The sequence below is a fragment of the Faecalicatena contorta genome (assembly GCF_001404335.1).
In the GTDB taxonomy this organism is placed as follows: Bacteria; Bacillota; Clostridia; order Lachnospirales; family Lachnospiraceae; genus Faecalicatena; species Faecalicatena contortus_B.
Genome location: NZ_CYZU01000005.1, coordinates 57,672 through 115,342, shown reverse-complemented (window position 1 = coordinate 115,342; position 57,671 = coordinate 57,672). Strand labels below are relative to the sequence as shown.

Genomic DNA, 57,671 nt, shown 5'->3' with positions numbered 1-57,671 from the left:
AGAAGAACAGACTAAAATATGGAGTGATAGGAAATTATGCAGGTTAAATTATTTACAGACGGTGCCGCAAGAGGAAACCCGGACGGTCCGGGGGGCTATGGAGCCGTCCTGGAATATGTGGACAGCAAGGGGGTTTTGCACACAAAGGAACTGTCTCAGGGGTATGTAAAGACTACAAACAACCGGATGGAGCTGATGGCCGTGATCAGCGGACTGGAAGCGCTCAACAGGCCATGTATTGTGGAGGTTTATTCCGATTCAAAATATGTGGTGGATGCTTTTAACCAGCACTGGGTAGACAGCTGGCTCAAAAAAGGCTGGAAGAGAGGCAAGAACGAACCCGTAAAAAATGTGGATTTATGGAAACGGCTTCTGGCAGCAAAATCGCAGCATAGAGTGACATTCCACTGGGTAAAAGGACATGACGGACATCCGCAAAATGAACGCTGCGATGAACTGGCCACTACGGCAGCAGACGGCAGCGGCCTGATCGTGGATGAAGGGCTTTAGCTGCAGAAATTTTTATAGGATAGATTCTGGACATATATCAAAATCCATAGTATAATATACAACTGTGTTAAGTAAGACAGACAATCGCGGCTGCGGGAGCTGAAAAGCTGCAGACGAGGAAAGTCCGGGCTTCACAGGGCAGGATGCCGGATAACGTCCGGTGGAGGTGACTCCAAGGCCAGTGCAACAGAAATAAACCGCCGGGGAAACCCGGTAAGGGTGGAAAGGCAGTGTAAGAGACTACCGCCTCGCTGGTAACAGAGAGGGCACATGTAAACCCCATCCGAAGCAAGACCGAATAAAAGCCACGTGGCGGCCCGTCACGCTTTAGGTAGGTCGCTCGAGCCTGGTGGCGACATCAGGCCTAGATAGATGATTGTCCAACGACATAACCCGGCTTATCGTCTTGCTTAACCACAGTATTGATATAAGTTGCAACGATAATGTGAATCAGAGGAATGATAACGGCTGACGGAAATGATATGCCGTACAGGAATTGGAAGTAAGTCATGGCGCCGTTCTATTACAGGCGTCATTTCTTTTTTAAACACGCGCAAGGAACAATGAAAACAGATACCATAAGAAAGCAGGTAGTGAAATGGGAATGAAAGTAAATGCGGAGCTGCCGCTGCCGGCAGATTTAAAGGCGGAATATCCGCTGTCAGACAAGATCATAGCGTTGAAGAAAAAGAGAGACCAGGAAATCCGCGATGTATTCACCGGAAAATCAGATAAATTTCTTGTCCTGGCTGGCCCCTGTTCAGCGGACAATGAAGATGCGGTATGCGAATATGTGCGCAGGCTGTCCCGGGTCAATGAAAGAGTTTCAGACAGGCTGGTGCTGATCCCGCGGGTTTATACCAACAAGCCAAGGACGACGGGAGAAGGGTACAAGGGAATGCTTCATCAGCCGGAGCCTGACCAAGCGCCGGATCTTCTTGCGGGAATCATCGCGATCCGGAAAATGCATATCAGGACAATAGAAGAGAGCGGTCTGACTGCAGCCGATGAGATGCTGTACCCGGAAAACAGGAGCTACCTGGACGATATTTTATCTTACGAGGCAATCGGAGCCCGTTCTGTCGAGAACCAGCAGCACCGTCTGACGGCCAGCGGTATGGACATTCCGATTGGAATGAAAAATCCAACCAGCGGTGATTTTTCTGTTATGCTGAATTCCGTAATTGCCGCACAGAATTCCCACAACTTTATCTATCGGGGAATGGACGTTACAACAGATGGAAATGACCTTGCCCACGTGATTTTAAGGGGCGGCGTTGACAAATATGGCACATGCATTCCCAACTACCATTATGAAGATCTCGTGAGGCTGCTGGATATGTATGGGAAAAAGGATCTCCAGAATCCTGCCGCAGTGATCGATGCGAACCATTCAAATTCAAATAAACAGTTCAAAGAGCAGATCAGAATCGTAAGCGAAGTGATGCACAGCCGAAATTACAATCCTGATCTGAAGAAACTGATCAAGGGTGTCATGATTGAGAGTTACCTTCAGGAGGGATGCCAGAGTATAGAATGCGACAGGGAATACGGAAAATCCATCACAGACCCTTGTCTGGGCTGGGAAGATACGGAATCGCTGATTTATAAAATAGCAGAGAGCTGTTAAGCCAAGAAGTGAATCGGAACCGAAAGGATTTCCGGGACAGAAGATTTATGAAGTTTTTCAATCAGGATGAAAGTATCTGGTCAGGTACTTTTTTCCTGGTTTTTTATTTAACTTGAGATTTAACATGAAAGCCGGGGCACAACTGAATTCGGAAATTTTTGCAAAAAAAGCATTGCATTATGTTACAGTAGGAATTATACTGGTAACGTAAGTAAGATTCCGCTTCGCGGTTACAAACAAGGAAGAGGGAGGGATGGCATGCCAGATCTGACAACCAAGATAGCAGAACAAGCTGTCTGGATAGAATTTGCAAAACACTTTAAGAATCAGGATACTGCATTGGCATATTTGAAGGAGATCTTGGAATTTGAGAATGTACGCATGACAGATTTCTTTCATATGAGCAGCAAGGACGTCGAGCTGTATTATAAAAATATGCGCCAAAAAGAAGCGGCAGGTAAGCTGAGTATGAGTACCTTGAGCAAAAAGTTCTGGGAGCTTCATTCTTTTGCTGCGTATGCCGCAGATCATAAAGAAGAGTTCGGACTGCCTGGAGCGTTTGAAGATTATTTTTTCCCTTGGCTGAAGAAACTAAGACAACAGGAGAAGTTCGTCCATTCGGTTCCTGTAGAAGATATGGATGCGCTCTATCAGGCTGTGCAGGAGGATCTGATGGCCTACACAATGATATCCTTGATCCACAGAGCCGGATTGTCTTCCAATGAAATCGCGTCCCTGAAGCCGGACAGCCTGGCAGTTTATGATAATGGAACGTTTGCATATATTGAGGGAAGAGAGACTGTATGCTATATTCCGGAAGACGCGGCGGTTATACTAGAACGCTATATAAATGAGAGGAAGCCGGTGGAATATTTGTTTTATAACAGAAACGGAGGCCCCTTAAATAAAATGTATATCTGCCGGATGTTGAAAAAATATACACAGAAGGCTGGGATTCCTGCTTACAGTGCAGAAAAGATCCGCACCACATGCGGTACGTCCATGTTTGCATACGGAGCCGGACCGGGGCAAGTGGCAAAGCAGATGGGGATAACAAAGACACAGATACAAAAATATCACAACCGCCAGTACAAAGACAATCTGCTGGTGAAGGCCAATGAACTTGTAAAGATTAAGGTTGAGCCGCCCATATAAAGGAACATAGAATAAATACCTTACTGTTTCGCTGGCCTGATTTTCCGATAGCACTGCTCCCCAAGCCTCAGCGTAGCCCACTACGCCTGTGTTTGTGGAGCAGCACTCTCGAAAATTTATCTCAGCTTATGAGCCAGTTACTTATTTTACGATATACTAGTTGACAAAAGCGCAACAAGTTACTATACTATAATAGTAACTTGTTGCGCTTTTTAGAGGAGATAAAAATGCAATTAAAACAATTAATAGAGGAATATGCGGATAGTGAAATCATGAGAAGGCAGGGGATCTTTGCAAGCATTTTCATCATACAAAACCGCCTGCAGACAGCCTGTGATAAACTGGACGAGGAAATCACTATGAAGCAGTGGCTGCTTCTGGCGATGGCAGGAACCACAGAAAACCCCATGTCGCTCACCGATCTGGGCCGGCTGATGGGGTGTTCCAGGCAGAATGTCAAAAAAATTGCCCACTCCCTTGAGCAGAAAGGATTTCTCAGATTAGAGCGGCGGGAGGGTGATTCCAGGGCCGTATGCGTAGTTTTGGATGAGAAAGTGAAAGCATATACGGATCGTGTCGGAGAAATGCAGCAAGGCGTATTGAAACTTTTATTTCGTGGCTTTTCAGATAATGAAACAAGTGTGTTATATCAGGGAATCATGAAACTGCAGGAGAATATTTCAGAGATAGAAAATTATGTGGAGGATAGACATGGACATAAATAAGGGAAAAGATAAAGTAGTCGTTTATACATCAGAAACCGGATTTTCAAAAAAATATGCAGGATGGATCGCGGAGACATTAAAATGTGAAGCCATGGACATAAAAGAGTGGAAGAGCAGGAAGCCAGAGGACTACCAGACGATAATCTATGGGGGAGGCTTTTATGCAGGGAAGATCAAAGGGTTAAAAAAGATCAAAGAGCAAATGAAAAACTATCCGGATTTGAGACTGATTGTATTCGGCACCGGCGCCACCCCGATGGAGGCAGAAGAGATCATAAAGGGGGCAATGGATGCTAATTTTACAGCAGAGGAAAAAAAGAAGATTCCGGCATTCTATTTCCAGTCCGGTCTAAACTACGAGAAAATGAGCTTGAAGTACAAAGTGATGATGAAGATGTTCACCGGGATGATGAACAAAAAAGCCGATAAAACAGAAGAAGAGCAGATGATGGCAGAAATGCTGGCTCATTCATACGATTTTTGCAAAAAAGAATATATAAACAAGTTGTTGGAATATTCTGAATAAGGGACGCAAAGGGGTCAGACCCCTTTGCGTCTTTTTACTGATTCTCTGTGTATTTTTCTTCGCAGTACTTACAGCGGTAGATTTGTTTTTCTTCATCCGTGAGGACGAAGACGTGATCCAGCCCCTGCTCGATCGAGGTGATACAGCGCGGGTTTCTGCAACGGATGACATTCCGGATCTCTTTTGGAAGTGTCAGGCGCTTTTTGTCTACAATTTCCTCGTTCTGAACGATGTTGACCGTGATGTTGTGATCGATAAAGCCCAGAATGTCCAGGTCCATAAAGTCGATCGGGCATTCGATTTTCATAATGTCTTTTTTGCCCATCTTGCTGCTCTTTGCATTTTTGATGATGGCAACACAGCAGTCGAGCTTATCGAGATGTAAGTATTTGTATATTTCCATGCTTTTGCCGGCTTCGATATGGTCGAGCACAAAGCCTTCTGAAATGCGGCCGACATTTAAAGTATTTTTAACCATAGTGATATCCTCCTCCTTTTAATCCACATGGATGTCCAGCAGAGTGAGTATTAGCGCCATACGCACGTAAACTCCGTACTGCATCTGCCTGAAATAGGCAGCCCTTGGATCGTCATCCACCTCAACAGATATCTCATTTACTCTTGGGAGCGGATGAAGTACATACATGTCTTCCGGTGCGAGACGCATCTTTTTCTTATCCAGTATATAGAAATCTTTCATGCGTACGTAGTCTTCTTCATTGAAGAAACGCTCTTTCTGAACCCTGGTCATGTAAAGGATATCCAGTTTGGGAATCGCATCATCCAGGCGGACTACTTCCTGATAAGGAATATTCTGCTTGTCCAGCACATCATGGCGCATGTAATCGGGCAGACGTAATTCTTCAGGGGAAATCAGAATAAATCGGATTCCTTCATAACGCACTAATGCATGAATCAGGGAGTGGACGGTACGGCCGAACTTTAAGTCCCCGCAGAGTCCTATTGTCATGTTGTTCAGACGTCCTTTTACGTTTAAGATCGTAAGCAGGTCAGTAAGAGTCTGCGTCGGATGCTGATGTCCTCCGTCACCGGCGTTGATTACCGGGATCGAAGAATGCTGGCAGGCAACCATTGGAGCGCCTTCCTTCGGATGACGCATGGCGCATATATCCGCATAACAGGAGATCGTTCTGATGGTATCGGATACGCTCTCCCCCTTCGCAGCCGAGCTTGATTCGGCGGATGAAAATCCCATGATACTGCCGCCAAGATTCAGCATAGCCGCCTCATGGCTCAGTCTTGTACGTGTACTTGGTTCGTAAAATAAAGTCGCAAGCTTTTTCCCGTCGCAGGCATGGGCATATTTGTCCGGATGTGCCTCAATATCCTGTGCCAGGCTAAGCAGTTCGTCCAGCTCCTCAATGGAAAAATCCAGAGGACTCATTAAGTGTCTCATAAATAACCTCCTTATATGCCGAATAGGGGCATTCTTAATCTATCTGTATTGCAGTAAATCTTCTACAGATTTACGTGTGGGCGCTTCCGGCTCATCGGCAGGCCAGCCGATGGCAATCAATGCGGCTAGTTCCTGATCCTCAGGCAGCTCCAGAAGCCCGGAAATACCGTCTTCGTCGAAAATTCCCATAATAACGGTGCCAAGTCCGTACTCCTTTGCAGCCAGGCAGAAAGACTGGGTGGCGATTCCGGCGTCAAACATCTGCCATCGGTCTCCTTTTTTCGTAGTATAGGAACCATCGCGTTCAAAACCGGATCTTCCTTTCAGAAAAGTAACCGCAATTAGCATGGGCGCCTGCCGGATAATATTGGCATTGTGCTCAAACGTAAAATCAGCTGTGACTTTTTCAATAACGGAAGAATCTTCAATTGCAATATAACGGGTAATCTGGGTGTTTTTCCAGGAAGGAGAATAAGATGCTGCAGAAACAATAGAATCAATCAAAGAATGGTCAATGGGATCCGGCTTATACCGGCGGATGCTTCTTCGACCCTTAATACATTCAATAGTGTTCATTTGTAAACCTCCCTATTCAAAATTCTCTTCAACTAATCATATACTAAAACAGGCTGATTTTCAACAGGAATTTTGAAAGGGAGTGCTCCTGTTCGTCCCGGCAGGAGGTAATCCGTAACAGAGAGCTCTGGCGGTTCATCGCAGGATTTTCTCAAACAGGAGGCCGGCGCCGAACCACAGGGGAGCATAATCAAATCGGATGATGCCCTTTAAATTGTATTTTGCTTTGCTGTAATCCCAGGGACACGCATGGTGCCTTTTCAGAAAGCTGCCGGAGAGAAACTCGCCGAAGAAAATACAGCAGGTGTAGACGCCGCCTCTCAGAAGGGGATTTTTCCCCTTTAACAGCCGGCAGACAGGAGTGAGAAGGCATGCCGCGCCGTAAATGGGGAACATCCAGATGGAGGTGCGTCCGATGAGCGTAAATTCTCTCTTTTTAAAGGAGTGGAGGGCCGTAAAAATGATTTCCATGCACCAGCCCAGGGTGCCGCAGATAATAAATTTATTCTTCATAATGAAAAGTATGTTTAAGAAACGTAGATTTTATACGTGAAATGTATTATAATGTTTCTTAGTTTGTGCAAAGGAGAAGTAAAAATGGCAACATTGGAAGAACTGAGGCGGCAGTTGGATGAGATTGACGACCAGCTTGTAAAGCTATATGAAAACAGGATGCAGGTGTGTAAGGAAGTCGGCGAACTGAAGGTAAATACAGGGAGAAAGGTCTTTGATAAGCAGCGTGAGAAGGAGAAGCTGACAGATGTCTCCGGCAAGGTGACGGGTGATTTCAATAAAAAAGGGATCCAGGAACTGTTTGAACAGCTCATGTCCATGAGCCGGAAACTCCAGTATCAGCTGCTGGTGGAGGCCGGGGCCCTGGGCAGACTGCCGTTTATCGAGGTGGAATCACTGGAAGGGCAGAATGCAAGAGTGGTATTTCAGGGAGTAGAGGGAGCTTACAGCCAGGCCGCAATGCAGCATTACTTTGGAGAAAACTGCAACGGATTTCATGTCAGGACGTTCCGTGAGGCCATGGAGGCAATCGAGGAAGGGTCGGCAGATTATGCCGTGCTTCCAATCGAAAATTCTTCTGCAGGGGCCGTTAATGAGATGTACGACCTTTTGGTGGAATTTGAAAACTTTATCGTTGGGGAGACGATCATCCCCATTACCCATACGCTGTCGGGACTTCCCGGGACCAGCTTAAACCAGCTGGAGAGGGTTTATTCCAAGGCGGAGGCGCTGATGCAGACCTCACGTTTCCTGGACGAGCATAGTAATTGGCAGCAAATCAGCGTTGTGAATACAGCCATTGCCGCCAAGAAGATATTAGAGGATCAGGACAGGACACAGGCCGCGGTGTGCAGCGCATATGCCGCAAAAGTGCACGGGCTGTCCGTCTTACAGGACAACATCAACGATGAGCCGAACAACTCTACCAGATTTATTGTGGTGACCAATCAAAAGATTTTCCTGCAGGACGCTTCCAAGATCAGCATTTGTTTTGAAGTGCCTCACAAAAGCGGATCATTGTACCGTATACTGTCCCATTTTATATATAATGACCTGAATATGACCAGAATCGAATCCCGTCCGGTGGAGGGCAAAAACTGGGAGTACCGTTTCTTTGTAGACTTCGAGGGCAACATGGCTCAGCCTGCGGTCAAAAATGCAATCAGGGGTTTAAGAGAAGAGGCCAGAAATCTGAAGATTCTTGGTAATTATTAGAATATAAAGAGGAAGATGCAATGCGGACAAATGAATTAATGCTGTATAAGAATATGGAATATGGAGAGATCCTGCAGGATATGACCTTTCTTATGGAGAATTTTCATAATGAATATTATAACAGAGAAGATCTGAGGAGCCTGTTTTTCGAGTGCATGAATGCCCTGCTGGAGCTTTCAGCGAGCCATGGGTTCGAGGGCAATCTGTGGCATACATACCTGGCATTTCTTCTGGCCAGCGATGAAAATGCGTACAGTACGTCTTGTGAAATCGTCGGGCCGGTGAGCGGAAGTATCAACGAGATCGCTAAACATGATTTCGGAGTATTTAAAGAGCTGTTTGATTACGATTTCGATAAAATGGAAGAAGAACTGGATGTCAAATGCTTCACTATCCTGGAGAATTATCAGAATATCAATGAGCACAGCAAGGTTTTTAACAAGCGGATCCGCGACAGGATCTGCGGACTGGGTCACGCCCTGGGGAATGCGGGGGATGTGGAAGCTTTCCAGGAGATCCTGACGCAGTTTTATAAAGAATTCGGTGTTGGGAAGCTGGGACTTCATAAAGCTTTCCGGGTGGAGCACCCGGAGGAGACTGGAGTGCAGATTGTACCGATCACCAATATCGCTCATGTCCATTTGGACGACCTTGTGGGTTATGAGATTGCAAAGAAAAAACTGATTGATAATACGAAAGCCTTTGTAGAAGGGCGGAGAGCCAATAACTGCCTTCTTTACGGGGATGCCGGAACCGGCAAGTCTTCCTCCATCAAAGCCATACTGAATCAGTACTATGGACAGGGCCTGCGTATGATTGAAGTTTACAAACACCAGTTCCAGGATTTGAACGGCGTGATCGCGCAGATTAAAAATAGAAATTATAAATTCATCATATACATGGATGATTTGTCTTTTGAAGAATTTGAGATTGAGTATAAGTATCTGAAAGCAGTCATTGAGGGCGGTCTGGAGAAAAAGCCTAATAATGTGCTGATTTACGCCACCTCAAACCGTCGCCATCTGGTGCGCGAAACATTTAAGGATAAGGCGGACAGGGATGAGGAACTGCATACCAATGATACGGTGCAGGAAAAGCTGTCTCTCGTCGCAAGATTCGGTGTGACAATTTATTTTGGGTCTCCCGATAAAAAAGAATATCAGCAGATTGTAAAAGAGCTGGCAAAACAAAATCAGATTGCCATGCCGGAAGATGAACTGCTTCTTCAGGCAAATCAGTGGGAACTTACCCACGGCGGCCTGTCAGGAAGGACAGCGCAGCAGTTTATCGATTATCTGCTTGGGCAGGAATAAAGAAAGGTAATTCATGAATAAAAGGATAAAATACACGGTATCCGCACTGGCAATGCTGGCAGTTTGTATTGGCACGGTGACCGGATGCAGCGGGAAACTGACGCCGAAAAAGATGATGTCAGCAGTCACAGAAAACCTTGCGGAAGTAAAATCAGTCTCCAATTCATTGGAGATGGATATTGAGCTGGAAGATGTGCTTGATTTAACAAAAATCTCAATGGACATGGAGATGGAGAATACAACAAAGCCGAAAGCCGGACATGCGAAAGGGTCGGCGGAAGTGAATTTCAGCGGCACGCAGGTAGCAAGCGATATGGAGATCTATCAGGTGACGGAAGGGGATGAATTTGTCACATACAGCAGTATGTATGGGCAGTGGAGCAGGGAAGCGGCGGCTGGTTCCCAAAAGAGCACATTTAACGGAAATCTGTTCCAGGAGGCCGGAGATTCCATCGAATCCTTTCATATAGCTAAGGAAACGATTCAGGTGGAAGAGAAAGAATGTTATGAGATGTATGGAGATATCAGCGGTGAAGAGCTCTTAAAGTTTATGGGCCTGGACATGATGAGAGCCTTTGGCTTGGTAGAACTCCCCGAAGAAGATGCAATCTCAGGACTTTCGGTTCCAATTACGATCGATATATATAAAGAAGAAATGCTCCCTGCACGGATTATCGTAGACATGACGGACGTTATGAATGATCTGTATGATAAATATAATAAAAGCACAAATGTAAATGACTTCACAATCAAGCTTTCGTATACGGGATTCAATCAGGTGGAAAAGATCGAAGTGCCTCAGGAAGTACAGCAGGTGTGCAGCCAGGCAGGATAGATAGTCTGAATATGTGTCAGATACAGAAGATTTTTGATTATTAAGAATACAAAATAAAAAAAGAATAAGCCCTGACTGGGTGGAAGGCTGACGGTGATCCGCGTCAGTTTTCCGTTCGGTCAGGGCAGTTTTGCCTTACCGGATCGTGTGCGATTGAGATATTTCATACACGCCCCATTATCTGAACCAAAGAACATATGCCTGCTTCTCAGGGGCGTACTGCCTAAAGCTCCTGAATTTGGGAGATATCGCTGTCAATGATCAGTGAGTAGTTGGTATAATAGACTACAAATCCTGGCTTGGCACCCTTGGGCTTCTTCACATGCTTTTTTTCAACATAGTCAATTTCTACCTTTTCTCCACCCCGTGCCTTCGAGTAATAAGCAGCGAGCCTACCGGCCTCCTCAAAGGTTCTGTCGGGAAGTTCCGCGCCGTTTGACTTAACTATGACATGGGACCCAGGGGCATCTTTGACGTGGAACCACCAGTCATTGCCCACAGCAAAGCCGAAAGTGAGTTCATCATTCTGAAAATTATTTTTCCCCACATACATATGGAATCCGTCGCTGGAAAGATAATGCAGCGGCGCATTTTTAATCTTGACCTTCTTTTTTGTAAACTTCCTGCGCATATAGCCGGAACCGATCAGTTCTTCCTTAATCTCCGCAAGATCTTCCTCCGTACGGGCAATATCCAGGGCTGTGCTTACAGAATCCAAATAAGCGATATCGTCCTGTGTCTCCTGGACGAACTTGGAGAGCGCCTCAAAAGTCCTTTTCTGCTTATTATATTTATCAAAATAGCGCTGGGCATTCTCCTGGGGTGTTTTTGCAGCATCCAGAGGAATGGTGACCATCTCATTGGTATAGTAGTTCAGCGCTTCAAGCTGCCGGGCCCCTTCCTCCAGATTGTATCCATAAGTATGAATCAGCTCCCCGTAAAACCTGTACTTTTCGCGGTTCTTTGTATCGTCCAGCTGCCGGAGCTGCAGATCGCACTTTTTACGGCTGCGATCCAGGGCCGTCTGTACAATATGCCTCAGATCGGCTGATTTCTGCCGGATGCGGGTCAGAGTATTTTTAGAAGAATAATAGGTCTCCAGCACCTGGGACATAGAAGTGAAATCTTTCCGGGTATATGCTCCAAAATGGGCCATAGGCAGAGCAGAGAACTCTTTCGGTTCCTGGCCGTCGTAATAGATAGCAGGAGTAAAGCAGCCTTCCTTTACATAAGAAAAGTAAATAGAAAACTGCTCATATAATTTCCGCAGGGTCTCTCCGCTTTGGTCATCCAAAGAGGCAGAAGAGTCCATACCGGATAAATAGCAGATCTCTGTGGCGGCCGCCGGGCTGACCCCTGTAAAGGCGGTATAAATAGCTTTTGCCAGGGGCAGGGGCTTCGCCGTAATCTTTTCGATAAAAGCAGATTCAACCGTGGACAAAGGATCCGACTTGTCCATGGTATCCGGGACAAAATATTCCCTCCCCGGAAGCACTTCGCGCACCGAACTCATCTGTGCAGAGACATGTTTGATACTGTCGATGATCATGCCCTCATTGTTACAGAAGATAATATTACTGTGTTTTCCCATAATCTCTACGACGAGATCTTTTCTGCAAAGATCACCCAGTTCATCCAGATGTTCAATCGTAAAGTGAATAATACGCTCCAGCTTTGGCTGGTAAATATCAACGATCCGCCCATTACTGATATGCTTTCTCAGGAGCATACAGAAATTCGGAGCGGTCATAGGACTGGGTTTGGTGGACTCCGTCAGATATATGAGGGGAAGGGAGGCGCTAGCAGATATACACAACCTTTTCTGTCCTGACGGTGTCTTAATAGTGAGAAGCAGTTCGTCCGTCTCGGGCTGGGCAATTTTGGTGATCCTTCCATTGAGCAGCTGTTCTTTCAATTCGTGGACCAGAGAGGCCACGGTAATTCCATCAAATGCCATGGTGTATTCCTTTCTTCAGATGTAGTGTCATCCTGAAACAATATTTTAATATTGTACCATAAACAAGAAGTTCTTGAAACCCCCATCGGGATTTAGCGACGAGCTTTAGTTTCGGCGCGGATGGGGGACGCTCCATAAAGGGAAAGCCGAAAACCTCCCGGAGAACATCCATGTCCTTTCAAAAACGCGGCCGCGGACCTAAGAAATTCTAGGCGTGAAACAGCCCTGAAAATGGAGCCCCACTGACACATCACGAGAAATCCGATGATTTCTCGCGCTGGGTCAGTTGATTTTTGGATTCGGAATCCAAAAATCTCTCCATTTTCAGGGCTGTTTCCCACCAAGAATTTCTAAGGTTCGCTTTGAGCGTATTTGAAAGGACATGGATGTTCTCCGGGAGGCTTTCGGCTATCCCTTCATGGAGCTGGTGCATCCGACCGGTAGGAAAAGGATTCGTTCCTAAGTTGGAGCCTCAAAAGGGGGCAGCGTATGGATATAGAATTGGCGGGACTTTTATGTCCCCAGTAGGTGTACATAAGCAAAGGGATACGGTTCCAGTATCAAAATAATTCAATACACATCTTGAAAATGAAAAGACACGCATAGCCAATCCACATCCGCTGCCCTGGTCCGGGATCCCACCCGGTTGGCGAGTTTTCCAGCCGATTGGATGAACCAGCTTTATGACAGGGAGGCCGGGAAGGTGCTGGGGCTGTATATGCCGTTGCGATATGCACCCGTGCCTTCCCGGTCTCCCTGTCATGAAGCGTCCCCGTCCGTCGACCAGGCTAAAGCTAGCCGACTAACTCCCGAATTTATTTTGCAGAGAGGTTGACCGCAGAGCCCCAAGAGAGGTATAATGTTTCATAATGTGTATGAAACAAACTATTACTGTACAAGAAGGAAGAATAACCATGATAAAGAGCATGACTGGTTTTGGCAGGTGTGAGGTACAAAAAGAGTCCAGAAAGTTTACGGTAGAGCTTAAAGGCGTGAACCACCGTTATCTGGATGTGAACATCAGAATGCCGAAAAAACTTAACTTTTTTGAAACATCCATACGGACTCTGTTAAAGAAGTATGCAAACAGAGGCAAGATTGATATATTCATTACCTATGAAGATACGTCTGAGAATCAGGTTTCCCTCAAATATAATGCCTCCCTGGCGGCAGAGTATCTGAAATATCTGAAACAGATGGAGGAGGAATTCGGCCTGGAGAATGATGTTCGTGTGTCCACATTGTCGCGCTATCCGGAAGTGATTACGATGGAAGAGCAGTGTGAGGACGAGGAAGAACTCTGGAACGGGCTGGAAGAAGCGCTGAAAGGGGCATTCTTACAGTTTGTGGAGACCCGGACCAATGAGGGGGAGAACCTTAGAAACGATATACTGGAAAAGCTGGAAGGCATGGAGAAGCTGGTCGCTTATATTGAAGAGCGTTCTCCGGAGATTATTGCAGAATACCGGACAAAGCTGGAGACAAAGGTTCGCGAGCTTCTGTCGGATACGCAGATTGAAGAAAGCCGTATTGCTGCGGAAGTGGTTCTTTTTGCTGATAAGATCTGTACGGATGAAGAGGTAGTACGCCTGAAAAGCCATATCGGACACATGAGGGATACCTTGGGGGAAAAGGAAGGAATCGGGAGAAAGCTGGACTTCATAGCCCAGGAGATGAACCGTGAGGCGAATACAATTTTGTCCAAGGCCAATGATCTGGAAGTTTCCAATTGTGCGATCGGTCTGAAGACGGAGATTGAAAAGGTCCGCGAGCAGATACAGAATATTGAGTAAAGGATGTCAGTTATGAACAGAAAAGGAATTCTGATAGTAGTATCCGGTTTTTCAGGAGCAGGCAAGGGAACTTTGATGAAAGCGCTGCTGGCGCGTTATGAAGAATACTATGCACTTTCGATCTCGGCAACCACACGCCGGCCGAGGACGGGGGAAGCAGACGGAAGAGAATATTTTTTCAAAACTAAAGAAGAATTTGAAAAAATGATTGCGAAAGGAGAGCTGATAGAGTATGCTAGGTATGTGGAAAATTATTATGGAACACCGCGTGCTTATGTTGAAAAGCAGCTCAATACAGGCAGGGACGTGATTCTGGAGATAGAGATCCAGGGTGCCCTGAAAGTAAAGAAGGCATTTCCCGAGACCCTGCTTTTGTTTGTGACTCCTCCAACGGCGGCCGAGCTGAAGAACCGGCTTGTGGGACGGGGTACGGAGACGATGGAGGTCATCGAATCCAGAATGAAGCGCGCAGTAGAGGAAGCGGAGGGCATGGACAGATATGATTATCTGATTGTCAACGATGAACTGGAAGCCTGTGTGGAAGAGATGCATGGGATCATTCAGGCGGAGCATCGGAGAAGTTTTCGAAATACAGAATTTATGAAAAAAATAAAAGAAGATTTGAACAAGAGTTTGAAAGGAGAATCATAAGATATGCTGCATCCATCTTACACAGATTTAATGAAGGTCGTTAACAAAGACATTGAGGAAGGCGAGACAAAGATTGTAAACAGCCGTTATTCCATCGTACTTGCAACATCGAAGAGGGCAAGACAGCTGATTGACGGGGAACTGCCTCTTGTAAATGCAAGAAGCGAAGAGAAGCCGCTTTCAACCGCAATCGAAGAACTGAACGAAGGAAAGCTGAAGATTATCGCTGAAAATGCAGAAGAAGAATAAGAAATAAAAAGGCAGATGCACTAGAGTATCTGCCTTTTATGAATATCTGCCGGGCATCAAAAGGCGCCGGCAAGGCAGAATATGGGAGGTTTTATGAAGATACTATTTATTTCTCTGGGGTGCGATAAGAACCTGGTGGATACGGAGGTCATGCTGGGGCTTCTGGCATCCAGGGGATATCAGATGACGGATGATGAGTCAGAGGCGGATATTATCGTGATCAATACATGCTGTTTTATTCACGATGCCAAAGAGGAGAGCATCCAGAACATTCTGGAGATGGCCGAATATAAAAAGGACGGCTCTTTGAAGGCGCTTGTTGTGACGGGGTGTCTGGCAGAACGCTACCGCCAGGAGATACTTGATGAGATCCCTGAGGTAGACGCGGTACTGGGGACTACATCCTATGATAAGATCCTGGAAGCCGTGGACGGAGCTCTCAAAGGGAAGCATTCTGTTACGATGTCTGACATTAACGGGATTCCGGATGTGGAGGCAAAGCGTCTTGTGACAACCGGAGGCCATTTTGCTTATCTGAAGATTGCTGAAGGGTGCGATAAACACTGTACTTATTGTATTATTCCAAAGATTCGGGGGAACTTTCGAAGTGTTCCGATGGAAAAGCTAATAACAGAAGCGCAGTATCTGGCAGACCAGGGTGTGAAGGAATTGATCTTGGTGGCACAGGAGACGACACTTTACGGCATAGATATTTACGGAGAAAAGTCGCTGCATCTTCTGTTAAAAGAGCTGTGCAGAATACAGGGAATCCGCTGGATCCGGATACTTTACTGCTATCCGGAGGAGATTACGGACGAACTGATTCAGGTCATGAAGGAGGAAGAGAAGATATGCCATTACCTGGATCTTCCGATTCAGCACGCCAATGACGACATCCTGAAAAGAATGGGCAGAAGAACCTCCAAGCAGGAATTGACTGACATGATCCAAAAGCTGAGAAGAGAGATTCCAGACATCTGTCTAAGGACGACCCTGATTACCGGTTTCCCCGGGGAAACAGCGGAGCAGCACGAGGAACTTATGGAATTCGTGGATGCGATGGAGTTTGACCGGCTGGGAGTCTTCACATATTCACCGGAGGAAGACACGCCGGCAGCGCTTATGCCGGACCAGATTGACGAAGAGGTAAAAGCAGAGCGGCAGGCCGATCTGATGGAACTTCAGCAGGAGATCGCCTTCGACAATGCGGAAAGTATGATCGGCAGGGAAGTGCTGGTTATGATCGAAGGTAAGGTGGCGGATGAAAATGCCTACGTGGGCAGGACTTACCGGGATGCACCGAATGTGGACGGACTTATTTTTGTGAATACGGAAGAAGAGCTGATGTCCGGAGATTTTGCCAAAGTCAGCGTATCCGGCGCAGTAGAATATGATTTGATAGGAGGTCTTGTGTAATGAATTTACCAAACAAACTTACTATTTTGAGGGTGATCATGGTTCCCTTTTTTGTCCTGTTTATGCTGACGGACATTGGGGGACCAGCTAATAAATGGATTTCCCTCATACTTTTCGTGGTAGCCAGCCTGACGGATCTGCTGGATGGGAAAATTGCAAGAAAATATAATCTGGTTACGAATTTTGGAAAATTCATGGATCCCCTGGCGGACAAGCTTCTTGTCTGCTCCGCCATGATCTGCCTGATTGAGATGAATAAACTGGATGCATGGATCGTAATCGTGATCATCAGCCGGGAATTCATCATCAGCGGATTCCGGCTGGTGGCATCCGACAGCGGGGTCGTTATTGCGGCGAGCTACTGGGGTAAGTTCAAGACCGTATTCCAGATGGCAATGATTATCGTTCTGATCGCAGATCTGGGCGGATTCTTTGACATGCTCGGCACCGTACTGGTGTGGGTTGCTCTGGCGCTTACAATTATTTCCCTGCTGGATTACGTGTTTAAAAATAAACAGGTTCTGACACAGGGAGGAATGTAGGATGTATCCGGAATGGGTATTGCATAAAATGAGTGAAGAGGGCAGGAGCCTGGAAGAGTGCCTTGTGGAAAAGCTGGCGGCAGAAAAGCTGACCATAACCACTGCGGAATCCTGTACCGGCGGTCTGATCGCAGGGACAATTGTCAATGTGGCAGGGGCCTCTGATGTGCTGAACGAGGGATATGTGACTTATTCCAATGAGGCAAAGGAAAGGCTGGTGGGCGTCAGCCACGAGACACTGGAAACTTATGGCGCGGTCAGTGAGCAGACCGCACGGGAGATGGCAGAAGGAGCTGCTAAGGCGGCTCGTGCGGATGTGGCTCTCAGCTCTACCGGAATCGCAGGGCCGGGCGGAGGAACTGCAGATAAACCGGTGGGTCTGGTCTATGTGGGGTGCTGCGTCTTCGGAAAAACAAAGGTCATGAAATGTCAGTTTTCCGGTGACAGGGCAGAAAACAGGGCACATACTGTGAAAGAAGCGCTTTCCCTTGCGCTGTCACTTCTGCAGGACGAGGGATCAAATAACAATTAACTTACTGTCTAATAAATATTCACAAGCCGCTGTTCTGGAATGCCAATGGATTTATCCGGCAATTCCAGAACAGCGGCCTTTTCCTATGTGTTGATTAATTTATTGGGGCTGCATGCTTTTTAGTTTTAACTCCAGCATAGCTGCGTAATGTTTCACGCAGAATGTTTCGGGTGCAATCTTTTCCAGCAAAGTCCTGTGTTCCGCTTCCCACTCTATAATTTCTTCCGGAGATAAAGATGCCCCGACGCCGCGGCAGGCCTTCATTCTTCCGTTCCAGCTTTCCCTGGTAAAGGGAACCTCAATATCGTATTCCTCATGATAAACTGCTTCAAAGGTTTCATAGACAATATCAGGCACGGCTATCGGATGTTTTCTCTCGCCCGCCCCCGACCACTTGGGACTGTACTTCAGTACCAGCTTTTCACTCGCACCGGCAATCTCATCCTCAAACGGGAGCCATGCCATGTATAACAGCAGAAGTATTCCGTCCTTTTTCAGTATACGGGCCAATTTTGGCATCACTTTCTTATGGTCAAAATACCAAAAACACTGGCAGGCGGTTATGACATCAAATGAATTGTCAGGGAACTCAAGCTCTTCCGTGGCTGCGGCGTAGTATTGGATGTCCTGATTTAATTCGGCGGACATTCTTTCAGCCTCTGTAACCTGCATATCTGAAATATCCGTTCCTGTCCATTTTGCACCGTACCGATACATATTTCTCGGAAGCACACCGGTCCCCGTACCAATATCTAATACTTTCTGCCCGCTTAAACATAGATTCCGTTCTATGATTTTCTCATAAAAAATCTGTGGATAAATATCCCTGTATCTGGCATAGTCGGCCGATGTCTTACCCCAGTCAAATGCTTTTCCGGAATCTATCTTCTCGTTGCTTATTTCCATATAAACTACCTCCGTTTTCTTCCTGAGAATCCTCGGTAAATCTTTCTGAATGACCTTTTACATTTAAGTATACTACTGTATTCTTATTATTACTATTGAAAACCTCACATAAATTTCACAGAACACGGCGGATTATTTAAGGTTCAGCTAAAGTAACAACTTTATACTACGAAAGAAGTCAGCTATGAAACGGTAATTGAAAGGACAGAGTGTTGTATGAAAAAAAGATATGCAGGTGTTTTAATTGGGATAACAATAACTTTGGGATCGGCTATGCTCAGCGGATGTGCAGAGAAAGAAAATACATCAGATACAGGACAGACAATATACGGACAGGTGAGTGAGATAAGGGGAAAAACTATAACTATAGAAGTTGGTACACAAAAAGAAATGGAATTTCCGGATGATACGGAAAAGTCAGACGATACGGAAAAGTCAGACGACATGGAAAAGCCGGATGATATGGAGGCGGGAGAGATGCCTCAGGGCGGCGGGCAGCCTTCTATGCTGGATTTGACCGGCGAGGAGCAGGATATTAAAGTGGCGGCTGACACGGTGATAAAACGTCAGAGTATAGGCGGCGGAAAACCGGGAGAAATGGGGGAAGCGCCGAAGGGCGGTGCACCTGAAACACAGGAATCCGGTGGAGAACAATCCGCCGACGGAACCGATGGGGCTGTACAGCCGGGAGAGGAAGATGGCAGTGAGAGGCCTTCGGAAGAAAAACCAGATGGAGCCCCGGATGGAGAAGCGCCGGAAGAATTCCAGGAGGAGATAACGCTGGATGACATGGAAGAAGGGGATACCATTGCAGTGACTTTAGATGAGGATGGAAGTGCCTCTGAGATTCTTGTGATGTCTTCGGACGGTATGGGGCAGCCGGGCGGTGTGGAGAGCTATAGTGCGGCAGAAGAATTTACGGAAGATAGCGAGATAGAAGGGGAGAGCATTACATCCACAGGAACGGATGAGAATGCTGCCCATATTTTTGAAGGCGCCTCCGTTGTCATGAAAAACATGACCATTTCAAGGTCGTCAACTGACAGCACAGGCGGGGATAATTCCAGCTTTTATGGTGTAGGCGCGGCAGTGCTGAATACGGACGGGACAGCTTACATCAGTGGAAGCACGATTGAGACAGACGCGGCAGGAGGCGCAGGTATTTTTGCCTATGGAAATGGGACAATATACGCCTCGGATACGAAAATTACTGCAAAACAGGATACCTCAGGAGGAATCCATGCGGCAGGAGGCGGTACCCTGTATGCCTGGGATCTGGAAGTTGATACATCCGGAGAGTCTTCCGCAGCGATACGAAGTGACCGGGGCGGAGGGAGAATGGTCATAGACGGAGGCAGCTATACCTCAAATGGGGTGGGTTCTCCCGCAGTGTACAGTACGGCCGATATTGCAGCCAGCAATGCGGACCTTACGGCCAACGGATCGGAAGCTGTCTGCATTGAAGGACTGAATTCGCTCCGTCTGTATGACTGCAGCCTGACAGGAAATATGAGTGATGCTGAACAAAATGACTGCACCTGGAATGTGATTCTGTACCAGAGTATGTCCGGTGACTCAGAGGTAGGAAACAGTACTTTCGAGATGAAGAACGGAACACTGACAGCCAAAAATGGCGGAATGTTTTACACAACAAATACGGAATCTACGATCACCCTGTCCGGGGTAGATATACAATATGCGGATAACAGCGAATTTTTCCTGCAATGTACAGGAAACAACAATCAGAGAGGCTGGGGGACGGAAGGAGAAAATGGAGCAGACTGTCTGTTTACGGCAGTCCGCCAGAACATGGAAGGCGATGTCATTTGGGACAGTATCAGTAAACTGGACTTTTATATGACAGAGGGAAGTACACTGACCGGTGCGGTTCTGGATGACGAGACTTATGCCAAAGACGGCGGGGATGGCTATTGCAATCTGTACATTGCCGAAGGAGGTACGTGGACGGTGACGAAGGACAGCGTGCTGAGCAGCCTTTCCTGTGCCGGCGCCATTCAGGATTCAGACGGAAAAAGCGTGACCATAAAGGGGAGTGACGGAACTGTGTATGTGAAGGGCGACAGTAATCTGCAGGTAACAGTAGAAGCATATGACGGGAACGGGGATGTATCCGGTGCATCTGTTTTGACAGAATGGTCCGATTATGAGACCGAAAAGCCATCACAGATATAATTGGAAAATATGAGGAGCGGACTGACAGGAGGAAAAGATGGAGAATCAAAATAAAGAGAAAAAGCTGCCGACCTGTATTGAAGGCATTCAAAAATCAGGCAGATTCAAAAGATTAAGAAAGAAAAAAACATTTTGGGCAGGGATATTGTCTGTTGGATTAATAACAGTTATTGTGGCGGGACTTTTATTCCGCAATCAGGCATCAGAAAACAAGGCCGCCGGGATGAGCGTGCAGTCGGCCACAGCATCCACTGGCAGCATCAGTACGACTGTGGTTGGCACGGGAACACTGGCGGAAGGATCAGCCACTGATGTAGCGGTGCCTGTAGGCATTAAAGTAAAAGAAGTGCTGGTAGAGAGCGGCGAAACGGTGAAAGAGGGACAGGAGCTGGCTGCCCTGGATGAGGCATCCATCGCCAGCCAGCTGCTGGAGGTGAAGGAAAGTATCGAAAGCGTAGAAGAAGAGATCAATAATCTGTCTGATGAGGCACAGACCGCCGGTACAACGGAATATCTGGAATCTAAGGTGTTGAACGGGCAGCTTGCGGAATTGAAAGAAGCTCAGGACACGCTGAACACGCTTCTGGAATCAAAAGTCATTACCGCGTCCTGTGCTGGTACAATCAGCAGCATCCATGTTACAGCGGACACAGTGGTCACACAGTCTTCGGGGAACACCGCCGGTTCGGCGTCAGGAACCAGCAGTTCATCGGCTTCGGCATCGGGGAGCAGCTCCTCAGCCGGGACATCGTCGGGGAGTAAAAATATGAACATGTCCGGGACGGCATCCGGCAGCCAGGTGAATATGGTGTATCTTACAGCGGATATTACACAATCTGAGCCTGAAGCTGCTGATCAGGCCGGTACAGATGCTCCTGCGGCAGTCAGCGCAGCAGACGAAGATGAAAGCGGCGCAGCGGATAGCAACGAGGATATAAACAGCCAGGAGGCGATCCGTATTGAGTCCTGCGCTGTAAAGGTGTCAGCTCCTGTCACCGGAGAAAAGCCGCAGACAGAAATTCCGTCAACGGATCAGTATACCGGAACCATTTCATGGAATTGTTCAACGGAAACCTTCCTGGAGAAAACGGTGTATACTGCAACCATAAAGCTGACAGCGAAAGAGGGATATGTTTTTTCGGCGAATATCCTGCCGGAAATACAAGGTGCGGACGTGTCAGGCGAGGTGCTTGCGGATGATGCCGGTAACAGTATTCTAAAAATCAAGGCGGAATTTGCAAAGACCGCAGCGGATAAAGACGCTGCACAATCAGAGTCAGACCAGCCATCAGATAATAACGGGACTGATCAGAACGGAGGCAGCACTTCAGACGATGCCGCAGACGGAGGGAATGCGTTAAGCGGAGGAAGTCCGGCAAGCGGAGGAAGCACGGTAACCGGGGGAGGCGTTACAGCAGGAACCGGCCAGAGCACGGCGGCAGCTTCTAATGATTCAGGAAGCTCCGGCGGCAGTTCTTCAGACGGAACTTCATCATCCGATTACAGTGTCTATGAGGCGGCAGCTTTTTCCATAGCAAGTCCTGATGAGGCGGTCGTATCGATCAATGTAGACGAACTGGATATTCTATCTGTTGAAAAGGGACAGATGGCTGTCATTACATTAGATGCGCTGGAAAACCAGGAATTCGAGGGAACGATAACGAAAGTCTCTGCTACGGCCTCCAGCGGGAGCAGCAGCGCCAAATATCCGGTGGAAATCACGATGAAAAAGACGGATGACATGAAGCTTGGTATGAGTGTTTCTGCAACAATTCAGATTGATGAATCTGAGGATGCGGTTCTCATTCCCATAAACGCTCTTCAGGAGAAGGGGAATCGTACTTTTGTCTATACAGGCACGGATGAAGACGGAAATCCGACCGGTGAAACAGAGGTTGAGACAGGTCTTTCCGATGGAAGCCAGGTGGAAATTATCAGCGGCCTCAAAAGCGGTGACACCGTGTATTACCTGAAAGCAGATGGTTCAGAAAGCGGCTTTGATATGTCCCAGGATATGATGGGCGGCTTCGGACAGGATATGCCCGGTGGAGGCATGCCTGAGGGCGGTCCCGACGGTTTCGATTTTTCAAAATAGCGGAGGGACTAAAATATGATTGTGTTAAATGATGTGTCGAAAGTATACCAAATCGGTGAGTCTGAGGTTTATGCGCTGGACCATGCCAGTATGCGCGTCAGGGAAGGGGAATTTGTCAGTATCATAGGCCCATCCGGAAGCGGGAAATCGACTATGATGAATATTATCGGCTGTCTCGATATGGCAGACAGCGGACAGTATCTGCTGGACAGACAGCCGATCGAGGAGTATACGGAGACAGAGCTGGCAAAAATCAGAAACCGAAAGATTGGATTCATTTTCCAGAGCTTTAACCTGATTGGTAATATGACGGCGGCAGAAAATATAGAACTGCCGCTGATCTATCAGAAGATTCCCAGAGAAGAGCGGAAAGAGCGGGTGGCACAGGCTCTTGAAAAGGTTCGTCTTACGGGCCGCGGCAGACATAAACCTAACGAACTCTCAGGGGGACAGCAGCAGAGAGTTGCCATTGCCAGGGCAATTGCATCCAGACCGTCTCTTTTCCTGGCCGATGAGCCGACCGGCAATCTGGATTCTGCAACCGGAAAAGAGATTATGGAACTGTTTCATGACCTGCACAGGCAGGGCAGTACCATTGTCCTGATCACGCATGACGATTCCATAGCTAGTCAGGCAGACCGGAGCGTCCATATACTGGATGGGAAGATCAGGGAGGTGGCACGATGACAGCACAGTCAATGAAAATGGCATGGAAGTCTATTTCCTCCAATAAAATGCGCTCCTTTCTGACCATGCTGGGCATTATCATAGGAGTGATTTCTCTGGTCGTACTGGTTTCTCTGGTCAGTGGTACAACGGAATCTGTGAGCAGCCAGATTTCCAGCATGGGCAGTAATCTTCTGACAGTATCGGTAAAGGATGACAAAGGCAATCCCATGAAACTCGCGGATGTTGCGGATCTGGCGGACGACGAAGAGATCCGGGAAGCGGCGCCGGTGGCGCAGAGCAGTGTTACGGCTTCCAGTACTTATTCAGAAGAAACTGCCAGCATATACGGCACAACAGGGGCGTATGCCGATATACAGGACTTAGAGCTGTATGCGGGTAGATTTCTGAAGAATACGGATGTAGAAAACCATACGAACGTGGCAGTTATCAATGCAGGACTTGCGACGGATGTAATGGGCAGAATGAACGTGGTTGGCGAAACGGTCAGCCTGAACGGCGTGGCCTATGAGATTATCGGCGTGCTCGCCGCCAGAGACAGCGATTCGACCACAATTCAAAACTATGAGGCCTATATTCCGTATACGTCTTTGATCCGTTTGACGGAAGACGTATCATCGAATATCACCTCATTTTGTGTATCCGCCTCCAGAGAAGATACGCTGGATCACGCAGAAGCTGTTCTGACAGAGGCTATGATGGAACGGTTCAGCCAGGATGAGGATGCATTTACAATTGTGAACCAGTCAACAATCATGGAGGCAATGGAAAGTGTGAATAATACACTGGCACTTCTGCTTGGTGGGATTGCTGCAATATCGCTTCTCGTAGGAGGGATTGGCATTATGAATATTATGCTCGTATCGGTAACAGAAAGAACCCGGGAAATCGGGATTCGCAAGGCGATCGGCGCGGACAGGGGGACGATTATGCTGCAGTTTCTCATAGAAGCGCTGATGCTCAGCCTGCTTGGATGCGTAATAGGAATCCTGCTGTCATGGGGGATATTGCAGATTATTTCTGCTGCAGGAGACAGTGATACGGTATACACACTGTTCGTCAGTGTGGTGTGGATATCTATAGCGTTTTCCATGGGTATCGGGGTGATATTTGGTATTTATCCGGCAAATAAAGCGGCCAAGAAACGGCCGATTGATGCTTTAAGGTATACTGGTTAGACAGATAGAAGAGAACTTCAGGGGTTACTGTGCAGACCGGGCCGTGTACCCCGCTGCACGGCATCGCAGCCGATGAAGTGATGGTCTCGGGCATCTGCAGCAGAAGAAGGAAGCTCTTCGTCCTCTTAGATTATATATGAGGGCGGAGAGCTTCATTTGCTTACTGATGCAGAGCAAATGTTGTCTGAAAAATGCGTCCATCTCCCGCTAAACTTGTAGAATCTTACAATTGACGAAAGTTGAAAATTATGCGAAAATATGACATATATGGCGTTAAATAAATATCAAGCGCATATAGGATGAAAATCATACATATTTGAAAGGAGTTTTAACATGATTTATTCACATGAAGTAGAAATGATGTGTCCGGTAGCCCAGGGTACAAATCACGGACCAGCTCCAATTCCGGAAGAAGCAAAATGGGTACAGGCTAAAGAGATTAAAGATATTTCTGGTTTGACACACGGTGTAGGCTGGTGTGCGCCTCAGCAGGGTACATGTAAACTGACTTTAAATGTTAAAGATGGTATCATTCAGGAAGCTTTAGTTGAGACAATCGGATGTTCAGGAATGACACATTCAGCAGCTATGGCATCTGAGATTCTCCCGGGAAAAACTATTTTAGAAGCACTTAACACAGACCTTGTCTGTGATGCTATCAATACAGCAATGAGAGAACTTTTCTTACAGATCGTTTACGGAAGAACACAGAGTGCGTTCTCAGAAGACGGACTTCCGATCGGCGCTGGTCTGGAAGACTTAGGAAAAGGACTCCGTTCTCAGGTTGGTACAATGTACGGAACACTTGCAAAAGGTCCTCGTTACCTGGAGATGGCTGAAGGCTATGTAACAGGAATCGCTCTGGATGAAAATGATGAAATTATCGGTTACCAGTTTGTAAGCCTTGGTAAGTTAACAGACTTTATCAAAGCAGGCGATACACCGAACGATGCATGGGAAAAAGCAAAAGGCCAGTACGGACGTGTTGCTGATGCTGTGAAGATCATCGACCCACGTAAAGAGTAGTCTGCACAGGCGAAGCGAGTGCCGCAGTTATCGGCAGTTTAATGCATATATAGAAGCTGACAGTAACTGTGGAGTGAAGGCACGTAGCGCCGCATGGTTTTTGTCCATGTATTGCGCTTAGCTAAGTGTCATATAGGTAACGTTAGAATAAATCAGGAGGACAATTAAATGGCTTTATTTGAATCATATGAAAGAAGAATTGATAAAATCAATGAAGTATTAAATAGCTATGGCATTGCTTCTATTGAAGAGGCAGAAAAGATTACAAAGGATGCCGGTCTTGATGTTTACAATCAGGTAAAAGGAATCCAGCCAATCTGTTTTGAGAACGCATGCTGGGCATACATCGTAGGTGCAGCAATCGCAATCAAAAAAGGATGTAAGACAGCAGCTGACGCAGCGGCAGCAATCGGTGAAGGACTTCAGTCTTTCTGTATCCCGGGTTCTGTAGCAGATCAGCGTAAGGTAGGTCTTGGCCACGGTAACTTAGGAAAGATGCTTCTGGAAGAAGATACAGACTGCTTCGCATTCCTGGCAGGACACGAATCTTTCGCAGCAGCAGAAGGAGCAATCGGTATTGCTGAGAAAGCAAACAAAGTTCGCCAGAAACCTCTGCGTGTTATCCTGAACGGTCTTGGAAAAGATGCAGCAAAGGTTATTTCCAGAATCAACGGATTCACATATGTTCAGACAGAATATGATTACTATACAGGAGAACTCAAAGAAGTTCAGAGAACAGCATATTCAGAAGGTCTCCGTGCAAAAGTTAACTGCTACGGTGCAAACGATGTACGTGAAGGCGTTGCAATCATGCACAAAGAAGGCGTAGACGTATCTATCACAGGTAACTCTACTAACCCGACCCGCTTCCAGCATCCGGTTGCTGGTACATACAAAAAGGAATGTATCGAGCAGGGAAAGAAGTATTTCTCCGTAGCATCAGGCGGTGGTACAGGACGTACACTTCACCCGGACAACATGGCTGCAGGCCCGGCTTCCTACGGTATGACAGATACTCTGGGACGTATGCACTCTGACGCTCAGTTTGCAGGATCCTCTTCCGTACCGGCTCACGTTGAGATGATGGGACTGATCGGGGCAGGGAATAATCCGATGGTCGGAATGACGGTAGCTGTTGCGGTCAGCATTGAGGAGGCTGCAAAAGAAGGCAAGTTCTAAAAATTGGATTGAGATAAATGATTATGAGGACTGCATCAACTTTTCACGGTTGGTGCAGTTTTTATTTTGGAATTGTAATAATCCTCATCATTACCTATTAGAAAGACAATTCGCCACAAGCGAAGTATTGCGAAAGGTAAACAAGAAGAGAATTAATCGCCAGAGTTTAAGACATTTAAAATGTAAGATAACTGTAAGGTTGCAATAAAGTTAATGTCAGGATAACGCGATACCATAGAGATATCGAAAGGAGATGTTTCTATGGATTATATTATTACAACGGACCAGCTGACGAAAAGTTACAAAAAGTTTACCGCCGTCAATCATGTCTCGCTTCACATTCAGAAGGGTACCATTTACGGATTCCTCGGCCCGAACGGTGCAGGCAAGTCCACAACTATGAAAATGCTGCTGGGGTTGACCGCGCCGACGGGCGGAAGCTTCAGCATCGCCGGAAAGCATTTTCCGGAGGACCGTCTGGAGATTTTGAAACAAACCGGTTCCCTAATCGAGTCGCCTTCTTTCTATGCCAATCTGACGGGCCGCGAAAATCTGGATATTATCAGGCGGATTTTGGAACTGCCCAAAAAAGCGGTAGAGGACGCACTGGAACTGGTAGGCCTGAAGGAATTCGGCGACCGTCTGGCCAAAAAATATTCGCTGGGGATGAAACAGCGGCTTGGGCTTGCAGGAGCACTTCTTGGCAGGCCGCCGATTCTCATTTTAGATGAGCCGACCAATGGCCTTGATCCATCCGGCATACATGAAATCCGCAATCTGATTAGATCACTTCCCGAGCTCTACGACTGTACAATCCTGATTTCATCCCATATGCTGTCTGAAATCGAATTAATAGCGGATGATATAGGGATTCTTAATCATGGAAGCCTTTTATTTGAAGGAAGTCTGGATGATTTGAAACAGAGCGCGCTGCAGGCCGGATATGCCGCAGAAAATCTTGAGGAGATGTTCCTTGCAATGATAGAGAAGGACAATGCGTCCAGAAAGAAGAGGGCAAAGCTATGAAAATGCTGGCAATTGAACTCCGGAAAGAAAAACGAACCGGTGTAATTCCCGTGCTGCTGGCAGTGGGCGCCCTGGGTGCGCTCTATGCTTTTGCTAACTTTTTAGTGAGAAAAGACACACTGCTGAACCTGCCCCTGAAGCCAATGGATGTTCTGTTGACCCAGCTTTACGGTATGCTTATGGTCTTAAACATGTTTGGTATCGTTGTGGCTGCCTGCATGATTTATAACATGGAGTTTAAAGGCGGTGCCGTTAAAAAGATGTATATGCTGCCAGTGAACGTTCCTGGTATGTATTTGAGTAAATTCTTTATTTTAACAGCCCTGATTTTGGCAGCAATTGTGCTGCAGAATCTGGCGCTTATGCGGATCGGGATGACAGAGCTGCCGCAGGGTACTTTCGAATTGTTTATACTGATACGATTTGCCGCATATTCATTTATCACATCTATGCCGGTACTGGCATTAATGGTACTAATATCATCCCGCTTTGAAAATATGTGGATTACACTGGGGGCGGGAGTAGCCGGTTTTCTGAGTGGGATGGCTTTGGCAAATGGAAAATCGAAGCTGCTGATGATTCATCCATTTGTGGTAATGCTGAAGCCTGCAGTTGCTATGAGCGCCGAACCGGATATCACGGTGCTGCTTGCCGCCTCGGCTGAGACACTGCTTTTTCTTGGGATCGGAATATGGATGACAAAAGTACTGCGATATGAGTAAGGAGGAATGTGCAAATGAATTTTTGGGAACTGCTCAAAATCGAGTTTATGAAGGTAAAACGTTCAAAAATGATTCCCCTGATTTTTATAGCCCCTCTGCTGGTGGTGGCATCGGGGATCGCTAATTTAAGCAGCTATTTCACACCAGAGTATACGAATGCATGGCCTGCGATGTTCATGCAGAGTGCGCTTGTCTATGCCTACTATCTGCTGCCTTTTTCCATGATTGTTGTCTGTGTCATGATTGGGGGGCGGGAAGTGCAGAACAATGGAATTTTAAAAATGCTGGCACTGCCTGTCGGACGGCATACACTGTCTTTCGCAAAATTTCTTGTGTTGGTGTTTTATCTTTTTATGGAAATGGTGGTTTTCCTTGTAGTTTTTGCGGCAGCCGGACAGATTGCCGTGCGTACAACAGGGATTATAGAAACGATGCCGATCCTCTATCTGCTGAAATGGTGTACGGGGCTGTTTCTCACCATGCTCCCCTCCATTGCGGCTATGTGGGCCATTACGGTACTATTTGAGAAACCAATTCTCAGCGTTGGACTGAATCTGCTGCTTGTAATTCCAGGGGTTTTGGCCGCCAACACGCCGCTTTGGATAGCCTATCCATACTGTTACAGCGGATACCTTGTGTCCTGCTCGATTCACACCTTTACAGTGCGGACATCAGAGACTGCATTTCCCATATTTCCCTTCCTGCCGTGCGCGGTTCTGGTTTTCCTGCTGACGCTTGCCCTGGCCGTCACCAGATTTGGGAAGAAAGAGATGAAATAAGTACAGAGAATAATAGGGCTGAACCAGATTAAGAAAGCAGAGGCGTATCTTATAAATAAAAAGTCTGCATTGCAGCAGCCGGCGCAAGGTGTTAAAATGATGCTGTCAGGAAGAGGCATAAAACAGGATGGAGGAGACATTTATTATGAAGACTGAAAGAGTAGAGAATATGTGCGGAGGAGAAGGGCACGTAATAATCAAACATATTCTCGGAGAAACAGAACTAAACGGAAAATGCGGACTATATGCAGAAGTAACACTGGAGCCTGGATGTACTCTCGGATACCACGAACATCACGGGGAGAGCGAGACTTATTATATTCTCTCGGGAGAAGGAATGTACGATGATAATGGGAACAGCCGGGCGGTAAAGGCAGGGGACGTAACCTATACACCGGATAACTGCGGACATGGGCTGCTGAATACGGGGCTTGAAGATCTCGTGTTTATGGCTTTGATTATTAAGGAATAGGGGCGGAGGGCAGCTTTTTGTTTTCAGCCGGTCAGCCGGTTTACTTTGACCGTATTGTAAACCATACCGAACGTTCAAATGTCCATTATCTTACCAGGGGGCAGTGGGTAGAAAACTGCAGGCAATAGTAATGGACATTTTATGTTAGTATATAAAATTAAGGAAATGCTGATTTGAGGATATTTTTAAATTTTGTTAATTCATATGTCTGCGTACGAGACAGGAGATTACACCTGCGAGACACAGGCCGAGCAGTATATTATGAAGGGAGCCGAATACGTCCAGGGCTCCTTTTATTCCGTTCAGGACTGCCAGGGAACCTAAGGTGTCCGGCAAAAATGAGCACAGCAGGAACGAAAGGTAGGATGCAATATAAATGAAGATAAAAGAGAACAGGCCTCTGCCTGTATCTTCTTTGTATACTTTCCGTCCTTCACGGATCCGCATCTTTGTCATGGACCAGAACAGAGCGATCAGTTCAAACAGAAGAAAAACAGCGGCAACAGCCGCGTAGGCGGCCAGGGCGTAGTTTTTTTCTGTAAGGATGGTTTGTGGATCGCCGTAAGGTGCAGCACCGCGCCAGAAATTATAGGCGAGTACGCCAAAAGTTCCGGCAGTTATAAGCAGGGATACAATCCTGACTACGGAACGGGCAACACGATAGATCCCTTTTGTTCCGTATTTCGCCGTTTTTTTGACAGGAGAGAGCAGACGGGATACGTTCGGGCCTGCATTTTTTCTGCGCCGCCGGGGAGCATCCCTGTAGCCGCCGCGCGTGTGGCTGTCATAATCATCATCCATATAATCATTGCGTGAACGCCTGCCGTAACCCTCATCCATATAATCACTGCGTGAACTTCTGTCGTAATCCTCATCGATATAATCATTATCCCTGTAATCACTGCGGGAGCGGCGGCCATAGCCGTCATCTATGTCATAATCATCGTCTTCGTAATCATCGCTGTCAAAGTACTCCACATCGAAGTCTTCAGAATCGTATTCATCAGTATATCCGCCGTCTCTGCCGTCATAGCTGTCTTCATACCGGTTTTTATATATTCCTTCCGTATTCTTGGAAGGCTGTTTGGAGCATACTCCGGACACACTTCGGTAATCCGGGGCTTCCAGTACTACGGTCGCATCGGATAATTTATTTGTTGTCTGTTTGGTATCAAAGTTATATGTGATAGGGACATCTTCTTCATATGTCACTTCAAAATCGTCATCAAAGAATGTGCTGTTCTTCTTTGCATTGCTCATGCAGATCCTCCTCAAATGTCAATATTACTGGTGGTCATTGTATAACTTTTTTTATGTATACTCAAGTGTTAACATCAAAAATTCATAAAGTTCTAAGAAATCTTTCATATTTTTTCCAAAAGTGGTAGAATGGAAAATGTTGCGGCGCCAACTAGTACAACGTAAAATAAGGTTAGCTTATGTGGCAGTTAATTATGATACGATGTACTAATACATGATACGAAAGACGGGAGTGATACTTTATGATAACAGATATGACAGTAGGAAAGCCATCAGGGGTTCTCTGGAAATTTACGATTCCGATGCTGGTAAGCGTCATGTTCCAGCAGATGTATAATATAGTAGACAGTATTGTTGCAGGAAAGTTTGTTGGTGTGAATGCACTGGCTGCGGTCGGGGCATCTTATCCGATTACTATGATATTTATGGCAGTTGCGACCGGGCTTAATATTGGGTGCTCTGTCGTCATTTCCTTGTATTTTGGGGCAAAAGAATATAAACAGATGAAAAGCGCTGTCAGCACTTCGCTGCTGACTGTCCTGGGAATCAGCGTCCTGCTGACCGTTTTGGGGCTCATATTCAGCAGGCCGCTGATGGTTCTCTTAAAGACTCCGGGAGATATTTTCGGCGATTCGGCACTCTATCTTAACATATACATAGGTGGGCTGATCTTCCTGTTTCTGTATAATATCTGCACAGGAGTGTTTACCGCCCTGGGCGATTCCAGGACGCCGCTGTACTTTCTGATTGCTTCTTCGCTGGGGAATATCGTTCTGGATCTGGTGTTTGTGATCAATTTTCATATGGGCGTAAGCGGAGTGGCGTGGGCTACATTTCTGGCACAGGGGCTGTCCTCATTACTGGCATTTCTTACATTAAGGAAGCGCCTGAAGGCAGTGGAAAGCCCAAAATACAAGCTGTTTTCCGGTTCTATGCTGAAAAAGATCATGGAGATTTCTATACCAAGCATCCTGCAGCAGAGCTTTATCTCCGTTGGAAATCTGTTTGTACAGGGGTTGATCAACAGTTATGGTTCTGCGGTGGTAGCCGGGTATTCTGCAGGAATGAAGATCAATACCTTTGCAATCACGTCTTTTACAACGCTGGGAAATGGTTTGTCCAGCTTTACGGCGCAGAATATGGGGGCACAGAAAACGGAACGTGTGGCAAAGGGATTCCGCTCGGGGGTGGTCATGGTTATGAGCGTGGCCGTTCCTGTGTTTCTGCTTTTCTTTTTTGGGGGAAGGCCCATCGTACAGTTGTTTATGAGTGAAGGAGGAGAACAGGCCGCGGATGTAGGCGTGGAATTTCTAAAGATTGTTTCGCCGTTCTACATGATCATATCCTTAAAATTAATCTCAGACGGTATTCTGAGAGGGGCGGGGGCAATGAAGGCATTCATGGCGGCCACTTTTTCAGACCTTATCCTGCGTGTTGTGCTCGCCTTTGTATTCTCGGGAATATGGCAGTCTACGGGGATCTGGCTGTCCTGGCCCGTTGGCTGGCTGATCGGAACCGCATTGTCCCTGGAATTTTATTTTTCAGGAGTATGGAAGAAGAGCAGACTGATATAAAAGGGAGGAGGCCGGCGGTGCATGGGGATGCATCGCCGGCCTCCTCTTTATCAATCAAAGGGTTCGAAAAAGGCTTAATAAAAATCCTGTCAGCTGCCTGTGCGCCGATCCTGCAGCCAGTCCATGCCAAGCAGCGCCAGGATTATGAGAAATCCGAGGACAAAGCAGAGCAGTATCCCGGGGATCGGTTCCAGCCATAGGGCATTTGATAAATAGTTCGATAAGATAATTTCATAATAAATGATTAGGAAAGCGATCAGATAAATAGCGTAAGCTTTCAGCATAACTTTTGCTTTTGCTATATAGAGATCACGTCTGGAAACCGGAAGGGTATCATATTTTCTGAGAAGAAATGCTAAGCGCCCCCTCTCGCGGATCCAGAATAAACGGTGATTCAGATAGAACATTTCCAGCACAATTCCGATCCAGAATGCGGAGTGGCTAAACGACACCGGTGAATCCGGCGCCAGAATCACACTATCCCCGACACCTAATCCGGCATTCATGGCGCTGATCTGCAGTGATGTTTCGCTCTGAACCTGCATGAAAAAGAAGTACATGCAGGCTGCCATGATAAAATAGTGATAACCGATGCGGATGCGAGCTTTTTCTTTTTGATAAAGGTTCATACCGTAGTCCTCCTTCTTCATGTCAGGATAATAAATCACGGATGTGAAATCTCTCAAACGAGGCATCCGGCTCTTTTCTTTTTGGGGCAGTGTTCCGGTGCTGATCCTCCAGGACTTCACGAGTGTTATTCTGTACCAGCTTTCCATCCTTAAGCACAAGGACATAATCGGCCAATTTGTCCAGATCTTCTGTGATATGCGTGGAAAGCAGGATGCCGATATTTTTGTTCAGAATATCCTGCATCATGGCAAGAAAATCCCTACGGAATACCGGATCAAAACCGGCCATAGGCTCATCCAGGAGCAAAAAGCGCGGACGGTGGGCCATGGCGAAACAGAACTGCATCTTCATCATTTCCCCCTTGGACAGCTGATAAAGCAGCTTTGAAGGGGGGAGTTCCATCTTATCCAGATAGGTATAATAGTCTTCCATGGACCAGTCAGAGAAAAATGTCCCCAGAAGATGTCCGTTTTCCAATATAGAGCTTTCCAAATAAAAGGATAGTGTCTCGGACACAAACCCGATCTTCTCCTTATACTTTTCCGGCTCGCTGTGCAGCGAAATCCCATCAATAGAAGCATCTCCCGTGAAATTGCGGGCTGCCCCGGAAATACATTGGAACAGTGTAGTCTTGCCTGATCCGTTCGGTCCGATGAGTGCCGTAAGATACCCGCTCTCCAGCCGGAAGGAGATATCTTTTAGGGCAAAGTTCTTATATGTTTTATTAATATTTGCACACTCAAATACTGTCATCTGAATCCTCACTTCCTTCCCAAAGAATCTGTATCATATCCTGAAACTGGGCGCAGGTCAAATCAAGACGCCGCCCTTCTTTGACGCATTCTGCCATAGCGCCCTCAAGACGTTTCAGCTGTTCTTCCCGAAGTGCTTCCCTGTCAGGTTCTTTTACAAAGAATCCTTTTCCCTGCTGGGAGTAGATCAGGCCCCCGGCCTCCAGGTCTTCATAGGCACGTTTTGTAGTAATGACGCTGATCCCCAGGTCTCTGGCAAGAGAACGGATGGAGGGAAGCATGCTGCCGGGGAGCAGTTCTCCGTTTAATATGGAATTTTTAACGGCCTGCACGATCTGTTCATATATAGGCAGGCTGGAATCTTCTTTTATAAATATATTCAAAGGGCTCACTCCTTTTTATCCGGAAGAGGATAGTACATTTTCTCATAGGAGAGCATATAGGACAGGATAGGGGAACTGCACCGCACGGCAATCAGGGCATTGACTGCAAAGAGCAGCATCCATACAAGGAATATCCAGTGGTTCCATGCTATGTGTGTAACGGCGAGGGTATAGAATACAATGTTTTCTACGATCAGCAGTGCAAACCAGTAAACTCCTGCCATGACTTCCTCGCTTTTTTCAGTGACCATATCAGGCGCTGCCTCCAGCGCCTCTTTCCGGTTTCCCGGGTCTGTGCGCAGGTTCAGCGCCAGAATCAGGAAAAACCATAACCCAAGCTGGACAACGATCTCCATCCAGCCGCCGGAGAGAAAGAAACGTCCGGACATAAACAGCTGTACCAGGATGGTGAGCAGCAGGCTAAAGATGACTTTTACGACAAGGTGAAGGCGGAGATAATGCATTTTTTCCTTTTCGCCCACTGCACAGACGTAAAGAGGCATGGCAAGCCGGATCGGCATTTTTCTCAAAACCAGCCATAAAAACAGGATTGTTGCAACAGCGGTGATCGATACGGCAGATGCCTGGAGCGTTGGGGAGGACTCCATGGCGGCAAGTATCTCAGTACTGTAATCCTTGCCGGAAGTCTGGAGATCCCTCAAAAACTGAACCAGTGTAATCTGTACGCCCAGAATTGTAATCACAGCGTATACGATAAAGTACAGAATAAAGGTTAAAAAGTTTCTCTTAACATCCAGCCACAGATCATTTAAAATAATCCGGATCATTTGATAAAACCCCCTTTGCTAAGATAATACATCAAATCCTCCAGTGTCGGCCTTGCTGTTTCAAGTCCCAGCAGCTGTCCTTCCCGCGGATATTCGATCAGCAGGGAACTTCTGTAGGCTTCGTGGAGACGGCAGATCACATTGGCGCCAAAAAGGTGTTCAATCTGTTCCCGGGTACCATATGCGATATAAAATCTATCATTTAGTTCCTCTTTATCCAGCTGGAGGCAGAGACTGCCGTTATCCATAAGGGCGATATAATCTCCAATCTGATCTAAATCGGAGGTTAGGTGGGTGGAAAACAGAATGCTGCGTGTGCCGTTCTCAACGATGTCCTGCATGTAACCAAGCAGTTCTCTGCGAAACAGCGGATCCAGGCCCGCAGAGGGTTCATCCATCAGGAAAAGCTTTGCATCATGGGAGAGGGCAAAGGCCAGCTGAAACCGGGTCTTCTGTCCTTTGGAAAGCTTTCCTGCCTTCTGCCCGGGGGCTATTTCAAATCTGCTGCAGAACTTCAGAAACAGTGCATGGTCATACCGGGAATACAGGGAACCGAAAGATTTCCCGTTTGTTTCAACGGTAAGATTGTCTTCAAAGGGTGATTCATCCAGCACGAAGCCAATGTCATCCTTTGCCTGGCGCTCCTGGGTGTCCATGGAATGCCCGTTGATGAAGACTTCCCCGCTGTCTTTCTGATAGAGGCGCAGGATTGTCTTGATCAGAGAGGTTTTTCCTGCACCGTTCCTGCCGATCAGTCCCATGATATATCCAGGTTCCAGTGTGAGATTAATATCTGTGAGCTTTAAACTTCCAATTGCTTTGTTCAGATTTTTGATTTCAAGCAGATTGTCCATTGCGATCCTCCTGACTGTGAATCATACTGTATATATACTGTATATGTTTATATATACAGTATACCCTAAATATATATTTGTCAATAGGGGAATACAAAATATAGGTGATGGGAAATAATAACAGAAAACAGAAAGGAAATGAAGAAGAATGAATGTTCAAAAATGTGGAATTATCGGATGCGGCGGCGTAGGCGCCACAACCGCATATACATTGGTAGAAAGCGGGTTGTTCAATGAAATGGTCCTGATCGATATTGACAAACGCAAAGCGGAAGGAGAGGCCCTGGACATCGGGCACGGTATTCCGTTTACCGTCCCCTCTGATATCTATGCCGGAGATTACGAGGATCTTAAAGATGCATATCTGGTCGTGGTGACGGCAGGTGCTAATCAGATGCCGGGTGAGACAAGGCTGGATATCTCCGCAAAAAATGCAAAGGTTTTCAGACAGATCATTCCGGAAATTGTAAAATACAATTCCGAGTGTATCTTGCTGATTGTGACAAATCCGGTAGATATCCTAACCAGTCTGGCGCTGAAGCTGTCCGGTTTTCCGGCCAGCCGGGTAATCGGAAGCGGAACCGTGCTGGATACCGCAAGACTTAAATATCTTCTGGGCAAGAAGTTCAATTTGGATTACCGGAATATCCATGCCTGGATGATCGGGGAACACGGCGACAGCGAGCTTGCAGTCTGGAGCAGCGCAACAGTGGCGGGCCTTCCTGTAGACGAATACTGCCGCCAGCACGGGCGAACCCGCGCCAGTCTTCAGCTCAATGAAATATACGAAGAAGTCCGCGACAGCGCTTATGAGATTATAGACAGAAAAGGCTCTACTTTCTATGCTGTCGCGATGGCGGTAAAAAGAATCGCTCAGGCGCTGGTGCGTGATGAGCATTCCATTATGACAGTCTCCAGCCTGGCACAGGGACATTACGGCCTCAATCACGTCTGCATTGGCCTGCCTACTGTGGTAGGGAGAAATGGGGCGGAGGATATTATAGAGATACCTCTGAATGCACAGGAGAGAGAAGCTTTGAGTGAGTCGGCACAGGGGCTTCAGAAAATTATGGAATCTTTGTAGAGAGGGGGACGCTTTAAAACCGGGAAGCCTGGCACCTGGCGGGAGCATATATGCCATTTTAAAAATCCGCTCCGTTGCCGTAAGAATCCCTAAAGGAAAAAACATAGAAAATGGTGGTCCAGCGGCATGCAACCCGAAATTTGGTAATTTCGGGTCTTAGGCCGCTTCAGAATTTGACGTGAGACGTCAAATTCTGCCCACCATTTTCTATGTTTTTTCCTTAAGGGATTCTAACGGAAACTCTAGGACTTTTAAAATGGCATATATGCTCCCGCCAGGCGCCAGGCTTCCCGGTTTTAAAGCTGGTGCATCCGGGCGGTAGGAAGGCCGTCCTCGGGAGGAGATCTTAGCGGTGGCGGCTTATTGAATTGCTCGGTGGAACGTGATGGTTTAGGGAAGGGAGCGGGGCTGTTCGCGCCGGTAGCTTTGCAAGGGAGATTCTTGTTTATGGGCTGGGGTGCTGATATAATTATGGTAAAACGTTGGTTTAGGAGGTAAGATTTATGAAGGTTTTGATGCTGAATGGAAGCTGTAACTTGAAGGGATGTACATACACGGCTTTGGAGGAGATCGGAAGGGTGCTTTTGGATGAGGGCTTGGATTATGAGATTTTTCAGATTGGGGCGAAACCGGTCAGGGACTGTCTTGGGTGCGGCAAGTGCAGGGATGGAAAATGTGTTTTTACGGACGATGGAGTGAATGAGTTTGTGGAAAAGGCCTATGAGGCGGACGGGTTTGTATTTGGATCTCCGGTTTATTATGCGCATCCGAGCGGACGGAGTCTTTCGTTTTTGGACAGGGCATTTTATGGGAATAGCAGCGATGAACGCTGCAGGGCATTTAAGTATAAGCCGGGGGCAGCTATTGTATCCGCGCGGCGGGGTGGCACAACGGCCTCACTGGACGCAATCCAGAAGTATTTTGGGATTGCGCAGATGCCCACGGTTGGATCTACTTATTGGAATATGGTGCACGGGCAGAAACCGGAGGATGTCATGAAAGACGAAGAGGGACTGCAGACAATGCGTAATATAGGAAGGAATATGGCCTGGATGGTGAAGTGCTTTGCGGCTGGTAAGCAGGCGGGGATTGTGCTTCCAAAGACGGAACTGGAGTATTCTACGAATTTTATCAGGGAAGTATAGATAAATAGCACGGTGGAGGCCGTGCTTTTTAGCGGAAATGAAAGCGATTCTTATGGATTTAGCATGTTGGCGCAGCATCCCAAAAAGTTTATTGACGGATTTTGGAAAATCCCTTATGATTATTAGGTCGAAAGGGGGTGCTGAGTCTGATGAATGTTTTGAATATAGAGCATATAAGTAAGATATTTGGAGATAAGGTTATATTTGATGATGTATCGTATGGGGTACATGATGGAGATAAAATTGGGATTATTGGAATTAACGGGACAGGAAAAACAACATTGCTTAAAATTATTGCCGGCCTCGAAGAGCCGGATGAGGGGCAGGTTGTTAAGCAGAACGGCTTGAAAATGAATTATTTGCGGCAGGATCAGGAGTTTCCGGAAGGGGCAACCGTGCTGTCCTATGTGAGCTCTGGGAAGAAGCAGGAGGAATGGGATGCAGATAATGAGGCTAAAAGTATTTTGAACAGCCTTGGCGTCACAGATCATGAAGCCGTTATCGGGCCTCTTTCTGGTGGTCAGAAAAAACGGGTGGCTCTTGCGCGTGCGCTTGTTTCCGAGGCGGATATCCTTCTTCTTGACGAGCCGACCAACCACTTGGATGAAGAGACCGTGAACTGGCTGGAAGATTATCTGAAACGCTACCGGGGTGTTGTGATTATGGTAACTCATGACAGATATTTTCTGGATAAGGTAACGAATAAAATTTTGGAGATCAGCCATGGAAATCTGTTCGGATATGACGCGAATTATACCGGTTTTCTGGAGATGAAAGCCCAGCGTGAGGAGATGGAGCTGGCGAGCGAAAGAAAACGCCAGAGCGTGCTGCGCGTGGAACTGGAATGGGCCAGACGCGGCTGCCGGGCGAGAAGCACGAAGCAAAGGGCACGTCTGGAGCGCCTGGAGGCTTTGAAAAGCGGTACGGTTCCGGTTCAGGACCAGACGGTAGAACTGGAATCCATGGAAACCAGGATGGGGAAGAAAACGATTGAACTTCATCATATCAGTAAAGGTTTTGGGGACAGGAAACTTATCGAGGATTTTGACTATATTTTTCTGAAGAATCAGAGGATCGGGATTATCGGTGAAAACGGTTGCGGAAAATCAACCTTAATTAAGATGATTGCAGGTCTGATCGAACCCGATACAGGGAGCATTGAAATCGGAGAAACCGTTAAGATCGGTTATTTTGCACAGGAAGAACAGGACATGGATGATGGCCTGAGGGTGATTGATTTTGTGAAAGAGATCGCAGAATATATTCCGACCAGAGAAGGGCGGATTAGTGCGTCTCAGATGCTGGAGCGTTTTTTATTTACTCCTGATATGCAGTATGCACCCATTGGTAAATTATCCGGCGGGGAGAAGCGAAGGCTGTATCTGCTGAAAATTCTGTGCTCCGGCATTAATACGCTCTGCCTGGATGAACCTGGAAATTCCCTGGATATCCCCACACTGACGATTCTGGAAGATTATCTGAATTCATTTCCCGGGATAGTGATCACAGTATCCCATGACCGATATTTCCTGGACAATGTGGCTGACCGCATCTTTGCCTTTGAAAACGGACATTTGGTACAATATGAGGGAGGCTACACAGATTACCTGGAGGCGAAAAAGAATAAGGGGGCGGCGGAAACAGACCATAATACATCTGGGAAAGAGCAGGAAGATAAGAACCAGGCATACAAAGAGTGGAAGCAGAACCGCCCGTCAAAATTAAAGTTTTCCTATAAGGAACAGAAAGAATTCGAATCCATTGATGAGGATATCGCGGCGCTGGAAGAGAAGATAGAGTCGCTGGATGCCGACATTATGGCAAATGCTACTAATTCCGGGAGGTTAAATGAACTGATGGCTCAGAAAAGCCGGGCAGAGACAGAACTGGAAGAAAAGATGGAGCGGTGGGTATACTTAAATGATCTGGCAGAGCGAATAGAAGAGCAGAAAAACACATAATTATGAATAGTATTAAAAAATCAGAGCAGCAGCGGACTGCTCTGATTTTTATATTAATGTGATCTCTTCTTAAATCTGTTTACATGATTTTTTATGATAAGTATAATTGTTTGTTAAAACACAAACATTATTGCTATATATTACATAATAAAAAGTATATATTAAAATAATCTGAAAAATAATTGAAATAGGAATATTTTGTGCTATAATAATCATAGATATTGGAGCAGGCAACAGGAGTGTTTATTTTTGAAGATATGAAAGGAGAAACATATGAGTCATGTAGAATTGCAGGAGAACTATCAGCTTTTTATTAACGGCCAGTGGAAGGATGCTTCCGACGGTGCGGTGTTTACCTCCACATGTCCGGCGAACGGAAAAGTCCTAGCATCCTGTGCACAGGCGACAAAAGAAGATGTGGATGAGGCGGTAAATGCGGCGTGGGCGGCATTTGAGAGCTGGAAAAAGACAAGCGTCAATGAGCGTGCCGCAATCTTAAATCAGATCGCAGACATCATAGACAAGAACGCCGAATTTCTGGCAATGGTGGAATCCGTGGACAATGGGAAGCCGATCCGCGAGACAATGGCAATCGATATCCCTTATGCAGCCAGTCATTTCCGTTATTTTGCCGGCTGTATTATGGCGGAAGAGGGCAGCGCGGTTATGCTGGGCGAGGATACACTCAGTCTGATTCTGAGAGAGCCGATCGGTGTGGTTGGACAGATCGTTCCGTGGAACTTCCCGTTTTTAATGGCTGCCTGGAAACTGGCTCCGGTTCTTGCCAGCGGATGCTGTACGGTATTTAAACCATCCAGCTCTACATCGCTAAGCGTACTGGAATTTGCCAGGCTGGTGCAGGATGTAATTCCGGCGGGCGTATTTAACGTGATCACCGGCGCGGGTTCAAAATCCGGGCAATACATACTGGATCATCCGGGATTCAGAAAACTGGCGTTTACCGGTTCCACGGAAATCGGCTGCAGCGTGGCATGTGCAGCGGCAGAACGCCTGATTCCATCCACACTGGAACTGGGAGGCAAATCGGCCAACATCTTCTTCGATGACTGCAAATGGGATATGGCCATGGACGGACTTCAGCTGGGCATCCTCTTTAACCAGGGTCAGGTATGCTGTGCAGGTTCCCGTGTATTCGTACAGGAAGGAATTTATGACAGATTTGTAGAAGAGGCGGTGAAAGCATTCAACCAGATCAAAGTTGGCTTACCTTGGGAAGCAGAAACCCAGATGGGTTCCCAGATCAACGAGGCCCAGATAGAGAAAATCCTGAGCTATGTCGAAATCGGCAGGCAGGAGGGCGCTGTAGCAGCATGCGGCGGCGAGAGGGCATCGGAAGAAGAACTGGCCAAAGGCTGTTTCATGAAACCAACACTGCTTGTCAATGTAACCAACAACATGCGTGTAGCAAGAGAAGAGATATTCGGACCAGTAGCATGCATTATCAAGTTCAAAGACGAAGAAGAAGTAATAGCCATGGCCAACGACAATGACTACGGTCTGGGAGGCGCTGTATGGACACGCGACATCAACAGGGCCATCCGGGTATCCCGTGCAATAGAAACCGGCCGTATGTGGGTAAACACATACAACGCAATCCCCGAGGGCGCTCCATTTGGAGGATACAAAGCATCAGGCATAGGCCGTGAGACACATAAAGTAATCCTGGAACACTATACACAGATGAAAAACATCATGATCAACCTGTCAGAGGCCCCCTCAGGATTCTACCCTCCAAAATAAGCAAGAATCCAGAGAATGAGCTTTAGCCTCATTCTCGTACGTGTAGTAGGAACAAAGCAGTTCCGCCCCGTGCACATCACAAATATTAGCCAAAAACCATCCGCCGCCCCCGTCTGTTTCCCCCTAAAGTGGAGCCGTCCTACCGCATTGAAGAACCAGCTGCAGAGGAAACGGATATGTGGTGTGGCAGGGCATAGAATAAGTACTACTGCCCCTTAAGGAAATACAGCCTGACTTTATGGATGAAATTTTTTCACCGAAAAAAATTTCAAAGAGAGCTGAGCTTAGCTGTCATCAAGACAGCTAAGTGAATCTCTCTGGTTCCATAAAATCAGGCTGTATTTCCTTTAGGGGCAGTTCACGAATGGACAGCCCTGCCACACCACATATCCGTTTCCTCTGCAGCGTCAGCCAATCCGCCCCCGCGGTCCCCACTTTCCAAACTATCTATTTATATGTTATAATTATTTAATGCATTGACCCGGGCTGCATTAGGAAGTATAATATTACATGTGATTAACAAAACGAAAGAAAAGACAACAAACGCAGATACATGTGATTATTTTTAAATTATATGTGATTATATAGTCCGGGAAATCTTGTGACATAAGTGATAGAAGGAGAAGAAGCATGGAAAAACCAGTACTTGTGATCATGGCGGCAGGAATGGGAAGCCGTTATGGCGGTTTGAAACAGATTGACCCGGTGGATGAGGAAGGCCATATTATTATGGACTTTTCTATTTTTGATGCCAGGAGGGCGGGGTTTGAGAAGGTCGTTTTTATAATAAAGGAAGAAAACGAAGAAGAATTTAAAACCTGTATTGGAGACAGAATCAGCGAATATATGGAAGTAGCCTATGTATTTCAGAAGCTGGATGATCTTCCGGAGGGATTTGCGGTGCCTGATGGACGTGTGAAGCCGTTCGGGACGGGGCATGCAGTTTTATGCTGCAGGAATGTGATCGATGGCCCTTTTGCTGTTATCAACGCGGATGATTATTACGGTGTTCATGCTCTGGAGGAGATTTACCGTTATCTTTCGGAACATGCGGATGATGAGAAGTACAGGTATGCCATGGTGGGGTACCGACTGGATAATACTCTAACAGATAATGGGTATGTATCCAGGGGGATCTGCGAGACGGATGAAGAGGGCTATCTGACCGGAATTATTGAACGGACTCACATTGAGCGAACAACGGAAGGAATTGAATATACAGAGGATGATGGAAAGACATGGAACAAGATAGACAAGAACTGTATCGTATCTTTGAATATGTTTGGCTTTACGAATAGTTTTTTGAGAGAACTGGAGGAGCGGTTCCCGGTATTTCTGGAGAAGAACCTGAAGGAATCACCTTTGAAGTGTGAATATTTTCTGCCGTCGGTGGTAGGTGAACTTCTTGATGAGGATAAGGCGACTGTGAAGGTGTTGAAATCCGAGGACAGATGGTATGGGATCACATATAAGGAAGATAAGCAGAGTGTTGTGGATGCGGTTGCAGAGATGAAGGGAAAGGGAACCTATCCCCTGCACCTCTGGAGATAAACAGGCATACGGTATCAGGCAACAGACAAAGAAGAACAGCAGACAGAAAGGAAAAGGTAAGTATAATGGCAGTTTTAGTAGCAGGCGGCGCCGGATATATAGGAAGTCATACATGTGTGGAACTCTTAAAGCGAGGCTATGATGTGGTAGTCGTTGATAACCTCTACAATTCCAGTGAGAAAGCGCTGGAGAGAGTGCAGAAGATTGCAGGAAAGGAACTGAAGTTTTATAGAGGTGATATTTTGAACAGGGAGGATCTGGAACCCATATTTGAGCAGGAAGACATTGAGGCGGTTATTAACTTTGCCGGATTGAAAGCTGTGGGTGAGTCCGTTGTGAAGCCCTGGGAATATTATCACAACAACATTACCGGAACGTTGATTCTCTGCGATGTGATGCGCAGACATGGCTGCAAGAACATGATATTCAGTTCTTCCGCAACCGTATACGGAGATCCTGCTGAGATTCCGATTACGGAGAAGTGCCCGAAGGGGGAGATCACCAATCCGTACGGACAGACGAAAGGCATGTTGGAACAGATCCTTACGGATCTGCATACCGGGGATCCGGAGTGGAATATTATGCTTCTGCGTTACTTTAATCCGATCGGAGCGCACGAATCCGGCCTGATAGGGGAAGACCCGAAGGGAATCCCGAATAATCTGGTTCCTTATATTGCGCAGGTGGCAGTTGGAAAGCTGGACTGTCTTGGCGTGTTTGGTGACGATTACGATACCCATGACGGTACGGGCGTCCGGGATTATATACACGTTGTAGATCTGGCTGTGGGCCATGTGAAGGCGATCGAGAAGATGAAGAGCAGCAAAGGGGTGCACATCTATAATCTGGGAACCGGGACAGGTTACAGTGTTCTGGATGTCGTAAAGGCATATGAAAAGGCGTGCGGCAAATCTATCCCTTATCAGATCAGGCCCCGGCGCGCAGGAGACATCGCCACTTGTTACTGTGATGCGTCCAGGGCGAAAGAGGAACTGGGATGGACTGCCGAGCGAGGAATTGAGGAGATGTGCGCGGATTCATGGAAATGGCAGTCGATGAATCCGAATGGTTACAGGGACAGTGAATAGATGAAAAAGTGGACAGGAGAAAGGTGTAATGTGCGCAGAAGGTAAATTGACAGATGTGGAATACCTGCCATTATCCTGCAGCCAGATGAATATCTGGAATCTGGAAATGGCACACCCGGGACTCCCGATTAACAACATATGTACGGCACTTAAGATTGAAGGGAATCTGAATCTGGAATATCTTCAGACATGTATTGAGCTTGTATACAGGGCCTTTCCGTCTCTCAGAACAAGAATTACCATTAGGGACGGGCAGCCTTATCAGTATGTGACAGAAGAGATACCTGCCAGAACGGCATTTTTTGATTTTACTGAGACAAATGAGCAGGGGGTGGGAATCTGGTTTCAGTCCGTTGCCAGAGAGCACTTTACACTGTATGATTCTCCGCTGTGCCAGATGGTGATTTTTAAAACGTCCGGGAACAGCGGGGGAATCCTGACCAGAGTGCATCATATCATAGCAGATGCATGGTCTCATGCACTGATTACAAATTATATCATACATAATTATTTTCAACTTCTTCTGGGAGGCAGGGCGGACAGTTTTGCGGCGCCTTCGTATGAAGGTCATATCTTAAGCGAGCAGAAGTATCTGAAGTCCAAAGCTTTTGAAAAGGATAAAAAATACTGGAGCGGGGTGCTAAGTGATATCCTGCCAGCGGCGGCCAAGGAATATCAGTGTCCGGTCATAAGCCCTGTGGGTCTCAGAAAGTCGTACCGGCTTTCTAACCGGCTGAACCGGCTTATTGGAGGATTCTGCTCGAAGAATAAAGTTTCTCCGTTTGCTGTTTTCTATATGGGCCTGGCTGTCTATCTGCGGCGCATGAAAGGGCAGGAACGGTTCTGTGTCGGTGTACCTACCATAAACAGGCTTAATTTTCAAGATAAGCAGACCGGTGGTATGTTCGTGAATACTCTGCCTTTTGTGAATGAACTGGATATTTCCATGACGTGGAACGAGTTCAATGAAAAGCTGCAGGACGACTGGTTTGCGTTACTCTGTCATCAGCGAATTCCATTTGAATCAATAAAAAAAATAGTAAGCCAAAATGGCAGGAATGTATCGGACCCCTTATTTGATATCGTATTGTCCTATCAGAACGGAAAGATGGACCACCTGAAAGGCGCAAGAGTTTCTCTGGAGGGACGGTGGCTGTACAGCGGCTATCAAAGCGAATCTCTCTGCATCCATCTAAGCAGCAGAGATCAGGAAAACCAATATACAGTAGATTATGATTACCTGACCCAGATATTTTCGGAAGAGGAAATTGATCGGCTGCATGAGAGTCTTTCCCGGATTCTTAAGGAGGCGCTGCAGAATCCGGATGTTCCGATAGCCGGCCTTCAGATCTTAAGTGAGGAGATGGAAGAGCAGGTCATCTACGGATTCAATCAGACCGATGTCTGGTATAACAGGGATGTGGGTATCGCAGACCAGTTGTCAGAGATCTTCAGGCTGAACCCCGGGAGAGCGGCAGTTATATTTGAAGGCAGAAGGATATCCTATCAGGTACTGGAAGAGTCCTCAAGGAAAATAGCGTGTGGGATTGCGGGAAGAACCGGTGCCGGAAAAGGAACTGTGGCTGTCCATATGAGGAGGTCGGAGAAGATATTTACGGCGCTGTGCGGGATTATTCTCTCCGGAAACAGCTGGCTTTTGATTGATATAGATTTGCCTGGACAGCGGAAACGGGAGATGGTGAGCGACAGCCAGGCGCTTTTCTGCATATGCACAGAACCTGCAGAGGAGCTGTCCGGCTGTGTGGAGCTGGTTCTGTTAGAGGAGCTGGCAGATGTGAATAAATTGCCGGATTGTGTAACGGCAGAATATAAGGCGGCCGAGGCTGGGCCGGATGACCTGGCATACCTGGTTTACACATCGGGCAGCACGGGGACGCCAAAGGCCGTGGAGGTGGAGCAGCACAGTGTGCTGAATCTGGCGGCGGCTATGCAGCCGCTCTATCCGAAGGGCGCTGTTCTCGCGATCTGCAGTGTAGGATTTGACGCATTCTTACTGGAGAGTGTGATTGCCCTTCTTTGCGGCCGGACAGTCGTGCTGGCCTCAGAGGCGGAAATGAACCATCCACAGAGGCTGGGCAGCCTGATCCAAAATTATGACGCCGGTTTTATGGCGTTGACTCCGTCCCGTTTGTCTGCATATTTGAAGAACGCAGATTTCTGTGCATCACTGGTGCATATGGAGACGGTGATCTGCGGGGGAGAGAGCCTGCCATCCGAGCTTTCTAAAAAGCTAGCTGATCATACGTCTGCGGCGCTGTATAACCAGTATGGCCCTTCCGAGGCGGCAGTCGCGGTCAGCCATGATGTGGTAAACGGCAGAGAGTCCGTACATATAGGCCGGCCCCTGCAGAACTGCAGGATCTATATACTGGATGAATTCCAGAATCCTCTTCCCCCGGGATCCGTCGGAGAACTATATATTGCCGGTGATTGTCTGGCGAGGGGATACCACAACAGGGAAGAGCTTACTAAAGAGCGGTTTATGAACGATCCTTTCCGGGACGGCGGGCGCATGTACCGAACCGGGGATTTTGGTAAATGGTCAAAAGACGGTAAAATCTTTTATTTGGGCAGAAGGGATGACCAGGTAAAGCTGCTCGGACACCGGGTTGAACTTTCCGAGATCGAATCCGTTCTCATGCGGCATGAGAAGGTAGAGACCGCTGCGGCCGGGATATGGGAGAACCGGCTGATCGCCTATTATACAGGGGATGCCCTGCTTACGGAAAGCGAACTGCTTACATTTGCCGCCAATTATCTGCCGCGGTATCTTCTGCCTGCGGCGGTGGCCAGGGTGGATGCTTTTCCGCTGAACAATAACGGAAAGATCGATTTCACGGCCCTTGAGAAGCCTGTATTAACAGGCGGCGGGGATTCCCCGGCCGATGAAGTGGAAGAAAAACTGCTGGCTGTCTGGCGGAAAGTACTGGAACGGGAGGAACTGGACGTTCATTCCGATTATTTTATGTCGGGAGGGGATTCACTGAATGCCGTGCTGATGCTTCTGGAAGTAGAAAAACAGTTTTCCCGGAGCATTACCGTACAGGAGCTGTACGCGAATGCAACACTGAGACGGCTGGGCAATCTCATCAGAGGCAGAGAGATCCGTCCGGAAGTACAGCGTGCGGAGATCCGGAGAGCTTCGGAGAGGAACTGGTATCCGGTGACACCGTCACAGGCAGGATTTTACGTTATGCATCAACTGGATGAGACGAAGATCGGCTACAATATGCCAACCGCGTTCCATCTCAGCGAATGGCTGGATTATCCGCGGCTTGAGCGCGCATTTGTCAGGATGATAGAGGAGGATACTTCTCTGCGGACTACATTTCATATAGAAGACGGCCGGGTAATTGCCAGAGTCAGCCCAGGAACGGAGTTTCGGATGCAGTGGATGGAGTGCGGCAGCACAGAGGAGGCAATGGCAGGCTTTGTCAGGCCCTTTGACCTGACGGAAGGACCGCTGCTTCGGGCGGCTATGCTAAAGTTGCCGGACAATGAACCATATCTGCTGCTGGATATGCACCATATCATCTCCGATGGCTTAAGCAGCCAGCTTCTGCTGGGCCGGCTGAACCAGTATTATCAGGAACTGCCGGTTTCCATGCCGGAGCTGGATTATATTGATTATGCCTGGTGGGTCAGCGAGAAGATCAGCCAGGAAGAAGATCCGTGCAGGGCATTCTGGCGGAAACAGCTGCCGGATAAGCTGCCGGAGCGGGAGCTTACGCCCGACAGACCCAGGCCGCCTGTATTTGACGGGGCAGGGGGGCAGTACGAGTTTGATCTTTCCCCGTCCCTGAGTGAGAGGGTCGCAGGCTTCTGTGAAGAACAGCATGTTACACCCTTTGTGCTCCTTCTTGCCGTCTACGGACTTTTCCTGAGCCGGTATTCCGGAAGCACGGAAGTTGTGGCAGGGACGCCGTTTTCCGGCCGCCGCCGGCAGCATATGGAGGAGATGACCGGCGTGTTTGTCCAATCTCTTCCGGTATTTATGCAGGCCGGGCCTAAGGAAACATTCACAGCGTACCTGGATTCGGTGAAGCAGACGGTTTCGGGGATGCTGGATCATCAGGAAATTACCCTGGAAGAACTGCTGGAAATTGCCAAAACGTCGAGGACTAGAGACAGGAATCCTCTTTTTAGCGTGATGTTTACCATGACGCCTTTGAAAAGCGGGGATATATCGATCGGAAATGCGAAGCTTAACTACATCCCCGGCAATACACATGCCGTGAAGATGGATCTGAATCTGGAGGCCGTGCATCTGGAGGGAAGATATCATTTTCGGTTCGAGTACGCCAGGAGTTTGTTTGACGAGGTGACGATCGCATTTTACAGCAGGTGTTATCTGCAGGGGCTTAAGGAAGTGCTCCGAAATCCGGAGGCGCTGCTTTCAGAGTTCACCATGCTGGATAAGGCGGATCAATACAGACTGCTGGATCAGCCCGTGCGCCTCAGGACGCCTTATGATGCGACAACGGTGGATCAGGCCGCCGATTATTATGCCTATGCGGATCCGGAGCGGACTGCTGTACATTGGGGAAACGATTCCTGTTATTCTTTTGGGGAGCTGAAGGAGAAGACCGATGTTTTGGCGGGAATTCTGAGGACTGAGGGAATCGGCCTGGGAGATAAGGTGGCTTTTCTTACGAAGAGAACGGGTCTGCTGCCAGTTTTTATGTTCGGTATTCTGAAAGCCGGTGCGGCTTATGTCCCGATCGATCCCGAATTTCCAAAGGAGCGGATTCTTTACATGCTGACGCAGGCAGATGTCAGGCTGGTGCTTTATGGACAGCAGGAACTGGTTCTGGGGGATCTGCCCTGCAGGGAACTGGTCTGGGATGGACGAGAAGCGGAATCTGTTTTGGAAGTACCGGCTGCAGAGCATGGAGCCCAGGATGCGGCAAACGTGATCTTTACTTCCGGAACCACAGGGAAGCCGAAGGGCGTGGTTATGTGCCACAAATCCCTGTCAAATCTGCTGGCGCACCTGGAACCTCTGCTGGGAGGCAGGGAGGAAAAGATCCTGTGTGCATCGAACTGTGTCTTTGATGTGTTTACGACGGAGACGATACTGGCGCTTGGAAAAGGTTACGCGGTCAGTGTTGCCGATGAGGAGGAGATGCTGCTTCCATGGAAGATGGCGGAGCGGATCCTGCGTGACCATGTTACTGTGCTCCAGCTGACGCCGTCGAGAATCCAGATGTGCCTGGGCGATGAGGCATTCTGCAGGGCACTGCGTGGGATACACCGGGTGATCCTTCTGGGTGAACCGTGGAGTATGGAATTAAAAGACAGGCTGAACGGTCTGACAGATGCCCGGATCTTCAATATTTATGGTCCAACGGAGACTTCCGTGCACAACTGCCAGGGAGATATTACGGATGAGAATAGTATCCATATCGGAAAGCCCATCGGAAACTGCCGGTATTATCTGCTGGATGAGGAACGCCGCCCCGTGCCGCCCACAGCCGTCGGGGAAATCTATATTGCCGGGGAATGCCTGTCACCGGGGTATATCAACCGTCAGGACCTGACGGATCAGGTCTTTCTGCCGGATCCATATATCAAAGGAGAAAAGATGTACAGGACCGGAGACAGGGGCAGGCTCAGGGCCGATGGAAACTGGCAGTGCCTTGGACGGGTGGATACTCAGATTAAACTGAACGGGCATCGGATCGAGCCTTTGGAGATTGCGCAGATTATGTTGCAGTCGGGGCTGGTGAAGGAGGCCGCCGCCGTGCCTGTCCTGCATCAGGGCGCGGTTCACTTCCTCAGGGCCGCGGTAGTCAAATCGGAGGGATATACGGAAGAATTACTCCGGGCTTATATGAAGAAGAAACTTCCGGACTATATGATTCCTTCAGAGATCCAAGTGCTTGAGGAATTACCAAGAACGGCCAGCGGCAAGACGGATCTGAAAAAACTGGCGGAGACTGAGGCAGAAGTGCATGAGGCCGGAGCCTGTGTATCGGGGATTGCCGAGTTATGGAAAGAAGTGCTGGGACGGGAGCCGCTGAGAGACGTATCGTTCTTTGAACAGGGCGGAACCTCGCTCCAGGCAATTCTTATTTTAAATCGTTATCACCAGAAAGAGTATGATTTTGGCATCAACGATTTTTACCGTTGTCCTACGCTGGGGGAGCAGGAAAAAATGCTTTGCGTCTTGCCAGGGAAAGACAGGGAACAGGCGCTGCCAGCACAAAAAGAAGCACGCTGGGAACTGCCGGATGTGCTTTCAGAGCAGGAAGAAAAGATGTGCAGGCCCGGGAATATATTACTGACTGGCTGCACAGGTTATCTTGGAAGTTATATATTAAAAAAACTGCTGGAATACGGCAATGAGGAAATGTACTGTCTGGTAAGAGGGGGAAATATCCGGCTGGAGGAAAGCATGAATTATTACTTCGGCGCCGGGTATCTTGACAAATATAAGGATCGGATTCATGCATTTGACGGAGAACTGACGGCTGATCAATTTGGGGCGGATCCATCCGTTTATGAAGAAATGCTGCATAGTGTCACGCGGGTATTCCACTGTGCGGCGGACGTCCGGCATTATGCGCCGGAAGAAGAGCTCATCAGCACGAATGTTGAGGGTACCCGGCAGGTGCTCCGCTTCGCAGAGGCTTCCAAAGCGGCGGTAATGCATATATCCACAATCAGTGTTGCAGGGATGCAGACGGCCCGGACAAAGGAACGGGGAGCAGCATTGACGGAGAAGGATCTGGATATCGGCCAGAATTGGTGGGAGAACCCCTATGTCAAGAGTAAAATCATGGCGGAGAAACTGGTGGATGATGCAGTACGGAAAGGGCTTGGCGCCAACATCTTCCGGATCGGAAGGCTGGTCGGCAGTTCCTTTGACGGGAAATTCCAAAAAAATCCGGAATCGAATGCATTTTACAGGCTGGTCAAAGGGATGATAGAATTAGGGATGCTTCCGGAGGTTCTGTACCATCAAAGGCTGGAGGTGACTCCGGTCAATCTGGCGGCTGAGGCGGTTGTAAGGCTGAGCAAAACGACAAAGTCCGCCTATCATATCTGCAGTCCCAACGAGATTGAAATCGGCAGTCTGGCGGAAGCGTGCGGACCTGTACAGATAACGGATGCAGAGACGTTCGCAGGGGTATTAGTGGAAAAGAGCATGCAGTCGGACTCTCCGTATATCCAGGCATTGGCACAGACCTGGTTTGAACTGCAGAGCCGGGAGGCCGATGTAGAGCCTGACACGGCTTTTTCGCAGGAAGCACTGGCTGCATTGGATTTCTGGTGGCCCAAGCCAGATCTCAGGAAAATGAAATTGTGCTTTACCAAAGAAGAGGGGAGGGAAGCTCGGTGATGACAATAGCCGGACATATACTGGATATATCAGCAGCAGTACTGGGCTTTTTCATAGTCAGCTGTCTGATGAAGGGCAGGCTGTCGGCAGTTCAGAAGCTTTATCTTTCCTCGGCCGGATTTCTGCTGATCTGGCTGCTGGCAATCATTGGGATGGAGTACACCGAGAATATGGCGGCGCTGCAGGTCATGGATGCAATTACATGTGCCTGTTCCGCTATGCTCATTATGACTATACTTCTGATTTCCCTGATTTTTACGAAAAATCAGGTGAAGATACCGCGGCATTACTGGTTTTTATATACACTGCCGGTGCTCTCGTCTCTCGTTGTATTTACGAATCCTCTGCACCATCTGTTTTACAGACAGTTTTCTATCTATGCATCGGAAGTAAGGTTTGGGCCTCTGTTTATCATCTCGGGGCTGCAGTATTATGCTTATTCCATTATCGTAGTTATTCTCATGTTCCGATATGGAATCAGGCGCAGGAGCAGAAGCGTATGGGGACAGGTGGGGCTGTTTATCGGAGGGCTGTTTGTTCCGTTCTTCACGAATCTTCTGGCAACCCTTAAAATTGTAGACCTGCCGATATCTGCCACTCCGCTGGCCTTTCTGGTCACGATATTGTGTCATGGAATTGCCATGTATTACCTGAATTTTCTGAATATCAAACCGGTAGCCCTGGAAAGCATGGTAGATAATGTGTCGGAAGGGTACGTCATTCTTTCTTCCGACAGATGCATTATTTACTCAAATGCTGCATTTGATGAAGTATTCGGGGAACAGTATAAAATGAAAATCAACAGTTATTTGAACCAGGTGGTTGAGGGACTGGAGGAGCGGAAACGGGATGTGATTTACAATCTGCTTAATTTTTTTGATGTCTGTAAACAGTCTGTAAATGTCATCTCTTATGAACAGGCGATTCTGTGTGAAGAAGGCAAGGTCTACTATTCGGTAGAACTAACGCCCATTTTTGTCAAGCACAGCATGGCCGGTGTCCTGGCAATGTTCCGGGATGTGACAAAGCTAAAAGAGGAGATGAAAAGAAAGCAGCAGAATCTGAGCCGGGCAATGGAGAGGGAGCGCCTGATTTCACTTGGGCAGATGATTGGAAGTATTTCCCACAATCTCAAGACCCCGATTATGGCTATATCGGGGGATGTAACGATTCTGGAAGATTTAGTGAGAGAGTATTCCCAGAGTGTGGGAGATCCGGAGGTGACGATTCAGGACCATCAGGAAATCGCCGGGGAGATGGATGGCTGGCTGGCAAGGATTAAAGAATGCTGTGCTTATATGTCAGACATCATAACGACGGTAAAGGGTATGGCTGCAAATTTAAGTACATCCTCGGAGGAGGATTTTACAATGGATGAAGTGTTCAAAAGAGTGGAAATGTTTCTGAAGGGTAAGCTGGTCAAAAATGGCTGCAGGCTGATCACGGATAACAGGCTTTCAGAGAACACTGTGATACAGGGGGATATCAATAATCTGGTCCAGGTAGTCAATAATCTTTTGGACAATGCATGTGATGCCATGGAGGGGAAGGGCGGAGACGTTGAACTTAAGGCCTGGAAAAAGGACGGCAGTGTCTACATTGCTGTGAAGGATTATGGAACGGGCATCTCTGCAGATGTGAGGGAAAAACTGTTCCGTTCAATGTGCACAACAAAGGGAACGAAAGGAACCGGACTGGGCCTGTATAGCTCGGCGGAGATTATACGGGCACGGTTCGGCGGCAGAATATGGGGTGAGAATCACGCAGAAGGAGGAGCCTCCTTCTATATCGAGCTTCCAATAGAGGAAGAAGAGAGAGGATAAAGGGAATGCGGAAGAACAGAGCTGGAAAAGAAAAAAATGGTTTTAAAATGTTCATTCTGGACGATGACAGAAATATTCTGGATGCTTTGAGTGCCAATTTCCGCACAAAAGGCTACGAAGTAGAAACACAGGAAAATCCGCTTACAGCATTGGAACAGCTGAAGAACGGCCATTATGATATTCTGATTCTGGACTTTATCATGTCCCCGATCTGTGGGGATGAGGTGGTTGCTCGGCTGAGAAAGTTCGATAACAGAATTTATGTAATCATGCTGACGGGGCATAAAGAGCTGGCGCCGCCGTTAAATACGATCCGTGAACTGGAGATTCAGGGATACTGTGAGAAGAGCAGCCGGTATGACCAGCTGGAACTTCTTGTGGAAAGCTGTGTGAAATGCATTCGGCATATCAATACGATCTACCGGTATCAGGACGGGCTGTCCAGCATTCTGGACGCGATACCCCACCTGCACCAGATGGTGCCTGTCGATGAGCTGTGCGGGCAGGTGCTGAAGGAGTTGAAGGCTCTGGTACAGACAGGTGATGGTTTTGTGTGGGTGAAACCGGATGGTGTACTGACGGATCCGGGAAATGCCGAATTGCCGGCGGATATATACCGAGGGGCCGGCTCTTACGATAAGCCGTTTTTTGAGTTTGAGAATGAGGATTTCCCGGTAATTGTAGAACACGTCAGAAAGAGTATGGCGGAGCAGCGGATTATCTTTCATAATGGAGTCCTGCTTGTGCCTCTTCTTGGGAAACGGGAGATCATCCTGGGTGTCATGGGAGCGAAGACCGGGACGGCACCGGATACCACGCTGGAGGCGCTCTTGTCGGTGTATGCGGAGCAGGTATCCACAGCCCTTCACAATACACTGCTGAAAATGCTGTTAAATGCCAACAATAAGAGGCTCTCAGGCATGAATAAGCGGCTGATGGACAGCTATATGCAGACGGTAGAGGCGCTCAGGCTGCTGGTGGATGCCAAGGATATCTACACAAGAGGGCATTCCGACCGGGTATCCTATTACGCGGTGAAACTTGCGGAACGCCTGGAATATGACGCGGAATTTGTGAAACGGGTCAGGGTGGCAGGACTTCTGCACGACATTGGGAAGATCGGTGTATCGGACGCAGTGCTTAGCAAACCAGAGCGGCTAAGCGAGGAGGAATTCAGAGAGATCAAAAAGCATCCCGGCATGGGCGCTAATATTCTGTCCTGTATGGAGATGTTCAGCAATACGGGAGAGATTGTGTGTGCGCATCATGAGCGCTATGACGGGACGGGTTATCCCAGAAAACTGAAGGGGGAAGAGATTCCGCCGGAGGCCAGGATCATAGCAATTGCGGACGCATTTGACGCGATGATGTCCGACCGTCATTACAGAAAAAAACTCTCATTTGCAGCGGCTGTGAGCCAGCTGGAAGAGGGAAAAGGAGCCCAGTTTGACGGCCATTATGTGGATGTATTTCTGGAAGTGCTGAAGGACTATGATACAATCAATGAGCAGCTGCGATGGACTTATGATGAAAATAAAGGAAGAAACGAAAATTATGGAGCAGAAGAATATTTATAAACAGGTAAAACTATATAAAACACTGCAGGAGTGCCTGCTTGACGTGCAGGATGCATATGCAGAGAGACCGGCTATCACGTCTTTCGACAGAGCGGGTACCCAACGGGATGTTTCTTACCGGGAATTTGTAAAAGATGTGCAGGGAGCCGCCTATATGATGGTGCAGAAAAAAATGGCGGGTAAACACATTGCCCTGGTGGGAGAAAATACTTACGAATGGATTGCTGCATTCTGTGCGGCCGGCTGCATCGGTTCCGTGGGAGTCCCGATCGACGTGGAACAGCCGGAGAAAGAAATCCTGAATCTGGCTGAATTTGCGGATGCTTCTTACGCGGTAGTGCAAAAAGATTTTAAAGATGCATTTCAGGGATGGAAAAAAGAACGCGTGATCTGCATGGACACCGGAATCAGGGAGATGATAGAAGAAGGCAGAAGAAAGGTGGAGCAGGAACAGATCCAGGGATTTTCATTTGCCCAGGACATCGGGCCGGATACAACGCTGGCAATTGTTTATACGTCAGGAACGACCAGTGTTTCCAAAGCCGTTGTACTAAGCCATTACAATATGATGTATGATGCCTGTTGCTGCCAGGCTTCGGTACAGCTGGAGGACAGGATGTTCAATCCGCTTCCTCTTTACCATACATATTCCCTGGGATGCGGGATTCTGGATATGATCGCGCACGGCCAGAATATCTGCATCAACGGAAATCTGAAAACGCTGTTCCGCGACATCAGGCTTTACAGGCCGAGTATTCTCATGGCGGTGCCCCTGATTTTAGAAAATCTGCTCAAAGAAATTCACCGGATACAGGAAAATATGGGAATCCGTGAGCAGACAGCCCAGGCAGTAGAAAAATATAAAAAAGGAATCTTTACAAAAAAACCCGTGAAGGTCAACGGCATGGACCTGATCCTGGGGGATCAGCTGAAGACGATCTGCTGCGGCGGAGCACATTTGAATGAAAAAATAGCAGAGGAATTTGCAGCTTATGGTATTGACGTGCTTCAGGGCTATGGAATTACAGAGTGCAGTCCACTGATCAGCAACAGCATCCGGGGACAAAACAGAATCAACTCCGTCGGCCTTCCGCTTCCGGGGGTGGAATTAAAGCTGGCAGACGGGGAGATCCTGGTGAAGGGGCCCATTGTATTTAAAGAATACTATAAGAATCCGGGCGCTACGGAGGAAAGTTTTACAGATGAATGGTTCCATACAGGGGACATTGGCTATATGGACAGAAAAGGCTTTCTCTATATTTGCGGGAGAAAGAAAAACCTGATCGTTTTCAATAATGGAAAAAAGGTAGTTCCGGAGGAACTAGAAGCTTATATCCAGGAACTTCCTCTTGTGAAAGAAGTAATGGTGTACGGTGCAAGTACGGGAAATGCACTGGATGAGGTGAAGCTTTCCGCACTGGTCTGCGTGGACGCGGAGAAGACCAGTGAGACAGACAATTACAGGATACTGGAAAGTATACAGGAGTCCATTGCGGAGTTGAATGCAAAACTGCCGGTCTATAAGAGAATCCAGTCTGTAAAGCTGTCCGAGTCTGAATTTAAAAAGACCTCCATGCAGAAAATCCAGAGAAGGAAGGTGACGGTATGACAGAGGAGGAAATGCTGCTCCTTGTAGAAGAGATCGTAAGAGAGGTGACAGGGGTGAAGAAGCTGACCATGGACACCGAGTTTGTAAATGACCTGGCGCTGAATTCCATGGATGTGGCCAATCTGGTATGCGCGTTCGAGGAGAGATTTGATACGGATATTCCCATGAAAGACGTGCGCAACCTTATGCAGGTGAGAGACGTGATCCGGTATATGCAGAAATGGGAACATATGCGGGACGCAGACGGCCGTACCGATGAGAACGATTTGTAATTTGTAAGAAATCACAGGAAATTATGAAAATCTCTTGACAAAGAAATGGGAACTTGATATTATTAAAAAAACAGAACGCACTCTGTTTTTGCATTTCTGAAGTTAGACAGGAAAGTAGGGAAGCATATGAGAAGACAGGTTTTTTCATTGCTGGTTGACAACAATCCGGGTGTACTAAGCAGGATTGCTGGGCTTTTCAGCAGAAGGGGATACAGTATTGACAGTATTACGGCAGGAATGACGGCCGATCCCAGATTCACAAGGATTACGGTTGTTGCAAGCGGAGACGAACTGATACTGTCCCAGATAGAAAAGCAGGTCCGCAAGCTGGAGGATGTTATTGAGATCAAGGTTCTTAAGGACGGTGAATCCGTT

General features: G+C 47.5%; 49 protein-coding genes and 1 other RNA gene (1 of these 50 only partly in view). 38 read left to right on the top strand and 12 right to left on the bottom strand.

Annotated features, from left to right (window positions below):
- Positions 1–36: 36 nt before the first annotated feature.
- The 6 genes from rnhA to ARB69_RS04095 all read left to right on the top strand — a co-directional run bounded on the left by rnhA (position 37) and on the right by ARB69_RS04095 (position 4,546).
- On the top strand, positions 37–510 hold the full coding sequence (rnhA, locus tag ARB69_RS04115) for a ribonuclease HI (protein WP_055151278.1): 474 nt from the start codon (positions 37–39) through the stop codon (positions 508–510).
- 68 nt (positions 511–578) lie between these two features.
- An RNA gene (gene rnpB, locus ARB69_RS04320) (RNase P RNA component class A) lies at positions 579–927 on the top strand.
- 181 nt (positions 928–1,108) lie between these two features.
- Positions 1,109–2,140, top strand: coding sequence for a 3-deoxy-7-phosphoheptulonate synthase (locus ARB69_RS04110; RefSeq protein WP_050642468.1), 1,032 nt, complete (start codon positions 1,109–1,111; stop codon positions 2,138–2,140).
- Positions 2,141–2,398: 258 nt separating this feature from the next.
- Positions 2,399–3,295 carry a tyrosine-type recombinase/integrase gene (locus ARB69_RS04105; protein WP_055151276.1) on the top strand — a complete coding sequence of 299 codons (897 nt, stop codon included), beginning with the start codon at positions 2,399–2,401 and terminating at the stop codon, positions 3,293–3,295.
- A 227-nt stretch (positions 3,296–3,522) separates the two neighbouring features.
- Positions 3,523–4,020 (top strand): MarR family transcriptional regulator, encoded by a 498-nt coding sequence (locus tag ARB69_RS04100; protein ID WP_050642466.1) that lies wholly within the window; start codon positions 3,523–3,525, stop codon positions 4,018–4,020.
- Positions 4,007–4,546 carry a flavodoxin domain-containing protein gene (locus ARB69_RS04095; protein ID WP_055151273.1) on the top strand — a complete coding sequence of 180 codons (540 nt, stop codon included), beginning with the start codon at positions 4,007–4,009 and terminating at the stop codon, positions 4,544–4,546. Before ARB69_RS04100 ends, ARB69_RS04095 begins: the two co-directional genes overlap by 14 nt.
- Before the next feature lie 34 nt (positions 4,547–4,580).
- On the opposite strand, the gene ARB69_RS04090 is transcribed toward ARB69_RS04095, so the two are convergent.
- The 4 genes from ARB69_RS04090 to ARB69_RS04075 form a co-directional block, all read right to left on the bottom strand.
- Positions 4,581–5,024 carry an aspartate carbamoyltransferase regulatory subunit gene (locus ARB69_RS04090; protein ID WP_050642464.1) on the bottom strand — a complete coding sequence of 148 codons (444 nt, stop codon included), beginning with the start codon at positions 5,022–5,024 and terminating at the stop codon, positions 4,581–4,583.
- Positions 5,025–5,042: 18 nt separating this feature from the next.
- On the bottom strand, positions 5,043–5,963 hold the full coding sequence (gene pyrB / locus ARB69_RS04085; RefSeq protein WP_025657646.1) for an aspartate carbamoyltransferase: 921 nt from the start codon (positions 5,961–5,963) through the stop codon (positions 5,043–5,045).
- Between the two features lie 39 nt (positions 5,964–6,002).
- Entirely contained in the window at positions 6,003–6,539 is a 537-nt protein-coding gene (locus ARB69_RS04080) for a nitroreductase family protein (protein WP_055151270.1), read from the bottom strand.
- 135 nt (positions 6,540–6,674) lie between these two features.
- On the bottom strand, positions 6,675–7,052 hold the full coding sequence (locus tag ARB69_RS04075) for a putative ABC transporter permease (RefSeq protein WP_082203097.1): 378 nt from the start codon (positions 7,050–7,052) through the stop codon (positions 6,675–6,677).
- 84 nt (positions 7,053–7,136) lie between these two features.
- Between ARB69_RS04075 and pheA the strand changes: the two genes are divergently transcribed.
- From pheA to ARB69_RS04060, 3 genes are read left to right on the top strand one after another with little or no spacing between them, the layout of a single operon-like run.
- Positions 7,137–8,267, top strand: a complete 1,131-nt coding sequence (gene pheA, locus ARB69_RS04070; RefSeq protein WP_050642462.1) for a prephenate dehydratase — start codon at positions 7,137–7,139, stop codon at positions 8,265–8,267.
- Positions 8,268–8,287: 20 nt separating this feature from the next.
- Positions 8,288–9,580 (top strand): ATP-binding protein, encoded by a 1,293-nt coding sequence (locus ARB69_RS04065; protein ID WP_055151267.1) that lies wholly within the window; start codon positions 8,288–8,290, stop codon positions 9,578–9,580.
- Positions 9,581–9,593: 13 nt separating this feature from the next.
- The gene (locus ARB69_RS04060; protein WP_050642460.1) at positions 9,594–10,415 is read left to right on the top strand and encodes a DUF6612 family protein; all 822 of its coding nucleotides are present in this window, start codon (positions 9,594–9,596) and stop codon (positions 10,413–10,415) included.
- Positions 10,416–10,638: 223 nt separating this feature from the next.
- Here the strand turns inward: ARB69_RS04060 and ARB69_RS04055 are convergent, their stop codons facing one another.
- Positions 10,639–12,372 carry an Rqc2 family fibronectin-binding protein gene (locus ARB69_RS04055; protein ID WP_055151264.1) on the bottom strand — a complete coding sequence of 578 codons (1,734 nt, stop codon included), beginning with the start codon at positions 12,370–12,372 and terminating at the stop codon, positions 10,639–10,641.
- A 914-nt stretch (positions 12,373–13,286) separates the two neighbouring features.
- Between ARB69_RS04055 and ARB69_RS04050 the strand changes: the two genes are divergently transcribed.
- From ARB69_RS04050 to ARB69_RS04025, 6 genes are all read left to right on the top strand, one after another.
- Complete coding sequence (locus ARB69_RS04050; RefSeq protein WP_055151261.1) at positions 13,287–14,165, top strand: YicC/YloC family endoribonuclease; 879 nt, start codon at positions 13,287–13,289, stop codon at positions 14,163–14,165.
- Between the two features lie 12 nt (positions 14,166–14,177).
- A complete protein-coding gene (gene gmk / locus ARB69_RS04045) occupies positions 14,178–14,816 on the top strand; it encodes a guanylate kinase (RefSeq protein ID WP_050642457.1) in 639 nt (212 codons plus the stop codon).
- 3 nt (positions 14,817–14,819) lie between these two features.
- Positions 14,820–15,065, top strand: a complete 246-nt coding sequence (rpoZ, locus tag ARB69_RS04040; RefSeq protein ID WP_050642456.1) for a DNA-directed RNA polymerase subunit omega — start codon at positions 14,820–14,822, stop codon at positions 15,063–15,065.
- Between the two features lie 93 nt (positions 15,066–15,158).
- Entirely contained in the window at positions 15,159–16,481 is a 1,323-nt protein-coding gene (rimO, locus tag ARB69_RS04035) for a 30S ribosomal protein S12 methylthiotransferase RimO (RefSeq protein WP_055151258.1), read from the top strand.
- Positions 16,481–17,023: a CDP-diacylglycerol--glycerol-3-phosphate 3-phosphatidyltransferase gene (gene pgsA, locus ARB69_RS04030; protein ID WP_050642454.1), complete on the top strand. Its 543-nt coding sequence runs from the start codon at positions 16,481–16,483 to the stop codon at positions 17,021–17,023. Before rimO ends, pgsA begins: the two co-directional genes overlap by 1 nt.
- Position 17,024: 1 nt before the next feature.
- A complete protein-coding gene (locus ARB69_RS04025) occupies positions 17,025–17,555 on the top strand; it encodes a CinA family protein (protein WP_055151255.1) in 531 nt (176 codons plus the stop codon).
- 99 nt (positions 17,556–17,654) lie between these two features.
- Here the strand turns inward: ARB69_RS04025 and ARB69_RS04020 are convergent, their stop codons facing one another.
- Positions 17,655–18,461: a class I SAM-dependent methyltransferase gene (locus tag ARB69_RS04020; RefSeq protein ID WP_055151252.1), complete on the bottom strand. Its 807-nt coding sequence runs from the start codon at positions 18,459–18,461 to the stop codon at positions 17,655–17,657.
- Between the two features lie 216 nt (positions 18,462–18,677).
- On the opposite strand from ARB69_RS04020, the gene ARB69_RS04015 reads away from it, so the two are divergent.
- The 10 genes from ARB69_RS04015 to ARB69_RS03970 all read left to right on the top strand — a co-directional run bounded on the left by ARB69_RS04015 (position 18,678) and on the right by ARB69_RS03970 (position 29,818).
- Positions 18,678–20,654 (top strand): hypothetical protein, encoded by a 1,977-nt coding sequence (locus ARB69_RS04015; protein ID WP_174518398.1) that lies wholly within the window; start codon positions 18,678–18,680, stop codon positions 20,652–20,654.
- A 37-nt stretch (positions 20,655–20,691) separates the two neighbouring features.
- Positions 20,692–22,749 carry an HlyD family efflux transporter periplasmic adaptor subunit gene (locus ARB69_RS04010; RefSeq protein WP_055151249.1) on the top strand — a complete coding sequence of 686 codons (2,058 nt, stop codon included), beginning with the start codon at positions 20,692–20,694 and terminating at the stop codon, positions 22,747–22,749.
- Positions 22,750–22,764: 15 nt separating this feature from the next.
- On the top strand, positions 22,765–23,436 hold the full coding sequence (locus ARB69_RS04005) for an ABC transporter ATP-binding protein (RefSeq protein ID WP_055151246.1): 672 nt from the start codon (positions 22,765–22,767) through the stop codon (positions 23,434–23,436).
- Positions 23,433–24,614: an ABC transporter permease gene (locus ARB69_RS04000; protein ID WP_055151243.1), complete on the top strand. Its 1,182-nt coding sequence runs from the start codon at positions 23,433–23,435 to the stop codon at positions 24,612–24,614. Before ARB69_RS04005 ends, ARB69_RS04000 begins: the two co-directional genes overlap by 4 nt.
- A gap of 333 nt (positions 24,615–24,947) precedes the next feature.
- Positions 24,948–25,640, top strand: a complete 693-nt coding sequence (locus ARB69_RS03995) for an iron-sulfur cluster assembly scaffold protein (protein WP_025657629.1) — start codon at positions 24,948–24,950, stop codon at positions 25,638–25,640.
- 168 nt (positions 25,641–25,808) lie between these two features.
- Positions 25,809–26,819 (top strand): GGGtGRT protein, encoded by a 1,011-nt coding sequence (locus tag ARB69_RS03990; protein ID WP_055151240.1) that lies wholly within the window; start codon positions 25,809–25,811, stop codon positions 26,817–26,819.
- Positions 26,820–27,080: 261 nt separating this feature from the next.
- Complete coding sequence (locus tag ARB69_RS03985) at positions 27,081–27,845, top strand: ABC transporter ATP-binding protein (RefSeq protein WP_055151237.1); 765 nt, start codon at positions 27,081–27,083, stop codon at positions 27,843–27,845.
- Positions 27,842–28,567 (top strand): ABC transporter permease, encoded by a 726-nt coding sequence (locus tag ARB69_RS03980; protein ID WP_050642446.1) that lies wholly within the window; start codon positions 27,842–27,844, stop codon positions 28,565–28,567. The genes ARB69_RS03985 and ARB69_RS03980 overlap by 4 nt, the downstream gene beginning before the upstream one ends.
- A 14-nt stretch (positions 28,568–28,581) precedes the next feature.
- Positions 28,582–29,346: an ABC transporter permease gene (locus ARB69_RS03975; RefSeq protein ID WP_050642445.1), complete on the top strand. Its 765-nt coding sequence runs from the start codon at positions 28,582–28,584 to the stop codon at positions 29,344–29,346.
- A gap of 145 nt (positions 29,347–29,491) precedes the next feature.
- Positions 29,492–29,818, top strand: coding sequence for a cupin domain-containing protein (locus ARB69_RS03970; protein ID WP_050642801.1), 327 nt, complete (start codon positions 29,492–29,494; stop codon positions 29,816–29,818).
- 195 nt (positions 29,819–30,013) lie between these two features.
- Here the strand turns inward: ARB69_RS03970 and ARB69_RS03965 are convergent, their stop codons facing one another.
- Positions 30,014–31,078, bottom strand: a complete 1,065-nt coding sequence (locus ARB69_RS03965; RefSeq protein WP_242857522.1) for an ATP-dependent RNA helicase — start codon at positions 31,076–31,078, stop codon at positions 30,014–30,016.
- A gap of 242 nt (positions 31,079–31,320) precedes the next feature.
- On the opposite strand from ARB69_RS03965, the gene ARB69_RS03960 reads away from it, so the two are divergent.
- On the top strand, positions 31,321–32,652 hold the full coding sequence (locus ARB69_RS03960; protein ID WP_055151234.1) for an MATE family efflux transporter: 1,332 nt from the start codon (positions 31,321–31,323) through the stop codon (positions 32,650–32,652).
- Between the two features lie 89 nt (positions 32,653–32,741).
- Here the strand turns inward: ARB69_RS03960 and ARB69_RS03955 are convergent, their stop codons facing one another.
- The 5 genes from ARB69_RS03955 to ARB69_RS03935 are packed head-to-tail and all read right to left on the bottom strand — an operon-like array spanning position 32,742 to position 36,059.
- Positions 32,742–33,281, bottom strand: a complete 540-nt coding sequence (locus ARB69_RS03955; protein ID WP_050642443.1) for a hypothetical protein — start codon at positions 33,279–33,281, stop codon at positions 32,742–32,744.
- Between the two features lie 22 nt (positions 33,282–33,303).
- The gene (locus tag ARB69_RS03950; protein ID WP_154253315.1) at positions 33,304–34,035 is read right to left on the bottom strand and encodes an ABC transporter ATP-binding protein; all 732 of its coding nucleotides are present in this window, start codon (positions 34,033–34,035) and stop codon (positions 33,304–33,306) included.
- Positions 34,022–34,417, bottom strand: a complete 396-nt coding sequence (locus tag ARB69_RS03945; RefSeq protein ID WP_050642441.1) for a GntR family transcriptional regulator — start codon at positions 34,415–34,417, stop codon at positions 34,022–34,024. Before ARB69_RS03945 ends, ARB69_RS03950 begins: the two co-directional genes overlap by 14 nt.
- A gap of 5 nt (positions 34,418–34,422) precedes the next feature.
- A complete protein-coding gene (locus ARB69_RS03940; RefSeq protein ID WP_050642440.1) occupies positions 34,423–35,205 on the bottom strand; it encodes a hypothetical protein in 783 nt (260 codons plus the stop codon).
- The gene (locus tag ARB69_RS03935) at positions 35,202–36,059 is read right to left on the bottom strand and encodes an ABC transporter ATP-binding protein (protein WP_050642439.1); all 858 of its coding nucleotides are present in this window, start codon (positions 36,057–36,059) and stop codon (positions 35,202–35,204) included. The genes ARB69_RS03940 and ARB69_RS03935 overlap by 4 nt, the downstream gene beginning before the upstream one ends.
- A gap of 148 nt (positions 36,060–36,207) precedes the next feature.
- On the opposite strand from ARB69_RS03935, the gene ARB69_RS03930 reads away from it, so the two are divergent.
- The 12 genes from ARB69_RS03930 to ilvN form a co-directional block, all read left to right on the top strand.
- The gene (locus tag ARB69_RS03930; protein WP_050642438.1) at positions 36,208–37,143 is read left to right on the top strand and encodes an L-lactate dehydrogenase; all 936 of its coding nucleotides are present in this window, start codon (positions 36,208–36,210) and stop codon (positions 37,141–37,143) included.
- 503 nt (positions 37,144–37,646) lie between these two features.
- On the top strand, positions 37,647–38,288 hold the full coding sequence (locus tag ARB69_RS03925; RefSeq protein ID WP_050642437.1) for a flavodoxin family protein: 642 nt from the start codon (positions 37,647–37,649) through the stop codon (positions 38,286–38,288).
- Positions 38,289–38,437: 149 nt separating this feature from the next.
- Positions 38,438–40,249: an ABC-F family ATP-binding cassette domain-containing protein gene (locus ARB69_RS03920; protein WP_055151231.1), complete on the top strand. Its 1,812-nt coding sequence runs from the start codon at positions 38,438–38,440 to the stop codon at positions 40,247–40,249.
- Between the two features lie 273 nt (positions 40,250–40,522).
- The gene (locus tag ARB69_RS03915; protein WP_055151227.1) at positions 40,523–42,010 is read left to right on the top strand and encodes an aldehyde dehydrogenase family protein; all 1,488 of its coding nucleotides are present in this window, start codon (positions 40,523–40,525) and stop codon (positions 42,008–42,010) included.
- Between the two features lie 630 nt (positions 42,011–42,640).
- Positions 42,641–43,561: a sugar phosphate nucleotidyltransferase gene (locus tag ARB69_RS03910; protein WP_055151224.1), complete on the top strand. Its 921-nt coding sequence runs from the start codon at positions 42,641–42,643 to the stop codon at positions 43,559–43,561.
- A 65-nt stretch (positions 43,562–43,626) separates the two neighbouring features.
- A complete protein-coding gene (gene galE, locus ARB69_RS03905) occupies positions 43,627–44,649 on the top strand; it encodes a UDP-glucose 4-epimerase GalE (RefSeq protein ID WP_050642433.1) in 1,023 nt (340 codons plus the stop codon).
- A 28-nt stretch (positions 44,650–44,677) separates the two neighbouring features.
- Positions 44,678–52,015 carry a non-ribosomal peptide synthetase gene (locus ARB69_RS03900; protein ID WP_055151221.1) on the top strand — a complete coding sequence of 2,446 codons (7,338 nt, stop codon included), beginning with the start codon at positions 44,678–44,680 and terminating at the stop codon, positions 52,013–52,015.
- Positions 52,015–53,838, top strand: a complete 1,824-nt coding sequence (locus tag ARB69_RS03895; protein WP_055151218.1) for a histidine kinase N-terminal 7TM domain-containing protein — start codon at positions 52,015–52,017, stop codon at positions 53,836–53,838. The genes ARB69_RS03900 and ARB69_RS03895 overlap by 1 nt, the downstream gene beginning before the upstream one ends.
- Positions 53,839–53,843: 5 nt before the next feature.
- Positions 53,844–55,415 (top strand): HD domain-containing response regulator, encoded by a 1,572-nt coding sequence (locus ARB69_RS03890; RefSeq protein ID WP_055151215.1) that lies wholly within the window; start codon positions 53,844–53,846, stop codon positions 55,413–55,415.
- A complete protein-coding gene (locus tag ARB69_RS03885) occupies positions 55,330–57,024 on the top strand; it encodes an AMP-binding protein (protein ID WP_173020107.1) in 1,695 nt (564 codons plus the stop codon). Before ARB69_RS03890 ends, ARB69_RS03885 begins: the two co-directional genes overlap by 86 nt.
- Positions 57,021–57,296, top strand: a complete 276-nt coding sequence (locus tag ARB69_RS03880) for a phosphopantetheine-binding protein (RefSeq protein WP_050642428.1) — start codon at positions 57,021–57,023, stop codon at positions 57,294–57,296. Before ARB69_RS03885 ends, ARB69_RS03880 begins: the two co-directional genes overlap by 4 nt.
- A gap of 126 nt (positions 57,297–57,422) precedes the next feature.
- Positions 57,423–57,671, top strand: partial view of an acetolactate synthase small subunit gene (gene ilvN, locus ARB69_RS03875; protein WP_050642799.1) — the 5' portion only. 252 nt of this gene lie beyond the right edge of the window; the window shows 249 of its 501 coding nt (coding positions 1–249); it begins with the start codon at positions 57,423–57,425; the stop codon falls past the right edge of the window.

Coding starts and splice junctions, on each gene's coding strand:
- ARB69_RS04060 (WP_050642460.1), top strand. CDS start 9,594: ATGAATAAAAGGATAAAATACACGGTATCCGCACTGGCAATGCTGGCA.
- ARB69_RS04100 (WP_050642466.1), top strand. CDS start 3,523: ATGCAATTAAAACAATTAATAGAGGAATATGCGGATAGTGAAATCATG.
- rimO (WP_055151258.1), top strand. CDS start 15,159: ATGAAGATACTATTTATTTCTCTGGGGTGCGATAAGAACCTGGTGGAT.
- ARB69_RS03895 (WP_055151218.1), top strand. CDS start 52,015: ATGACAATAGCCGGACATATACTGGATATATCAGCAGCAGTACTGGGC.
- ARB69_RS04020 (WP_055151252.1), bottom strand. CDS start 18,461: ATGGAAATAAGCAACGAGAAGATAGATTCCGGAAAAGCATTTGACTGG.
- ARB69_RS03900 (WP_055151221.1), top strand. CDS start 44,678: ATGTGCGCAGAAGGTAAATTGACAGATGTGGAATACCTGCCATTATCC.
- ARB69_RS04025 (WP_055151255.1), top strand. CDS start 17,025: ATGTATCCGGAATGGGTATTGCATAAAATGAGTGAAGAGGGCAGGAGC.
- galE (WP_050642433.1), top strand. CDS start 43,627: ATGGCAGTTTTAGTAGCAGGCGGCGCCGGATATATAGGAAGTCATACA.
- ARB69_RS03960 (WP_055151234.1), top strand. CDS start 31,321: ATGATAACAGATATGACAGTAGGAAAGCCATCAGGGGTTCTCTGGAAA.
- ARB69_RS04055 (WP_055151264.1), bottom strand. CDS start 12,372: ATGGCATTTGATGGAATTACCGTGGCCTCTCTGGTCCACGAATTGAAA.
- pyrB (WP_025657646.1), bottom strand. CDS start 5,963: ATGAGACACTTAATGAGTCCTCTGGATTTTTCCATTGAGGAGCTGGAC.
- ARB69_RS03965 (WP_242857522.1), bottom strand. CDS start 31,078: ATGAGCAATGCAAAGAAGAACAGCACATTCTTTGATGACGATTTTGAA.
- rnhA (WP_055151278.1), top strand. CDS start 37: ATGCAGGTTAAATTATTTACAGACGGTGCCGCAAGAGGAAACCCGGAC.
- ARB69_RS04075 (WP_082203097.1), bottom strand. CDS start 7,052: ATGAAGAATAAATTTATTATCTGCGGCACCCTGGGCTGGTGCATGGAA.
- ARB69_RS03930 (WP_050642438.1), top strand. CDS start 36,208: ATGAATGTTCAAAAATGTGGAATTATCGGATGCGGCGGCGTAGGCGCC.
- ARB69_RS03990 (WP_055151240.1), top strand. CDS start 25,809: ATGGCTTTATTTGAATCATATGAAAGAAGAATTGATAAAATCAATGAA.
- ARB69_RS03915 (WP_055151227.1), top strand. CDS start 40,523: ATGAGTCATGTAGAATTGCAGGAGAACTATCAGCTTTTTATTAACGGC.
- ARB69_RS04005 (WP_055151246.1), top strand. CDS start 22,765: ATGATTGTGTTAAATGATGTGTCGAAAGTATACCAAATCGGTGAGTCT.
- ARB69_RS03975 (WP_050642445.1), top strand. CDS start 28,582: ATGAATTTTTGGGAACTGCTCAAAATCGAGTTTATGAAGGTAAAACGT.
- pheA (WP_050642462.1), top strand. CDS start 7,137: ATGGCAACATTGGAAGAACTGAGGCGGCAGTTGGATGAGATTGACGAC.
- pgsA (WP_050642454.1), top strand. CDS start 16,481: ATGAATTTACCAAACAAACTTACTATTTTGAGGGTGATCATGGTTCCC.
- ARB69_RS03925 (WP_050642437.1), top strand. CDS start 37,647: ATGAAGGTTTTGATGCTGAATGGAAGCTGTAACTTGAAGGGATGTACA.
- ARB69_RS03940 (WP_050642440.1), bottom strand. CDS start 35,205: ATGATCCGGATTATTTTAAATGATCTGTGGCTGGATGTTAAGAGAAAC.
- gmk (WP_050642457.1), top strand. CDS start 14,178: ATGAACAGAAAAGGAATTCTGATAGTAGTATCCGGTTTTTCAGGAGCA.
- ARB69_RS03910 (WP_055151224.1), top strand. CDS start 42,641: ATGGAAAAACCAGTACTTGTGATCATGGCGGCAGGAATGGGAAGCCGT.
- ARB69_RS03935 (WP_050642439.1), bottom strand. CDS start 36,059: ATGGACAATCTGCTTGAAATCAAAAATCTGAACAAAGCAATTGGAAGT.
- ARB69_RS03950 (WP_154253315.1), bottom strand. CDS start 34,035: ATGACAGTATTTGAGTGTGCAAATATTAATAAAACATATAAGAACTTT.
- ARB69_RS04015 (WP_174518398.1), top strand. CDS start 18,678: ATGAAAAAAAGATATGCAGGTGTTTTAATTGGGATAACAATAACTTTG.
- ARB69_RS04065 (WP_055151267.1), top strand. CDS start 8,288: ATGCGGACAAATGAATTAATGCTGTATAAGAATATGGAATATGGAGAG.
- ARB69_RS04110 (WP_050642468.1), top strand. CDS start 1,109: ATGGGAATGAAAGTAAATGCGGAGCTGCCGCTGCCGGCAGATTTAAAG.
- ARB69_RS04000 (WP_055151243.1), top strand. CDS start 23,433: ATGACAGCACAGTCAATGAAAATGGCATGGAAGTCTATTTCCTCCAAT.
- ARB69_RS03985 (WP_055151237.1), top strand. CDS start 27,081: ATGGATTATATTATTACAACGGACCAGCTGACGAAAAGTTACAAAAAG.
- ARB69_RS04095 (WP_055151273.1), top strand. CDS start 4,007: ATGGACATAAATAAGGGAAAAGATAAAGTAGTCGTTTATACATCAGAA.
- ARB69_RS03955 (WP_050642443.1), bottom strand. CDS start 33,281: ATGAACCTTTATCAAAAAGAAAAAGCTCGCATCCGCATCGGTTATCAC.
- ARB69_RS03890 (WP_055151215.1), top strand. CDS start 53,844: ATGCGGAAGAACAGAGCTGGAAAAGAAAAAAATGGTTTTAAAATGTTC.
- ARB69_RS03920 (WP_055151231.1), top strand. CDS start 38,438: ATGAATGTTTTGAATATAGAGCATATAAGTAAGATATTTGGAGATAAG.
- ARB69_RS03970 (WP_050642801.1), top strand. CDS start 29,492: ATGAAGACTGAAAGAGTAGAGAATATGTGCGGAGGAGAAGGGCACGTA.
- ARB69_RS04105 (WP_055151276.1), top strand. CDS start 2,399: ATGCCAGATCTGACAACCAAGATAGCAGAACAAGCTGTCTGGATAGAA.
- ARB69_RS04080 (WP_055151270.1), bottom strand. CDS start 6,539: ATGAACACTATTGAATGTATTAAGGGTCGAAGAAGCATCCGCCGGTAT.
- ARB69_RS03885 (WP_173020107.1), top strand. CDS start 55,330: ATGATACAATCAATGAGCAGCTGCGATGGACTTATGATGAAAATAAAG.
- ARB69_RS04010 (WP_055151249.1), top strand. CDS start 20,692: ATGGAGAATCAAAATAAAGAGAAAAAGCTGCCGACCTGTATTGAAGGC.
- ARB69_RS04050 (WP_055151261.1), top strand. CDS start 13,287: ATGATAAAGAGCATGACTGGTTTTGGCAGGTGTGAGGTACAAAAAGAG.
- ARB69_RS04090 (WP_050642464.1), bottom strand. CDS start 5,024: ATGGTTAAAAATACTTTAAATGTCGGCCGCATTTCAGAAGGCTTTGTG.
- ARB69_RS03995 (WP_025657629.1), top strand. CDS start 24,948: ATGATTTATTCACATGAAGTAGAAATGATGTGTCCGGTAGCCCAGGGT.
- rpoZ (WP_050642456.1), top strand. CDS start 14,820: ATGCTGCATCCATCTTACACAGATTTAATGAAGGTCGTTAACAAAGAC.
- ARB69_RS03880 (WP_050642428.1), top strand. CDS start 57,021: ATGACAGAGGAGGAAATGCTGCTCCTTGTAGAAGAGATCGTAAGAGAG.
- ARB69_RS03980 (WP_050642446.1), top strand. CDS start 27,842: ATGAAAATGCTGGCAATTGAACTCCGGAAAGAAAAACGAACCGGTGTA.